The organism is Pseudoalteromonas sp. SR43-7 (genome assembly GCF_014163785.1).
Classification (GTDB): domain Bacteria; phylum Pseudomonadota; class Gammaproteobacteria; order Enterobacterales; family Alteromonadaceae; genus Pseudoalteromonas; species Pseudoalteromonas distincta.
On sequence record NZ_JACJDY010000008.1, the window covers coordinates 1 to 57,671 of the forward strand.

Below are 57,671 nucleotides of genomic sequence, written 5' to 3' on the forward strand. Positions count from 1 at the left end.
CACTGCTCTTATTTAAGCTTCCAGCTAGACGAGAGGATAGAAGATATCCCCGATGGGTTAAGCCAAAACCATCTAAGTATCCTCATAAAAAGAAAGATGCCAGTCAGCTTAACTGACTGGCATTAAGCCTAGTGCTCGCTTTTTTGTTTTTTTAATAGAGTTATTAGCAAGTTTACAGCTCTGACCAGTTTGCGAAAAAGCTTACTTTTTACTGGAAACCTATAGGCAGCGGTACGTAGCGGCCAGGTAGCACTTGTATATTAAACTTTACATGCAATCGCTGTATTACGTGTACGTAAACGTAAGTTAGTGAGATTCTTATATTCATAGTATTTAAAACTTACAAATGATGGTTTTGTGAATTTTTTATCTATATAAAAGTTTTAATTAGGTTATTTAATTCAAGCTTAATGTTTTCATTGGTTTTATCATCTGTGAGTATAGCGAACACGTATATGAAGTGATAAAGTCTCGGCAATTTCCAGCGCGCATACCCTCTCACGGGTTAACTATTTCGGAGTATTTTAAGTGGCTGTGTTTAATCGAGTTGAATTTGATAACCATGAACAAGTGGTTTTTTGTTCTGATGAAGAGTCGGGTTTAAAAGCAATTATTGCTGTGCATAATACCAACCTAGGTCCTGCAGTTGGCGGATGTAGAATGTGGGATTATGCGAACGACGAAGATGCTGTTTATGACGTGCTACGTTTATCAAAGGGCATGACTTATAAAAATGCAGTGGCGCGCTTACCGTTTGGTGGCGGTAAATCTGTAATTATAGGTAATGCGAAAGAAATTAAATCTGAGCAATTATTCCGTGCATTTGGTCGTCAATTAGAGCGATTAAATGGCAGCTATTACTCAGCAGAAGATGTAAACATCACATGTGCTGATGTAGCTATTATGAATAAAGAGACTAATTACGTACTGGGCCTTGAAGGTAAAAGCGGTAACCCATCGCCATTTACAGCATACGGTACGTTTTTAGGAATTAAAGCAGCGCTAAAGCATCAACGTGGCCATCAAAATTTTGCAGGCGTAAAAGTGGCTGTTCAAGGTTTAGGTGCTGTTGCTTATGGTTTATGTAAACATTTACATGATGCGGGCGCTGAGTTGTTTGTAACTGACATTAACCAAGCTGCCATTGACCGTGTAGTAAGTGATTTTGGCGCAACTGCGGTTGGCATTGATGACATTTACGACTTAGATGTTGATGTTTATGCACCGTGTGCACTAGGCGCAACTATTAACGATTTAACTATACCGCGTTTAAAAGCGACTATTATTGCAGGCTGTGCTAATAATCAGCTGGCAGAATCTCGCCATGGTGAAGTTATTCGTGAAAAAGGCATTTTATATGCACCAGATTACGTAATTAACGCCGGTGGTATTATTAATGTTTATTACGAAACAGCGCCAGATGGTTACAGTGCAGCAGCGTCTAATAAACATGTTGAAGGTATTTTTAATACGTTAACTGAAATCTTTGCCCGTAGCGAAAAAGAGCAAAAATCAACGCATTTAATTGCTGACGAATTAGCGCAAGAGATCATTAAAAACGGTCTGTGATCTAAGTTCTAATTTATATAAGGGTGTGCAATTGCACACCTTTTGTTTATCTGTAAGTTAATGCAATTATTACTGAACAGCGGTACACTTTATTTTTAATTTTGTGCGGCAAATTATGACTCCCTCAACTTCTCTCATGCAGCCTATCGATTTAGATAATTGGCCTAGAAAGCAACACTTTGAATTATTTAAACACTTTTCTCAGCCTTATTTTAATGTGTGTGTGCGTTTAGATGCTCAAGCACTTTACGACTATTGCAAAACCAATCAATTTTCTTTTTTTCAAGCATATGTATATTGCACCTTAAAAGCGTGCCATGAGTACGATTCAATAATGCTACGTATAATAGATAGTAGGCCATGGTTACTTAATAGTGTTCGCGCAAGTGTGGTTGAGTTGTCTGAAAACGATACGTTTGTTTTTAGTTATTTTAATAGCGCAAGCGATTTTAAAGAGTTTGCAAATCAGGCAAGTGACGTAAGCAAAAAAGCGAAACAACAGCCGTTATTTTCTGATGCATTTGCCCAAACAGAAGGGCAGGCCGACTTAATTCATATATCTGTTTTACCGTGGCTGAATTTTAGTGCGTTTTCGCATGCATTTAGTGAAGGGGAGAGTTTAGGCATTCCTAAATTTGTATTTGGTCAGTTTGATAAACACACAGGTACAATACCTTTAGCTATCGATGTACACCACTCATTAATGGATGGTTTGCACGTAGCGAAATTTATAAACACATTGCAGGGTACATTTGACTCCTTTTGCAAAGGTTAACTTTAAACACGTCATTTAACGGCAGTGCAAGCAGTAATTAACCTGAACTCTGGATAATAAATCTATCTCAGCAGCTATTTTTAGCGCTAACTGCGTTGAATTTACTTGCAATAGGCCCGCTATTGACGCGTAAATTCGCCTTGTTTTCACTAAAAATCTCTGGCTAGAGAAAATAAATTTAAATATCACCATGATCCAATACATTAGTAAATCTCTTAACCAAAGTTCAGGTTAAGTAATCTATAAGCAATGCGATGTGAATTACTTTATATTCAAATACATAACCTTATATGCTTGAAAAGCACGTGTGCTGGACATATTTATATACCATACCTTAGCTCAGGAAATCCCCATGATAAATGGACTGTTAATTGTTGTTTTAATTCTTTTTGTGGTGATTTTCTGGCGTTGGCCATCAATTCAAAACCGATTATGGCGCAGTAAATATAAAGACTTTGCTTTAAATTCACAGCAAAAAGATATTTTACTGCGTTGCATGCCCATCTATAAAAAAATGACCGACGCTGACAGAGAAAAGTTAGAGCGACATATTACGTGGTTTTTAAACGAAAAACGCTTTGTCGGTTGTGATGGCTTAAGGCTAACGTCTGCAATGAAGTTAATTGTAGCCGCCGATGCGTGTGTATTAGTGCTTAATAAACCGTGGCCGTTATATAGAAATGTAAAAGAAATTTTATTATACCCAAGTGCTTATTATGCTCCGCAATCAACTCGCGATAGTGCAGGACTTGTGAGTTACCATAATACGGTAAGACTAGGCGAGTCATGGCCTGGCGGCACGCTTGTACTCAGTTGGCATGATGTGCTTGAGGGTAACCGCTTGCCAAGTGATGGACATAATTTAGTTTTTCATGAGTTTGCTCATCAACTCGATCAAGAAACAGGTAAAACAACGGGCACACCCATTTTAAAAAGCTCAGCAGATTACAAAGAGTGGGGCCGAGTATTTAGCCGTGCTTTCACCCAGTTAAAAAGTCACGTTGCTTATAGCATGCCGCATGTTATTCACAGCTATGGTGCGACTAACGAAGCTGAGTTTTTTGCTGTACTCACCGAAACCTTCCTCGAAAAACCCGCAGAGCTTCGCCGATACGATCCTGAAATTTACAGTATGTTAGTTAATTACTATCAATTTGACCCTATTGTTTGGCATTAAACCTACATAAACCGCGCTTTATCATATAACGCTGGCAAGTTGCGTTTGTATTTGTTGCAATCATGTGAAATAGTTTTTACTGCAACAATAACAAGCGAGAAACGCATGAAAAAAATGCTTCATACAGTATTAGCATTGTCGGTGTCATTAGCGATAGGGCAGGTAAATGCCGCTGAAAAAGACGAACAAAAATGGCAAGTAGATTCACCTAAGGGGCAATTTGTTGACGCTGCAATTAGCGTTGAGCAGGGCACATGGATGAATATAGATATTAGCCCTGATGGTAAAACTGTGGTGTTTGACTTACTTGGCGATATTTACACTATGCCAATGAGTGGTGGTACAGCTACAAAGCTCACCTCTGATATTGCATGGCAAATGCAACCACGCTTTAGTCCTAACGGCAAAAGTATTGCGTTTACCTCCGACCAAGGTGGCGGCGATAACATTTGGATAATGGACTTAAATGGCGAAAATCAACACGCTGTTACCGATGAAACCTTTAGGTTATTAAATAGTCCTGCATGGAGTCCTGATGGCGACTACTTAGTTGCGCGTAAACACTTTACAGCTAGCCGCTCATTGGGAGCAGGTGAAGTGTGGTTGTATCACAAAGCGGGTGGCAAGGGCGTACAGCTTACAAAACGCGAGAACGATCAAAAAGATTTAGGTGAGCCAATGTTTTCACCTGATGGTCGTTATGTATACTTTTCGCATGATGCAACACCCGGTAAAACCTTTCATTATTCAAAGGATTCTGTAGCGGGCATTTATAAAATTAAGCGCTACGACCGTGAAACGGGTGAAATTGAAACCATAATCGATACGATGGGCGGTGCTATTAGGCCTACACCGTCACCTGATGGAAAAAAACTGGCGTATATAAAGCGTGATGATTTTCAAACTAGTCTTTATTTATATGACTTAACCAGCGGTGAGCACACTAAGCTTTACGATAAGCTTGAGCGAGATATGCAAGAAACATGGGCTATTCATGGTGTATACCCAACTATTGCATGGACACCCGATAATGAAGAACTGGTATTTTGGGCTGGTGGCACAATTCACAAGCTAGATGTTGCAGACAAATCTGTAAAAACCATTCCTTTTAAAGTGCAAACAAGTAAAAAAATTCAAAAAGCGGTGCGCTTTACACAAAACTTAGATACTGATGAGTTTGATGTAAAAATGCTGCGTAATGTGCAAGTAAGCCCAGATGGCGAAACGGCAATTTTTGAAGCGCTTGGACATATTTATAAACGTGATTTAGAGTCGGGTAAAATTAAGCGTTTAACAAAGCAAACTGATCATTACGAATTATTTCCACAGTACTCTCGCGATGGTAAAAAAATAGTTTACACCACATGGGATGATAACGAACAAGGGTCTGTAAGAGTGGTTTCTGCGCGCAGTGGTCGTGGCGATACAATTACTAAAGAGCCCGGGAAATATGTAGAGCCAACGTTTAGCCCAGATGGTAAAACGGTTGTTTATCGAAAAGCTACTGGTGGCAGTATTTTAAACCCTAAATGGTCACTTAACCCTGGTATATATAGCGTAAGCGCAAAAGGCGGTAAAAGTGAGCTTATTTCAAAAAGTGGTTATCAACCACAATTTGGAGATGCAAACGATCGCGTTTTTATAATGAGTCCTTGGCCAAAGCCAACGCTTAGCGTAGTTGAGCTTGAAAGTAAAAAAGTTCGCAAACTGTACGAATCAGAGCATGCTACTGAATTTAGAGTATCACCAGATGGGCAATACCTCGCTTTTGCTGAGCGATTTAAAGTATTTGTAACGCCGTTTGTTCAAAGTGGTAAAACAATTAATATTGGGCCTAAAGACAGTCAATTCCCAATAGAGCAGTTATCGGTACGTGCTGGTGAAAACATTAGCTGGAGTGCTAAGAGCAACAAACTTTATTGGACATTAGGGCCTGAGCTTTATCATGCAAGCCTTGAAGGGATGTTTGCCATTAACAAAGCCGAAGATGCCGACTTTAAAGTGAAAAGTGGCGATAATATCGGTTTCAGTAAAAAAATGGCTGAGCCTAAAGGCATGATTGCGCTCGCTGGTGCAAAAATTATAACTATGGATGGCGAAAAGGTTATTGAAAATGGTGTAATTATCACTGATGGCAAGCATATTAAAGCAATTGGTACAGCCAGCGAGATAAGCATCCCTAAAGATGCTGAGGTTATTGATGTAACAGGCAAAACAATTATGCCTGGTATTGTTGATGCTCATGCACATGGCTCGCAAGCAAGCGGTGAAATTATACCGGAGCAAAATTGGAAAAACTTCGCAGGTTTAGCGCTGGGTGTAACTACAATTCACGATCCATCAAACGATACCTCTGAAATATTTACCGCAAGCGAAATGCAAAAGGCAGGCATGATTGTTGGCCCGCGTATTTTCTCAACGGGTACTATTTTATATGGCGCAAATATGCCAGGTTATACGTCGCATATTGACTCGTTAGACGATGCTAAATTTCATTTAGAGCGCCTTAAAAAAGTAGGTGCATTTAGTGTTAAGTCTTATAACCAGCCACGCCGCGAGCAGCGCCAACAAGTTATTGAAGCAGGCCGTGAACTTGAAATGATGGTTGTCCCTGAAGGCGGCTCATTATTACAACATAACTTAAGCATGATTGTAGATGGACACACAGGTATTGAGCATTCAATCCCTGTAGAGAATATATATGACGATATAAAGCAGTTATGGTCGCAAAGTGATGTTGGTTATACACCAACACTTGTAGTGGCTTATGGTGGCATTTGGGGTGAGAACTACTGGTACGATAAAACTGATGTGTGGAATCATCCACGTTTAAGTAAATTTGTGCCAAAAAATCAATTATTACCACGCTCTATGCGCCGCATTAAAGCGCCCGATCATCACTATAATCACTTTAATAACGCACGCGTTGCTGCTGAGCTGCAAGACCTAGGTGTATTAGTTAACTTAGGTGCGCACGGTCAGCGTGAAGGCTTAGGTGCACACTGGGAGATGTGGATGTTCGCACAAGGCGGAATGACACCGCTTGAGGCAATACGTGCATCAACACTCGATCCGGCTAAGTATTTAGGACTTGATAAAAACGTAGGCTCGCTTGAAGTGGGCAAACTGGCTGATTTAATGGTTATAGATGGCGATCCGCTTAAAAATATTCGAGATTCGGATAAAGTAGATTACACCATGATCAATGGTCGACTATTCAATGCAGAGACAATGAATGAAGTGGGTAAAAAAGAACGCGAACCACTTTATTTTGAAGAACTGTAATTTACTTTAAACTTCTTAAAGCGGCTACATAGCCGCTTTTTTTAGCCTTACACAACTTATAAAGCTTTATGTTTTTGGTAAATAACGGATATAAAAAAACCGCTTAACGCGGTTTCTTTTAAAAATCATAAATGTTGATTAAACAACACCGCGCGGTAAGCGACAGTCATGATCTTTACGAGCTAAAATTACAATCCAAAGTTCTTCCGCTGTGTAACCTTCTTCATTTTCGGTAACAACAGTGAATGGCGCTTTTTTCTGTGCTTTAACAGGAGCAGCTGCTTTTGGTTTTTTCGTTTTAGTTGTTTTACCAGAGTTTAATTTTTTAGTAAGCTCTGCTACGTCAGCTAGGCGTAAATTTTTACCGCCATCAATGCTGTACCAACCAGGTTTGGTTGTGATTTCAGGTTTTTTACCATTGGCAGTTTCGTACGCTGCTTCAAAGGCAGATAACACTTCTGTTTTGTCTAGTTTGCTCATCAGAGACCCTATACGTTGTGAACACAGATAAAGAAGAGGTATTTATACCTATTTTAAAACAGTTTTTCAATTTTTTGCGATTTTCCTTCCATTTTAGGCCTATAAACGCCAAAATTTGCACAAAATTCAGTGCTAAGTAAGGTAAGTTGTATGCAACGTAGAGAATTTAACCAACTCCTAAATGACATTTTGAAACCTCATTTAATAAAAGATTTTTGCCCAAATGGCTTACAGGTCGAAGGTAAAAACGAAATTAAAAAAATTGTGACGGGTGTAACCGCAAGTCAAGCTTTAATAGAAGCTGCCATTGAGCAACAAGCAGATGCTATTTTGGTTCATCATGGTTTTTTTTGGAAAGGGGAATCTCAACCAATAACGGGTATGAAAAAGCGTCGCATAGGCGCACTACTAGCAAACGATATTAATTTATTCGGCTATCACTTACCACTCGATATTCATCCAGCAGTTGGCAATAACGCACAACTTGCAAAGTTATTAGATATTGAAATTGAAACAGGGCTAGAGCCAACTTCAAATAGCGTAGCAATGAAAGGGCGTTTAAAAACACCATTAAGTAGTGAAGATTTTGCAGATAAAATTGCAAAAGTGCTTAATCGAACCCCGCTCACAAGCTTAGTACGCTCAGCTAAAATAGAAACCATTGCACTGTGTACTGGTGGTGGGCAAGGATATATTGACTTAGCAGCAGAGCAAGGCATTGATGCTTATTTAACGGGTGAAGCATCGGAGCAGACAATTCATAGTTCTCGTGAGCAAAACATTGATTTTTTTGCAGCCGGGCATCATGCAACAGAACGCTATGGTGTAAAAGCACTAGGTGAGTTACTTGCTCAAGAGCATGGTTTTGATGTGACATTTATAGACATAGATAACCCAGTTTAATTAGGCTATATAAGTTACAGCGCCTCTGGATCTATCCAGCGGCGCAAACTTATCCATATATTTCCTACTACTTCGTGACTGTATTGCGTAACCACAAGTAAGGCATGAGCATTGGGAATAAACTGCTTGCTCCATGGAAGTGCAGCAAAATTATGATAATCAGTGGCTGCGGTTATGACTTCAATACCTTGAGCATTAAATAAGTCTTTGGCACGGGGCATGTGCAGTACAGATGTTACTAGTGCAACTTTAAAGTCGACTAATTTTGATGCCAGTAATTTAGCTTCTTCACCTGTGTCCATTGCTTTTGGATTTTGGAAAATACGGCTCTTATTAACGCCTAAACTAATTGCCGTTTGATACATAAGCCCGCTATTAGTGGTATTTTTATAACCCCCGCCTGAAACTATAAGCTCTGCGTTAGAGTAGTGCTTTGCCAGTTTTACACCTTCTACCAAGCGCGTTAGCGCACAATTACCTAATTGATTATTAGCACTGAGTGCAGGATTTGGGTTTATATCGCAACCTAGTACAACTATTTTGTCTATTTTTGGATGCTTTAGAGTATTAAATGCAAGCGACGCAGGTTCATTATTTTGGATAATTAAATTGGCGATAAAGGGTGTGCTCAATGCAAGTAATACAATTAAACTTAAAGTAGACAAAAAGAGAGCTGATTTGCGGCCTTTAAATGCCAGTAGGAGCATCAGACACGCAAATAAACCAAATAGAGGCAGTGGCATAAGTAAACCACCAATCATTTTTTTAATAACAAACATAAGAGTTAAACGCTGTAGAGTTAATTACAGCGATATTACTTATTATATTGATGATTATCGACCGTTATTTAGCTTACAGGTATTTAAAAAGTGACGATAAACAGGGTTATCTTTCATGTCTTTTTTCATCGCTAAATACATAGGGCGAGTAAGACCAAGAGCGCCTAAAGGAATTGATTTAATTAAGCCTTGGCTTTCATAAGGTGTAACTAGCCAATCGGGCAAAGCAGCAACGCCCATTCCAGCACTTACTAGTTGAAAAATAAGTAGCCCTTGGTCAACCGTTTTTAGTGTACCGTCAAAACGAGCATTTTGAATGAAATGCTTAAATATATCTTGGCGTTCACGCGGGATAGGGTATGAAATAATAGTTTCGTTTTTTAAATCAAGCGCTGTTACATACGCTTTTTTAGCAAGTTCATGATCCGGCGCCACAATAAGCTTCAATTTAAAATCAAATAAGTGCGCGTATTCTAATGTGTCGGGTTCGCGTATGTCAGACGTTAAAACTAAATCGAGCTCATCGCTTAGTAAGTCAGGAATAGCGTCGTAACTAAAGCCACGTTCATAATCAATTTTTATATCAGGCCAAAAGTTATTAAATTCTTTAATAGTAGGTAATAACCAATGAAAACATGCATGGCATTCCACGCTCAAACGTAGTTGAGAAATAGGCTGGTTTAAGCTTTCTTTTAAACGACATTTAGTCGCTTCCATTTTTGGCAATATTTCGTGAGCTAATTCAAGTAATAGCATTCCTTGAGGGGTAAAGCGGACTGGTTGAGTTTTACGCTCAAATAATTGGCAATCCAATTTATTCTCTAAATCTTTGATTTGATGAGATAAAGCAGACTGTGTCAAAAATAACTCTCGTGCTGTATTAACCAAAGATCCTGTTTCTTTTAGGGTTGCTATGGTTTTTAAATGTTTAATACCAATCATCTTTAAAAATTCTCATGGGAAAAGTGAGTTCAGCTCAGATTAATTACATACTACGCCTATATAAAAAACGTTTCAACGTCTAGATGGCTAAAGTTATGCGTTTTATTGCAGTTTATCGCTATGAATCGTGAAAATATTAGAGTTAGTAATGATAAAAGTCATTTGAAAACTGGTTTGATGAGTTTTAGATGAGTTTGCTTCATGTTGTATTTTAAATATAACGATTGCTGTGCGTTTTAGCTCAGCGTGAGTTTTAACCATGCTGATAACGGTATGAGGTGAGGTTTGTTGAATGCTTACTTTAGATTGTGCTTTAAAAAATAGAGTCGTTTTGCCTTATAGCTTAAGTTTAGCTCAATGGGAGAGTATATGCGTAATACCTAAGCCAGCGACCTACTCGCTGGCTCTTTTTATAAGGGTTTATTAATTAGTAATATGGCTTCTTTGGCAGTAACAGGTTTTGATTTTAAAAAGCCTTGGCCATAGTCGCACGCGGTGGATTGCAAAATAGTTAATTGCTCAACTGTTTCTATTCCTTCAGCTACAACCTCAAGTTTTAATGATTGCGCAAGTGATAAAATGGCTTCAACAAGTGGGTTAGTAGAATCCTGTAGATGGTCAATAAAGCTTTTATCTATTTTTAAAATATGAATAGGCAGTTGGTGCAAGTAGCCTAGTGCTGAATAGCCTGTTCCAAAATCATCAAGACATAATTTTACTTTTAAAGGTGAGAGACCTTCAATTATTTGAGTGGCGAGTTCTAGATTTTCTATTAAGCCAGATTCGGTAATTTCTAAGCATAAAGAACCTAGAGGTAATTGGTACTTATTATAAATGGAATGTATTTGCGCTACAAAATCGAGGCTTGCAAAGTGTCGTGACGATACGTTAACGGTGACTTTTAAAAAGCGATGGCCTTGTTGGTGCCAATTTGAAATATGCTGGGCCGCCAATTCAAGTAAATGTAAATCAAGATTTATAATTTGCCCTGTAGTTTCAGCTATCGGTATAAAGTCATTAGGGGGTACAAACCCTTTTGTAGGGTGGTGCCAACGAACAAGTGCTTCAAAGCCGATAACTTCACTGGTATTAATTGTGAAAATTGGCTGAAAATAGAGTTCAAACTCGTTGTGTTCAATACCGTGTTGTAAGTCGTTTTCTATATCGGCATGGGTTTTAAGTTTTTTACGCATCGTGTTATTAAAAAACTTTACCTGACCACGTCCGGTTGACTTAGCTTCATACATAGCGGCATCGGCTTGTTGCAGTAATATATAAGCTTTGTCGTTTACGTTATCTGTATAGGCAACCCCAATACTCGTTGATGCTTGGAGTAAGTGGTTATCTATATTTAAAGGTTTTGATAATGCGTTTTTAATGCGGTTTAAAGCTTCATTAACTTGGTTTTTATGCGTGATGTTTTCCATAAAAATTGCAAATTCATCGCCACCTAAACGTGCAAATGTATCCGTGCTTCGTACTGTACCTTTGATCAAGTCGCATATTTTTATAAGGAAGTGGTCCCCAACTTCATGCCCGAGCGAATCATTAATACTTTTAAAACGGTCAAAGTCTAGATACAACAGGGCATGGCTAGTACTCTTTTTAGCACGCGTTAAACGTAAAATAGCATGTTTTATACGTTCAATAAGTAGTGAGCGGTTAGCAAGGCCTGTAAGCTCGTCATGTAATGCTTTGTGCTCAAGTTCTTGGCGGGCTAATTGCCTATCAATTGCCATACTTATTTGACGACTTACATACGTTAGAAGAGCACTATCGTGTTCGTTGTAATGCAGTGTTTTATCGTAGCTTTGTACAACGATAACCCCGCTTATACGATCACTTGTTTTAAATGGAACACCCAACCAAGACTCTGATTGTCTGCCTACCATTTTAAAATCACCGTTATCTATATGACTTTGAAAGGCATCTTTGTTAAGTAATAGGGTTTGCTCTGTTTTTAGAAGGTAATATGAAGCGGTATCTTTAAGTTGTTCTTTAGATATTTTTTGATGAGTTTTAGTGTTTATGCCTTCTTCGACTATGTAAACGAGGTCAAGTATATCTACTTTTTTGTCGTATAGAGCGATAAAAAAGTTATCGGCTCGAAGTAAGTTATTTATGATTGAATGCAAGGCTTTAAAAAATGTATCTAGGTCATTCGCTTTGTAAGTTAGGTTAGCTATTTGTAATAAGCTGTTTTCTAATTTTTGTGCATTGTTGAGTTGCTCAACTGTTTTTTGTAAGTTGTTTACTGTATTAACCTGGTTAATCTTGGCACTGAGTAAGTGGGCAACTGTTGTAAGAATTTCAAGGTGTGCGTTTGTAAAGTAGCCTTTAATAGGGTGCTCACAATCAATAACACCTAAAACTTGTTCTTTATATATAAGAGGGACGCATAGTTCTGATTGGGCAGGGCGTTCATCAGCGATATAACGGCTGTCTTTCGTTACATCGTTAATAATTACCGCTTTTCCGGTCGTTGCAACTGCGCCCGTTATACCTTCACTAAAACGTATTATTTTACGTTCCGCTTGATATTTGTTCCGCGCGTGTGCAATACCCATTGATGCAACTTGGTTTAATGTATTTGCATTATTGTCAGCTAGATATATGACACAATCAACAAACCCTAAGCGATTTACAACGTGCGTTGTAACATACTCAAATAGCTCGTCTAGTGTGTCTAGTTGCAATAGGCTAGATGAAAATTGATTAATGATACTTAGTTGATCAGTTTTTATCTCAAGCGCTCTAGTAGCATCGGTTTTATAAGACATAGGCAATTTATATTGTTCTTTTTATTTTTAAATTCGCAGTTAAGTTAACCTAATCTTGGGTTTTTGTACAAATTAAAGCGATGAGTGGTTTCATACACTGTAAAGTTTTAATATAGCGAGTTTTAATTAATCATAAATCATTACAATAAGCTAATAACATTGAATTTGCTCATTGTGCTTTAAATAGTACCTCAGTAATTTTATCCATATAAAAACTTTATTTTTAATAAAATCTTTACTCGAAAACATCATATGCCTATGATCGGATAAATTCAGCCGTGGAACAAAGTAATGACAAGTAATAATACAAACTCTGTAACAACCCTTACTATCACTCGCCCTGATGACTGGCATGTACATTTACGTGATGGTGACCAGTTAAAAGACACTGTACGCGATATTAGCAGATATATGGGCCGCGCTATTGTTATGCCAAACCTTGTTCCGCCAGCAACGTGCACAGATACGGCATTGTCGTACAGAGAACGCATTATGTCTGCAAATCCACAAGGCAACTTTGAGCCATTAATGGTTTTGTATCTCACGGATAAAACTACACCAGATGAAATAATAAAAGCTAAAGCGACAGGTAAAATAGTAGCAGCTAAGCTTTACCCTGCTGGCGCTACCACTAATTCTGACTCGGGTGTTACATCAGTAAAAAATATTTATCCAGTTTTAAAAGCAATGCAAGAAGTAGGCATGTTGCTGTTAGTGCATGGGGAAGTGACAGATTCGTCGATTGATATTTTTGACCGTGAAAAAGTATTTCTGGATACAATTTTAGGAGATGTAGTAAATGACTTTCCTGAGCTTAAAATTGTACTCGAGCATATTACGACTAAAGATGCAGTAGAGTTTGTAGTTAATGCACCTAGCAATGTAGCGGCAACAATTACAGCGCATCATTTGCTTTATAACCGCAATCATATGTTAGCGGGTGGAATTCGCCCACATTATTACTGTTTGCCAATTCTCAAGCGTAACATTCACCAGCAAGCATTAATGGCTGCAGCAATAAGTGGAAATAAAAAATTCTTCTTAGGAACTGACTCTGCACCACATTATAAAGATAAAAAAGAAGCAGCTTGTGGGTGTGCTGGTGCATACACGGCTCATGCCGCTATTGAATTATATGCTGAAGCATTTGAGGATGCAGGAGCTTTGGACATGCTTGAAGGGTTTGCAAGCCACTTTGGCCCTGATTTTTACGAATTGCCGCGTAATACAGATACAATTACATTACAAAGAAAGCCGTGGAAAGTACCTGCAAGTTATACATTGGGCGACTCTGAAGTTGTGCCTATAAAGGCTGAAAATACAATGGATTGGTCTGTCGAATAACCAATAATATATTTAAATCTAAAGCCGCTTAATTTTTAATGCGGCTTTTTTGTTTGTGCTTTTGATATTATTGAAGCGTAATTCGACGACAGGGTGGTTGTAGGTGGCTTTTGATCTCGCTTACAGCAATAAATATTACAATAATACTTATAGTTTTTTGCTTGTAAATTAGTCAGTTAAAGGCGATTTAAAACAAATTTATATTTTTAAGAAATAATTCCTAATTAATAGAGCGAAAAAAAATATAATGTGTTAATCTTACCTTGCTTTGAGTTTTTATGTATTGAATTTACGGATATTGTGCTGCGTTTAAGGTTACCGGTTAGGTTATTACTTGTTCCTGTACTGTACCTCCATATTTTTGAGCATTGACTCAGGGAGGATATTGCCATAATAATATGGCTGAATTTTAATTATTGACTTACAGGAAAATTTAGTATGTCGGTTACTGGTAAAGTAAAGTTTTTCAACGAAGCTAAAGGCTTTGGTTTCATTGAACAAGAAAATGGTCCTGACGTGTTTGTACATTTCAGCGCAATCACTGGTTCTGGTTTTCGCACTCTTAGCGAAGGTCAAGCAGTGACATTCAGCATCAAACAAGGTCAAAAAGGCCCTGAAGCTGAGAACGTAGAAGCAGCATAATTTATTATGTGAACTCTAGTTCATCTTGGTGAAGCAGGTTTCTGTTTCACCATAATTTCCCTTACTTAAATCTATTTATTTCATACCTCAAATTCTCCTTTTTTTAAACTTAAAAAACTACTCAAACATTCTATCTTTGCAAAGCTAAACAACTAATAATCTAACGAACAAAACATTCCTCTAATACTTTTAAAAACCATTCATGAGAATTTATTCAATGGGCCTGATACCAGCTTAAATAAAATTGATGCTCAATATCAATCCATGCAAATTCTCTTTCAAGCTTACTCTGTGTGACGAAGGCTACTCATTGATAAGGGCTTCTAGGTGCTTCTATTACTTTATTATGTGAACGTAAAGCTTAATTTATAGTGTATTACTAATAAAGTAGGGTAACTCTTCATGATTAACTTAATTACTGAATTAACCTTAACGTTAAAATAGTATTAAAGAATACTTTAAAGCGGTAAATACAACCTGTTTAATTATCAAAAGCTTTTATGTTGATAAAAGAAATGCATTGTTGAGTTTATTATTACTATTTATGGAAAAACACGTTTTAAAATAGCTTTAAAAGTAACGTATATAAAGCGTGAGTATCCGAAATTAAATATTATCCAGTGTTGTTTTTTTGTGCGACAAATGGTTTGTTTTTTCAGATGAAGTGTAACTGAGGTGATAAAACACGACAAAATCGTGTAAAAAATAACTTTTGTTATATCAATTTATATTTTTTTTAGTTTTTTTTCAGTGCGAATTCAGCTTTAGCTAAATGTTGCAATAATGTTGTTTTATGTCAGTGCAATGCGAATAAATACACCCCTTAAAAGGCTTTAATAGAAATATTAAGAAAAAGCTTCGTTGCAATAATGTTAACTGTTGTCGGCTGGTACTTTCGTTTAAGCATTAACTTAGCTATTTATTTACTGAGATTAGTAAACATCAAGTTGACAGCGCTAATTGCATTTAGCATTATTGGAAGGTTGATATCTATTAAAAGATATCAGGGTTGTTCTCCTCGGAGGATAATTAAATTATAAAAGTAACATTACTTAATTGGTTGGGAACTATGTCTGTTAAAATCAGAAAGAGTCTTGTAGCAACTGCGTTGGTTGGCGCATTTGCATTTGCAAGCAGCAATGTGATTGCAGATCCTTTGAATGACGTGCAAAAAGCAGGTCAACAAATTCAAAAGGCTGCGGTTAAGTCTCAAACTAAAATTGACAATGTATATGGTCAAACTCAGGAGCTAATCGCTGAGTACCGTAGCGTTGTTGATGAGACTGAACTTATGAAAGTGTATAACGATCACGTGTCGCGCTTGGTTGATAGCCAAAACGCTTCAATTGAATCGTTTGATCGTCAAATCGCGACTATTGATAACACTAAACAAAACGTTGTGCCTTTGATGTATCGCATGATCGATACGCTTGAGCAATTCATCAAAGCGGACGTTCCATTTAATCTTGAAACGCGTTTAGGACGTGTAGAAAGACTACGTGAGATCATGGTTTCTGCGTCTGTAACGACGTCTGAAAAATTCCGTCAAGTACTTGAAGCTTACACTATTGAAACAGCATACAGCTCTCTTGTATCTGCTTCACAAGGTACTCTAGAAGTTGATGGTAAAAGCATTAACGTTGATATCGGTCAGTTAGGTCGTATCACTTACGTTGCTCAGTCTTTTGACTTGAAACATGCTTGGGTGTGGGATAACAACACTAAACAGTGGAAAGAATTAGGCGAAGAATACCTAAAACCTGTTAAAGAAGTTATTCGTATGGCGCGTAAGCAAGCGACATTAGAACTTGTTAAACTACCTATCTTTGGCGCGGAGTAATCAATAATGAAGAAACTATTTAAAGGTTTTGCTGTTGCAGCAGTACTAACTGTTTCTGCAGGTACCGCGCTTAATGCACATGCAAATACTGGAGCTCTAGATAAAATTCTTGAGCAAGTAAAGCAAGAGCGTATCTCTGAAGGTAAAATCAATAAGCAACGTGAGCAAGAGTTCTTATCAGAACGTGCTGACAAGCAAGCATTACTTAACAAAGCTAAAAGCCAACTTGCTTCTGAGAAGTCTCGTGGTGAAAGCTTAGCTAAGCAATATGCACAAAACGAAAATACGCTAGCTGAAAAAGAAGCCGCTCTTCAAAGTGCCCAAGGTACTTTAGGTGAGATGTTTGGTGTTGTACGTCGTGCAGCTCAAGATGCTATCGGTTCTATCGAAGCGTCACTAGTTAGTGCTGAAAAACCAGGTCGTGCTGAAATCTTACGTTCGTTAGCAGCTGCTAAAGAACTTCCTACAGTTCGCGAACTTGAAGAACTTTGGATTTCACTTCAAACTGAAATGACAGAATCAGCTAAAGTTTCAACTTTTGAAACTGAAGTTGCTGGTCTTGACGGTAACCCGTCAATGAAAAAAGTAACACGTATCGGTAACTTTAACTTAGTTACAGACGATGGTTACTTAATTTATTCACCAGAGACTAAGTCTATCCAGCCTCTAGGTAAGCAACCAGACGGTTATATCTTAGACGGTATCACGGCTCTAGAAAATACATCACCAGATAACTACGCTGGTGTTTACATAGATCCGACTCGTGGTGCTATCTTACGTATCAACACTCAAAAAGCGACCCTTATGGAATACTTCCATCAAGGTGGCGTAGTTGGTTATATCATCACGGCTTTACTTGGCCTAGGTATGCTAATTACTCTAATCCGCTTTGTTGACCTTACACTTACTACTAGTAAGATTAAGAGCCAGCTTAAAAATGTTGCTACACCGAATACAAATAACCCACTGGGTCGTATTCTTAAAGTATACCATGACAACAAGAACCAAGATGTTGAAAACCTTGAGCTTAAACTTGATGAAGCGATTCTACGTGAAACGCCACGCATTGAAGCTGGTATCAATATAATTAAGATTCTTGCTGCAATCGCACCGTTACTAGGTCTACTAGGTACAGTAATCGGTATGATCTTAACGTTCCAAACAATCACATTGTTCGGTACGGGTGATCCGAAGATCATGGCAGGTAACATCTCTCTAGCACTTGTAACTACAGCGCTAGGTCTAATTGCTGCATTACCACTAATTCTACTTCATGCTCTTGTAGCTGGTCGTAGTAAGTCGGTATTACACATCCTTGATGAGCAAAGCGCGGGTATCGTTGCTACTCACGCGGAGAAGGAGAAAGCCTAATGCTAGTCCTGATGGAGATATGGGAATCTATCAGGGATTTTGTTGGCACAGGCGGCCAGGTTTTATACGTGGTCGCGATAGCACTCTTTCTTATGTGGGTTTTAATGATTGAGCGCTATTGGTTCCTACTTGCAGAATTTCCTCGCACAGCGAAAGAAATTGTAGCAAAGTGGGATGCCCGCCAAGACACTACGTCTTGGTACGCACACAGAATCCGTGAAGCATGGATTTCTGAAGCGTCTGAAAAATTAGATCAGCGTATGTTGTTGATTAAGACATTAGTAGCTGTTTGTCCTTTAATAGGCTTACTTGGTACTGTTACTGGTATGATCTCGGTTTTTGAAACCATGGCCAACCAGGGTACGGGTAACGCACGTTTAATGGCATCAGGTATTTCAATGGCAACAATCCCAACAATGGCTGGAATGGTTGCGGCATTATCTGGAGTATTTTTTAGCTCACGTCTTGAGACAAAAGCTAAAATGGTGAAAGCCAAACTTATTGATAGTATGCCTCATCACTAGAGAGAGAATTAAATATGGCACGTAAACAACGTTTTCGTGAAGAAGAAGAAGCAGCGGTTGATATGACGCCAATGCTTGACATCGTATTTATCATGCTTATTTTCTTTATCGTAACTACATCGTTCGTTAAAGAGGCTGGTATCGAGGTCAATAAACCTAAAGCGGCTCAAGCTACTAAGCAAAAAAATGCTAACATTTTTATTGCTATTCGTAGTAACGGCGAGATCTGGATTGATAAACAGCAGGTTGATGTTGAACGTATTTCAGCAAAAATCGAAAGTTTATTAGCAGAACAACCTACTGAAGTTGTAATTTTGCAAGCTGATAAAGAAGCAAAACACGGCGTAGTGGTTAAAGTTATGGACCAGATTAAAGCGACGGGTGATAACCTGAGAATTTCAATAGCTGGAGATCAGTAATGATTCGTTTTCTGTTTTCACTGATTGCAGGTGGGGCAGTTACTTTCGGCTTGTTCTACTTCATGGCATTCCTCATCTCTGGTGGGGCTGACCGTAATACGGAACAAAAAGAGCAGATCATAGTCGAAATAATGACGAATCCGCCTGAATCTAAGGTGCAGGAGAGGAAGCGTGTACCGCCTCCTCCTCCGCCACCGCCAAAGCAGCCGCCTAAACCGCAGCCGCCACAGCCGGAAAATAATAATCCAAATCCTGGTGCTATGTCATTTAATATGGGAAGCATTGATGTTGGTAGTTCGGCAGGTGGACTAAGTGGTCCTGGTGCATTTGGACGAGATGGTGATGCGACACCTATCGTTCGTATAGAACCAAAATATCCAACGCAAGCAGCACGTGATGGTAAAGAAGGTTGGGTTCAACTTTCATTCACAATTGATGAGCTAGGTGGAGTAACTGACGTTGAAGTAATTGACGCAGATCCGAAACGTATCTTTGACCGTGAAGCTAAACGTGCACTGCGTAAGTGGAAGTACCGTCCTAAGATCATTGACGGAAAACCACAGAAACAACCAGGTTTACAAGTTCAATTAGACTTTAAACTTAACCAAGGCAACTAAGGAGGCGAGTAATGAGAAATTTTTCTAAAGTAACTGCTCTTGCAATTCTTATGTCTGTGTCGGGTGCTACTTTAAGTGCATCTGTTTTAGCAGCGCCGGATTACGCAAAGATTGAAGAGCGTAAAAAAGCAAAAACTAAAATCATGGGCGAGCGTACTGGTAAAAAAGTAATTAAAGCATTTGATTTGTACAACGAAGAAAAAGTTGATGAAGCAATTGTTTTGCTTAGAGAAATCGAGCCTTCGAATGACTTTGATAAAGCGACCGTAAATCGTTACTTAGGTAGCATGTACGCTCAAAAAGAAAAGTATGACGAAGCGATCAAGTACTCTAAGCAAGCCGTTGCACCTGATGTTTTAAACTTTGCTGATCAAGAACAAACTCTTAAGTTGTTAGGTGACTTATACGCTGGTACAGAAAAGTTCCAAGAAGCTAAAAAAGCATATGTAGCTTGGATGGACTTTACCGGTGAAGAGGACCCTACGGTTTATACACGTATTGCTCAAGCTAACTATCAGTTAGAGCAATACCGTGATGTTTTTGAACCAGCAGATAAGGCAATAAAACTTCAAAAAGAGCCTAACAAAGGCCCTTACCAATTAAAACTTGGCGCATACTTTGAGCTTAAAGATTATGCAAACATGGTTAAAATTGGCGAAGAAATTGTTCGTGTATGGCCTGATGATAAAAAAGCTTGGGTTAGCTTAGGTAAGTATTACCTACAAACTGAAGATTATTCTAAAGGTTTAGCAACTATGGAAGTTGCATACAAGAATGGTTACTTTGAAAATGAAGTTGAGTATAAAGTCTTATCTAACTTTTACTCTCTAAATGAGATCCCTTATAAAGCAGCTGTAACGCTAGAAAAGGCCATTAAGAGTGAAAAAGTAGAACGTACAAAGCAGAATGTTAGCGCGATTGCGAGTAATTACCATCGTTCTAAAGATTTAGAAAAAGCTGCTAAGTACTACGAAGATGCTGCTAAATTTGATGACGACGCTGAGCTTTACCGCAAAGCTGGTTCATTACTTTTACAATCTGAAAAATTCAGTGCTGCTATTGTTCGCTTGAATAAAGCATTAGAGCTTGGCTCTGACAAAAAAGGCACAATTTATTCAGATTTAGCTGAAGCGTATTACTACCAAGGTAAGTATAAGCAAGCATATGCTGCAATTACTAAAGCTATGGATGACCCTCGCACACGTAAGTTTGCAAAAGGTTGGTCTACATATATTAAAGATAAAGCCGCTCGCAACGGTGTTAAAATTTAATTTTAATTAGCTTAAGCAACTTATAAAAAGCCCCTCTGGGGCTTTTTTTATTGGAACTACTATGTATAAAAAGCTCTTTTTATCATCATTACTGTGCCTATTTTTAACTGCATGTTCAAAGCAGTCTCAACCTTATGAGTCGTTTGAGGACGCACAAGTCGCTTTAAAAGCTTTAAACATGGCGCTTGTACAAACAGGTGCTACTAAAGGCAATAACATTGAAAAAGATCAATTGGTTTTCTCTGATGCTTACCTAACAAAACGCCATACTATTTATCAGAGCCTAATGGGTATGGAGCTTAATCTAAATCAAATTGCGCAAGTAAACTATTTGGTAATTGCAGAGCGTTTCCCTGAACGCTACTTTAATTGGCCGGCCCAAGTAAATGTGTTAAAAAACATGCTCGCTTTTGAAGGCTCAAAAAACACACCGGATAATGTTATTACTTGGCTCAAGTTAACCCAAGATACCCTAGACAGTGCTCAACAAAGCAATTTAAAGCTGAACAAGGTTGAACTTACACTGTTACAAAGCTATGTATTAAGTGCGATAGCAAGTAACGATGTTCAACCAGCGCTTAAAAGCCATATAAGAGCTTTTAGCGATTATTTAGCTAGTTATAAGCCAAGAGGAAGTGTGGGTCTAAGAGGTCTGCCAAATGGCACTCAGTGGTATCAGAGCAAACTTAATTACTTTAGTGGCGAAGTACATTCACCGTTAGAATGGGTTACTCTTTTAAACGAAAAAATAAAAGTATTAGATCGTGTTGCATTCGACAGTAAGCTGCCAACTTCTCACCAAAAATCGTTTTTAGTTCAGTATTTATCTGATGAAAAATTAATAGAAGGCTTAGATTGGCAGGCTAACTATCAAGACTTACCTGCAATGGCGAGCGCTATGGATATGTCTAATAAAGATAAAACATTGATGCTTGCGATGATGGAATCAGATATAGGTATTCACTACCATGCGTGGACTTTGCCTCAAGCAAAGGTAAACCTTATAAAGCGCCTACAAATGAGTCCAGAAGAGGCCCAGTACTTGGTTGAAGATATAATTCTCTACCCAGGGCAATCATTTAGCTTTATACAACACATTATATAATGATTTGAAAGTGCGCTTATTGTGCGCACTTTGTACACCGTTGAGTTGCGGGGTCTAGTTCAAGTGACTCAGCTGATATTTTTTCTTCACAATCACAGCAGTAGCCATACTGGCCAATTTCTATTTGACTTAGTGCGGCTTCTAGTTTGGTCATGCGACTGATTAAAAGTGCATACTCAGGGCCTAACTTCTCTGCTGCGCAGTCTAACCATTCATTATTTGCTGTATCAGCTAAAATTTGTATTAAATGGTGATGTGCAGGGTAAGCTGATTTAGAAAGCATGGTTAATATATTTAATTTAACTTGTGCTATTTCATCGTTAAGTCTTTTTTGATGATGCATTATCAGTACAACCTTATTAAATGGGCTTTACGTTATACTGATATTATCTAGAGTCTTTAAGTTAGTCGTTATGATTTGAATCAAGTTGCGGTGCTTTGGCATATTTATTTAATACGCTCGCCACATCTTCTTTACTTTTTAAACGTCTGATTTCGTCAAACAAATCGATAGCTTGTGGGTACTGGCGTTTTAGATAACCAAGCCATTGTTTAGTACGCGAAGCAAAGTATTTTTCATCCTTCGCGGGGTCTTGATGAATAGCTGAGTGAATTAAGTGATAAATAATATGCTCCCACTCAAGGCCATCATATTGCTCATTATTTACATGAGCTTTAATTTTTTTTGCTAAATCAGGGTGCGAAAGGGCGCCACGACCAAGCATTAAATCAGTGCACCCACTTCGTTTTTGACAAAGCATTGCGTCCTCTACTTGCCAAATTTCACCATTGGCAACAACGGCAATATTCTTACCTTTTATTATTGGTGGAATTTTTTCCCAATAAGCTGGCGGGTTATAACCATCTCGTTTGGTTCTGGCGTGAATAGCTACACTATTTGCACCTGCACTTACCACAGCATCAACAATTTCTTGGCTGTTACTGTCATCATCAAAGCCTAAACGAATTTTTGCACTTACTTCATGTTCAACATCTACAGCATCTCGGACTGCTTTAATAATCGTATACATATGGTCAGGGTCTTTAAGCAGTACAGCCCCCCCTCGGCTACGATTAACTGTTTTTGCTGGGCAACCAAAATTTAGGTCGACCCCATGGGACCCTAAAGCGATTGCTCTTATTGCATTTTCGGCTAACGGATTTGCTTCTTGACCGAGTAATTGAACACGCACAGGAGTACCTGCTCGTGTAAATCCATTATTATGTAGTTCAGGGCAAAATCGATGAAAAACTTTGTCAGGTAAGCATGTTTCAACCACTCTTACAAACTCTGTAACGCACAAATCGAACCCACCAATGTCTGTGAGTAATTGGCGCATTTTAAAATCAACGACACCTTCCATAGGTGCTAAAACAAGTTTCATAAAGAGATTAATTTTGATAAAAAACTGGAGACATAGTTTACCTGTAAATCACACATTGATAAATCTGTAATTACCGCCCATATTTGATGTATAAATTGCAAAAGTAAATATTATGAAAATAAATGAAAGTTTTTATTTTTGTACGGGTCTACTTAAGCATACAAGCAATTTAAAAATACATTTTTATTGCTAAGATTTACAATCCTTGATTAAAGAGAGTCATAAAATGAATACAGTTAAAAAAAATACAATCGCGTTAACTTTAGGTGCAGTAGTAGTTGGCTCTGCAAGTTTTGTATCTGCAGATGTACAAGCTAACCCATTTGAGTTTCAACAACTAGTAACAGGTTACCAATTAGATGCTGCAGAAGGTAAGTGCGGTGAAGGCAAATGTGGCGGTGACGCAAAAGATAAAAAAGAAGGTAAATGCGGCGAAGGCAAATGTGGTGGCGACGCAAAAGATAAAAAAGAAGGCAAATGCGGCGAAGGCAAATGTGGCGGCGATGCAAAAGGTAAAAAAGAAGGTAAATGCGGTGAAGGCAAATGTGGTGGCGACGCAAAAGATAAAAAAGAAGGTAAATGCGGCGAAGGTAAGTGTGGCGGCGATGCAAAAGACGCAAAAGCTAAAACAGAAGGCAAATGTGGTGAAGGTAAATGTGGCGGCGACGCTAAAAAAACTAAAAAAGAAGGTAAGTGCGGCGAAGGTAAATGTGGTGGCCGTTAATATCTTATTCTAAATAAGTTATGCTAAAAGGGCCCTAAGGCCCTTTTTTGTTAAGTTAGAGGTAGTTATGATACAAACTCAAAGTAAAGATTTTGGGATGGTGGGCCTTGGCCTACGACGAGAAATGCTTGATGAGCTGCTTGAGCATGTACCTAATCAAGTAGACTTTTTAGAAGTTGCGCCAGAGAACTGGTTAAAACTGGGTGGACGCTTTAAAAAGCAATTTAAAACATTAACCGATGCTAATAATTTTGTGTGTCATGGATTATCACTGTCTATCGGTTCTCCCGAACCTCTTGATGTTGAATTTGTTAAGTCTTTAAAAGTGTTTTTTGAAGAGCACAATATAAAAATTTTTAGTGAGCACTTAAGTTACTGCTCCGGTAAAGGGCATATGTATGACTTAATGCCCATTCCATTTACACAAGATGCAATAGCACATGTTGTTCCTCGTATTAAACAAGTTCAAGACATACTAGAGCAGCAAATTGTGATAGAAAATGTTTCCTATTATGGCGCTCCTGGACAGCAATTATCAGAACTTGAATTTACGAATATTATTTTAGAGCAAGCTGACTGCAAGCTTTTACTTGATGTGAATAACATTTATGTTAATTCGATAAATCATGGCTACAACGCGCAAGCATTTTTAACTGGGTTACCCTCTAATCGTATAGCCTATGGGCATGTTGCTGGCCATTATAATGAGGCTGATGACTTAATTGTTGATACACATGGCGCTGATGTGATTGATCCTGTTTGGGAGCTACTCGATAAAGCATACGAAGTGCATGGCGTATTTCCAACCTTGCTTGAGCGCGATTTTAATATTCCTACCATGAATGTTTTAACCAAAGAGTTAGATATAATTCATGATCTACAGGCTAAACACTTTGATTCAACAGTTTCAAAACAACGAGCTTAATATAAGCCTTTATCAACATTAAAAGAGTGCCTAGTTATGAGCTTTATTGAAATACAAAACGAATTTATGGCGCATATTCGCGAGCCTCAAAAAAATAAAAAGCCCAGCGGTATCGAAGTCAGGCGTATGGCTATTTATCGCGACCTATTTTTTAATAACATTGAAGGTTTTATATCATCAGGTTTTCCGGTATTAAAAACGTTATATACCCAGAAGCAATGGCAAGCCCTCGTACGCCAGTTTTTTAGCGAATATGATTGTCATTCGCCGTACTTTTTAGACATAGCAGGGGAGTTTATTAATTACTTATCAAGTGATTATAAAATGAAAAAATACGATCCCGTGTTTATGCTTGAGCTTGCCCATTATGAATGGGTAGAGCTAGATGTATCCATTGCACACGAAGATGAGCAAGAGAAAAAATTACAAACAACAGCGCTCACTAGTTCAGCTTTATATTTATCGAAAACGGCAAGAAATTTAAGTTATCAATTTCCGGTTCAAAATATTAGCAATCGCTTTAAACCAAAAGAGCCATCACCTCAGCCTAATTATTTTGTTGTATATAGAGATGAAGATGATGACGTTCAATTTCTGGCTACGAATGCGGTGACAGCTTTGCTATTGTCAATCATAGAGGCAAGCGAAGGCGCGACATTTGACAACGTCTGCCAACAGGTATTAGCTCATGCACCACAATTTAATGCAGAGCAAATTACTCAAGGTGCACTGGTTACTCTTAATGCTATGGTTGAACGAGGGGTAATTGTGACAAAAAATCAAGACTAAGGTCTTTATTGATGATTTTACATCGTCTATTATGGCAGCCTTATTTGTCGTGCTTAATAAAAGGTTGTACCAATGTCAGATGATAAAGACTTTAAAGATCCGTTCAACGCTACTTACTTTCTTGCTTTTTTAGCTGTATTTGCAGGGATTGGTTGTTTAAATGCAATATTAGGCTGGATCACTAGCTTAACGTAAAATGTATAGCGTGTATTAAGGCTGTTGCTAACTTCAGCCTTGAACCACTTTATTTTAATTACCCCGTCCATATTTAATACTTCTTTTATAATAACGCCAAACTCGCAATTAAAGGTTAGTTAAGGTTATAATCACCTGCTTTGTAATATAAACAATTGAGCAGTTAAAATTATGACTCAAGTAACACCAGCAATTATCAAAAACAGCATAACTACAATTGCTGATTATCCAAAAGCGGGCATTATGTTTCGCGATGTAACCACTTTAATGGCAAATCCAGAAGCTTTTAAAGCAACTATTGACGCGTTTATCGCAGAATATAAAGATCAGGGCTTTACTAAAATCATAGGCACAGAATCACGTGGTTTTATTTTTGGTGCGCCATTGTCTTATGCGTTAGGCATTCCGTTTATTCCAGTACGTAAACCAGGTAAGTTACCACGCGAAGTTATTCGCCAAGATTACTTACTTGAGTACGGTGAAGACACGCTAGAACTGCATGTAGATGCAATTGTACCTGGCGACAAAGTATTACTAGTTGATGACTTATTAGCAACTGGTGGCACAATTGAAGCCACTGCTAAGTTAGTTAATAAACTAGGTGGCGAAGCCACAGATGCAGCATTTGTTGTATCACTACCAGAACTTGGTGGCGAGCAGCGCATCAAAAAAATGGGTATTAAAATCCTAAAATTGGTTGAATTCGAAGGCGAGTAATCGATGAGTTATCAGGTTCTAGCGAGAAAATGGCGTCCTCAAACCTTTCATGAATTGGTTGGGCAGTCTCATGTTAAGCAAGCGCTTGTAAATGCGCTTACGCAAAATAGACTGCATCACGCTTATTTATTCACTGGAACCCGCGGTGTAGGTAAAACCACCATTGCACGTATTTTTGCTAAAAGCTTAAATTGCGATGAAGGTATATCTGCAAATCCGTGTGGACAATGTAGCAGCTGTTTGGATATAGAAGCAGGGCGCTACATTGACCTACTCGAAATAGATGCGGCTTCTCGTACAAAAGTAGAAGACACTCGCGAAATACTTGATAACGTTCAATATGCACCAACTCGTGGACGTTATAAAGTATACCTAATCGATGAAGTTCACATGCTTTCTAAGCACAGCTTTAATGCGCTTTTAAAAACGCTTGAAGAGCCACCAGAGCATGTGAAATTTTTATTGGCGACCACCGATCCTCAAAAATTACCAGTTACTATATTATCTCGCTGTCTACAATTTAACTTAAATGCCTTGTCGCAAAGTGAAATTAAAACACAGCTTGAACACGTACTTACTCAAGAGCAGCTTAGCTTTGATACCGATGCACTTAGCATTATTTCAAAAGCCGCTGATGGCAGTATGCGTGATGCACTTAGCTTAACCGACCAAGCTATTGCTCAAACAAATGGTGATATTAATAATCAAGCAGTACAAACAATGCTTGGTTTAATGGATACTCATTATAGCCAAAGCTTGCTCGCAGCATTACTTGCACAAGATGGCGCTGCGTTAATGGATGAGATTGCGCAGGTGGCAAGTCGTAATCCTAATTATGTGGCATTGCTTGATGATTTAATTGCACTTACACATTTAACACAACTAACCCAGTTAGTGCCTGAAGCGGCAGGGCTAGATGAAAAAAATGTAGATTATATTGCTCATGTTGCACAACATACGAGCCCACAACAAATTCAAATTTATTATCAGTTACTGTTAAATGGTAAAAAAGATTTACAATGGGCACCAGAGCCTCGCTTAGGTTTTGAAATGATAATGCTAAGATTATTAGCATTTAAGCCTTCAGATGTGCAACAAACTGTACACACAGCAAACGAAGAGCCGGCCCCAAATAAACAAGGCCGTGCAAATGCACTGCGAGATATATTAAATAAAAATAAAACATCGCAAAACACCGTAGCTGGCCAAAGTAGTGTACCTGTAAATAATACTAAGCCAGTTAGCAATGCAGAGCAGCCTAAAGCCGTTGAGATAGAGCCTTCAGCTAACGCTGCCGCTCAGTCATCAAATAATGAAGTTGTGCAAAGTAATAATGAGCCTGCTCAAGTTGCAGTAGAGCAACCGGTTCAACAAAGTGAAAACGCTTCAAAGCAACAGGCTTTAGCTAAAGAGCAACCACAAACCAATGTTGTTTCAGATGCTCAAGCCCAGCGACAAAGTGAAGATGAAACTTATATGCTCCATAGTGATGCTGAACAAACGCTGGCCTCGCAATTTGACGATATAATGAGTAGCGCTGTAGATCAGGGTTTTAAACCTGCACCTACTGCAAACTCAGAACCTCAATCAGAGCCTGTTACTAATCACAATGTAAGTACGCCAATAGCTGAACAAGAAGCGCAGGCGCAATCTGCCATTGCTCGTATTTTACGTGACAGAAACATATCCGGTGCGGGTAGGTTATCAAGCAAGAGTACAAGCACCTCTGCAAATAATGTAGCAGCGCAGCCAAACCAAGCGCCCGCTAAAAAGCCAGAACATCACGCAAGAATGCCTAAAGCTCAAAGTGTTAACCAAGGTAGCACCGCTGAAAATACAAACGAGCTCAACAGCGTTTCAAGCGTAGCACCTAGCGATCCCCCACCTTGGGTGACTGATAGTGCAGGTGCAAGTGAAAAAAAGCATGAGCTCCCACCAACAGGGAGCGAAAGCCAGGCACATGGTCACGCTAATACAAAACCAGCACGAAAAGTTGATTTTAAAGAAAAGCATCAAACAATTACCGAAAATTTAGCGCCAGAGCTACTTGAGCAAATAAATCCTCAAAAAGTACCTGAAGCAGCGCCCGAGGAAATTAGCATTCCCGTGCCTGATGATTTTCAAAGTCCAATTAGTGAAATTAGGTTTGCACACCAACAAGATGAATGGGCTTATTTAATTAAACGTATGGGACTGGGTGGTCGTATGCGCCAATTTGCGTTGCATTCAATATTTACCAAGCAAGGCAACAGTTTACATATAGACGTTGATGAATCACAAAAGCATTTAGATACACCGATGCTTCGCCAAAGATTAGATGCCGCATTGTCGAGTATTTATGAGCATAACGTGTCGTTAAGTATTAATTTTGCTAAGGGAGTTATTGATTCTCCTTATCTTATTCAGCAAAAAATAGATGCAGGACGCCATCAACAAGCAATCGATGTGATCACATCGGATGAAAACATAGTACAATTTCAGCAAGTATTTAGCGCCGAAATTGACGAAAACAGTATTCAGGCATTGTAATTACTTACAATCGCCCTTATGTTCATGTTAATTAATGTATTAAAAGAAAGAGAGAAAGTTATGTTTAAAGGTGGAATGGGCAACATGATGAAGCAAGCGCAGCAAATGCAAGATCGCATGCAAAAAGCCCAAGACGAAATCGCAACTCTTGAAGTTGTTGGTGAAGCCGGTGCAGGTTTAGTTAAAGTAACTATGCTTGGTAACCACAATGTACGTCGTGTTCAGCTTGATGAGAGCTTGATGGAAGACGACAAAGACATGATTGAAGACTTACTTGCAGCAGCATGTAACGATGCTGTTCGCCGTGTTGCAGAAGAAACACAAGAGCGTATGGGTAAAGTAACTGGCGGTATGCAATTACCACCAGGTATGAAAATGCCGTTTTAAGTAAATAATGCAACTTTCAGATAGTTTAAATCAGCTTATAGAAGCACTGCGCTGTCAACCGGGCATTGGTCCAAAGTCAGCGCAACGTATTGCTTTTCACCTGCTTGAGCGCGACCGAAAGGGAGGCACTCAGCTGGGCAATGCACTCACTAAAGCAATGACCGCCATAGGGCACTGTCAGTCTTGTCGTACTTTTTGCGAACAAGCTCAGTGCGATATTTGTTTAAGTACAAAACGCCAAGACAGCGGTATATTATGTGTTGTTGAATCGCCTACTGACGTACTTGCCATCGAGCAAACAGGTCAGTATTTAGGTCTATACTTTGTATTAATGGGTCACTTATCGCCAATAGACGGTATTGGTCCTAAAGAGATTGGCTTAGATGTTTTAGAGCAAAAGCTTGCCCAAGGCGATATTAATGAGGTTATTTTAGCGACTAACCCTACCGTTGAAGGCGATACTACCGCACATTATATTGCTCAGCTTTGTCATAAATACAAAGTAGGCGCTTCACGTATTGCCCATGGTATTCCTGTGGGAGGTGAGCTTGATTTAGTAGATGGTAGAACACTTATGCATGCCTTTAGCGGCAGGCGCCTAGTTACTCAAGACTAGCTCTAAGTCACTATTTGAAAACAAATTACAAAAGCCTACATGATTAAATCATGTAGGCTTTTTCGTTTTTAAGGTAAGCTTAAAAACAATCTAATTTATTTTTGGGCTATGTCTCTAATTAGTAAGGAATACAATGAAAGATAACCAACCCTATCAAGGTGCATTACTAGGTAGTAAGCGTTTTTTACCGCTTTTTATTACGCAGTTTTTCTCAGCGATAAACGATAACGTGTATAAGCAATCAGTGCTTATTCTATTAATATTTCAGGCTGCAACGCTTGCAGATGGCGCACTTTATTCAAATATTGCTGCTGGGTTATTTATTCTTCCGTTCTTTTTATTTTCAGGGATGGCAGGGCAGCTTGCAGAAAAAACAGAAAAATCAAAATTGATTAGAATCGTAAAACTATGTGAAATCCCTATTATGGTTGTAGGGGCAGTTTCTATTTTAACGCAGTATGTGTGGCTAATGTTAGCCACCGTATTTTTAATGGGCGTGCAAAGTACGTTTTTTGGTCCATTAAAATATTCTATTTTACCGCAGCACGTAGCACCTAATGAATTAACAAAAGCGAATGGTTTGGTTGAATCAGGCACGTTTGTGGCGATACTAATTGGTACAATTTTTGGCACTTATTATATTACTCAATCAGTAGGGCCTACGCTTATAAGTATTGCAGTATTAGTCTTGGCCGTGATGGGTTATGTGAGCAGTCGCTTTATACCCACTAGTGAAGCAAACGAGCCTAACTTAAAATTTACCTACAATATATTTTCATCCACAAAAAACGTATTTTCAGCACTTAATTCGCAAACAGAATCAGTTGGTAAATCAGTCCTCGGGATCAGTTGGTTTTGGTTAATTGGCGCCATCGTTTTAACATCCCTACCAAATTATGTAAAACACACAATGGGTGGTGATGAACTGGTTGTCACTAGCGCGCTTGTTGTGTTTTCACTAAGTATTGCGATTGGTTCGTTACTGTGTGAAAAGCTTTCTCGCTCACGAATAGAATTAGGAATTGTGCCTTTTGGCGCTATTTTAATTACCTTGTTTTTATACTTACTGAGCCAAGAGAGCGCTATTAGCTCTTATTTACCTCAAAACCCTGAATTATTGACGCTTGAGCAGTTATTAAAAACAGGCGATATGGTGTGGCATTTTGTATGGATGGCAGGCATTGGTATTGGCTCTGGTTTTTACACTGTACCGCTGTATGCGCTTATTCAACAGCGTACTGAAGAGTCGAGTCGCTCACGAGTTATAGCGGCTAACAATGTATTAAATGCACTGTTTATGGTGGGCAGTGCTGTTTTAAGTATTGTAACGCTGTCTGTTTTTCAGTGGAGTATTTCAGAGTTGCTACTGTTACTTGCCGGGCTAAACTTACTTATCTCTGTTTATATTTATACCAAAGTACCAGAGTTCTTTTTACGATTTATTATATATATTTTAGCTATTTGTATGTACAGAGTGCGTACAAAAGGTGAAAGTAATATACCTGATGCAGGCGCTGCGGTTGTAGTGTGTAATCATGTCAGCTTTGTTGATTGGATGTTTATTTTAGCCGCATCACCAAGGCCTATCCGGTTTATGGTATTTGCCCCTATTTATTATTCGCCGGCTCTACATTGGTTATTTAAAATGGCTAAGGCTATTCCCATTAACAGTGAAAAAACCAATCCAGAAGCGTTTAAAAAAGCCTTTGACGAAGTAGCTGCTGCGCTTAATAAAGGCGAACTTGTTGGTATTTTCCCTGAAGGAAAGCTAACCAGTGACGGCTCAGTGGATATTTTTCGCCGTGGAATCGAGCGCATTATTGAGCGCTCACCTGTGCCCGTTATTCCTGTGCACTTAGGTGGTTTATGGGGCAGCATGTTTAGTCGTAAAGCTAAGTGGCAATTGCCTCGATTAAAATGGTCTTTGGTGTCGGTTGCAGTCGGTGCCCCGATTGCTGCTGATAAAGTAGTAGCAGATGATTTACGTGAAAAAGTATTGGCTTTAAAAGCGCTTCATTCAAAAGATAGTGACTAATTTAATGATTAACTTAATGGCTAACTCAACATCGCAAACACCTTCAGAACAACCCATTATAGTTGATGATTTTGTAGCCCCTAAGTGCGACGGGTTTATTGAAATATTATATCAAGATGACGATATTTTACTGATCAATAAACCCAGTGGACTATTAAGCTTATCAGGTAAAAACCCGCTTAATTGGGACTCAGTGCATTACCGCTTAGTACATGGTCAAAAGGGCTTAACAGCTGCATTTGCAGAGGCTAAGTTACCGCATCGGCTAGATTTGGGCACATCGGGCATTATGATTGTTGGATTAAACGCGATTGCGTCAAAGCACCTTAATAAGCAATTTCAGGCACGCAGTATTCAAAAGCGTTATGTAGCCATGTTAGAGGGATGCTTGGCTGTTGATGAAGGGCAAATTACTGCGCCAATTGCAAAAGATAAACTGCTTTTTCCGCGTGTTAAAATTTGCCAATCGACAGGTAAAACAGCGCTGAGTGAATATAAAGTACTTGAGCGGCTCAGGCAGCCGTGCAGAACCTTAGTGCAATTTACACCTATTACTGGGCGTACCCATCAATTACGAATATACAGCCAGTTTATAGGGCACCCAATTTTAGGCTGTGATTTATATAAAAGTGCGCAAAGTGAACATATGGCACGGCGGTTACAATTACATGCCAGCGATTTATATTTTGAACATCCAACAACTGGTGAAAAGATTCATATTAATTGTCCGCATTCGTTTTAAACAAATTAATGGTTCTTTGTTTTCGTTTCACCTTTTTTAAATTTTTCCCTTGAAGTTCTAACACCTCACCCCATATTAAGTGCATAACGCAGACACTTTGCAAATTGGAGATATATAAATGACTGCAGCACAAAAAGAAACATTAGGCTTTCAAACAGAAGTAAAACAATTATTAAACTTAATGATTCATTCTCTTTATTCTAATAAAGAAATATTTTTACGTGAGCTTGTGTCAAATGCATCAGACGCAGCAGACAAGTTACGCTTTTTAGCATTATCTCAAGGTGACCTTTACCAAGGTGATGCCGATTTACGTGTTCGTATTAGTGCAGATAAAGAAGCAAATACAATTACCATTTCAGATAATGGTATTGGTATGACGCGCGATGAAATCATTAGCTCATTAGGTACTATTGCAAAGTCGGGTACTGCTGAGTTTTTCAAAAACTTAACGGGTGATCAAAGTAAAGATTCACAATTAATTGGTCAATTTGGTGTTGGTTTTTACTCAGCATTTATTGTTGCTGATTTAGTAACTGTTCGTACACGTAAAGCCGGTGAAACAACCGCTTACGAGTGGGAATCTCAAGGTGAAGGCGAATACACACTTCAAGAAATTGAAAAAGAAGGCCGTGGTACCGACATTATTTTACATCTTCGCGATGAAGAAAAAGAATTTGCTGATGACTGGCGCCTACGTAGTATCGTTACTAAATACTCTGATCACATCTCAACGCCAGTACAAATGTTTAAAGCAGAAGTGCCTGAATCTGAAGGCGAAGACGGCGAAAAAATTCCAGCAGTACCAGGTGAGTGGGAAAGCATTAACCGCGCGACTGCATTGTGGACACGCGATAAATCAGAGCTTTCTGATGATGAATACAAAGAGTTTTACAAGCATGTAAGCCACGACTGGGAAGCTCCTCTTAGCTGGGCACATAATAAGGTTGAAGGTAAAACTGAATACACTAGCCTTTTATATATTCCTAAAAAAGCACCTTTCGACTTATGGAACCGTGAACGTCAAAGTGGTTTAAAACTTTACGTACAACGTGTGTTTGTAATGGATGATGCTGAGCAATTCATGCCAAGCTACCTTCGCTTTGTAAAAGGCTTACTAGATTCAAACGATTTACCACTGAACGTATCTCGTGAAATTCTACAAGACAACAAAGTAACGCAAGCTATTCGTAAAGGGTGTACATCGCGTATTATTAAAATGCTTGAGCGTATGGCTAAAAACAAAGCTGACGATTACCAAGTATTTTGGAATGAGTTTGGTCAAGTAATGAAAGAAGGCCCAGCTGAAGATGCTGCAAATAAAGAAGCTATTTGTAAGCTACTTCGTTTTTCTTCGACACATACTGACTCAGAAACACAAGATGTGTCGCTTGAGCAATATGTTGAACGCATGAACGAAGGCCAAGACAAAATTTACTACGTAGTAGCTGATACATTCACCGCTGCGAAAAACTCACCGCATTTAGAGATTTTCCGCAAAAAAGGCATTGAAGTATTACTACTAAGTGACCGTGTTGACGAGTGGATGATGAGCCACTTAACTGAATTTGCTGATAAGCAGCTACAGTCGATCACACGTGGTGACTTAGATTTAGGTAAGCTTGACGACGAAGAAACTAAAAAAGCGCAAGAAGAGTCTGAAAAAGAAATGGCTGGGCTTGTTGAACGTATTAAAACAGCACTAGGTGATGACGTTAAAGAAGTGCGCTTTACGCACCGCTTAACAGATTCTCCAGCATGTGTTGTAAGCGACGACAACGACATGAGCTCACAAATGCAAAAGCTAATGGAATCTGTTGGTCAAGCAGCCCCTGAAGCAAAACCTGTGTTTGAGCTAAACCCAGAGCATCAACTTGTTAAGCACTTAAATGACGAACAAGATGAAGATAAGTTTGCGCAGTGGTCACACGTTTTACTAGATCAAGCACTACTTGCAGAACGCGGTACACTTAAAGATCCAACAGGATTTGTTACTCGCTTAAATAAATTGATGCTTGAACTAAGTAAATAAGCAAATAGGTATTTACTCAGTTAATAAAGTATAAATTATGTACTTTAAATAAAAGGGAACGTGTGTTCCCTTTTTTAATGCCCTGTAAACACCCCAACGGCTCATCAATTAGTATAAGTTGCTTGAGTATCGGCGGCGCTTGTGGAAGAATTCAGGCTTTAAAATAAATATCCATACTAGGGGACAATAATATGCGCATTATTCTTTTGGGCGCGCCGGGTGCAGGTAAAGGTACTCAAGCTCAGTTTTTAATGGACAAATACGGTATTCCACAAATTTCTACTGGCGATATGTTACGTGCAGCAATTAAAGAAGGCACGCCACTGGGTCTAGAAGCAAAAAAAGTAATGGATGCTGGTCAACTAATTTCTGACGATATTATTATTGGTTTAGTTAAAGAGCGTATTACTAAAGCGGATTGTGAGAAAGGTTTTTTACTTGATGGCTTCCCGCGTACAATCCCACAAGCGGATGCAATGAAAGAAAATGGCGTAGTGGTTGATCACGTTATTGAATTTGACGTGGCTGATGAAGTCATTGTTGAGCGTATGGGCGGACGTCGTGTTCATCCTGGTTCTGGTCGTGTTTATCACGTTGTTTATAATCCACCAAAAGTGGAAGGTAAAGACAACGAAACTGGCGAAGACTTAATTGTTCGCGCTGATGATACTGAAGAAACAGTACGTAAACGTTTAGGTATTTACCACGAGCAAACTATGCCATTGGTTGATTACTATCAAGCAGAAGCGGCTGCTGGTAATACTCAATACCATAAACTAGATGGTACACAAGCTGTTGAAACTGTTAGCCAACAACTTGGTGAACTTTTAGGTTAATTATAAAAGCACATTAAAAAACCGCCAATTGGCGGTTTTTTGTTTTAAGGCTATTTAGCATTGCTTAATTAGTGCTACTTAATGGACTTTACAGTGTTTTAAGTTTTTCAATCACGCTGTTGTATTCAGGTTCCGTTGAAAGGCTACTAACTAACTGTTTATAAATGACGTTATGGCTTTCATCCAAAATAAATACAGTTCGCGTTAGTAAGCCCATATCTTTAATAATCAATCCGTATTTTTGACCAAAATCACGCCAAACAGAATCTGATAACGTAATGATTTTATCGATATTTTCAGCTTTGCAAAAACGCTTTTGAGCAAATGGTAAATCAGCACTAATTGTTAGCATAACTACACTTGGGAATTGTGAGGCTACTTTTTCATTAAAGTGCTTAGTTTGCAGGCTACAAATGCCGGTATCTAGGCTCGGTACTACACTTATTAATACAGCTTGGCCTTTGTAATCCTCAAGTGTCACTGGAATAAAGTTGTCATCAACAACTTTAAAGTTTGGCGCACTATCTCCAATTGAGATACCTTGACCTAATAAAGTGACTGGTTTGCCTTGCGCGGATACTTTTCCTGCATCAAGCGTGTTTTCTGGATAGTCGGCTGCAATAGCCACAGAACAAAATGCACTCAAAGCAAAGGCAAGTGAACGTAACATAAGGTATTTCCTTTTAAATTAACGCAATGGGCGTCAGTGTATTATACTGGGCTATAGTTACCAAGTGATTAAACCTGCTTAATAGAGTGGGTATTAGCTCTGAAATATAAAAATTGTAACTATGCTAAACTTTGATTAACATGAAGTTACAAAAGATATCTTCAATAATAAAAATAAAAACCATCATAAAATGATTTTAATGCTCATTACTGGTTTAGAAACAGAGAGATAATATGTCAACATCGGTATTAATATGTGATGACTCGAAATTAGCTAGACGTCAGTTGGCTCGCTCATTACCTGAAGATTGGGACATTAAAGTTGAATTTGCACTTGACGGCGTTGATTGTATAAAGCAAATAAAGTTAATTGAACCAGAGATACTTTTTCTCGATTTAAACATGCCAGAAATGGACGGTTATGAAGTATTAATCGCTATGAAAGAACAGGGGCTTAATATTCTCACTGTTGTTGTCTCTGGTGATATACAACCAAGTGCACACCAAAGAGTACTTGAGCTTGGTGCTATCGATTTTATTCAAAAACCATGTTCCCCCGAAAAACTAGCCAGCATAATTGAACACCATGGGATTAAAGATAAAGCCATGCGTGAGCGTCTCTCTCATTCGCTAGGAGAGCAAGTCGACCCTGATGTTCGGGATATATACCAAGAGCTAACTAACGTTGCTATGGGGCAGGCTGGGGATTTACTTGCACGTCTTCTTAATGTATTTGTAGAGTTACCAATTCCTAATGTGAATATTTTGGAAGTTAATGAACTCGATATGGCGCTACAATCTATAGATAATAACGCAGCTACATCGGGTGTGTGCCAGGGCTTTATTGGTGGTGGTATTTCGGGCGAGGCGCTATTACTTTTAAATGATTCAAGCTTTAAAGAAATAGCTTCTTTGATGAACTATGACGGCGAGTTAAACGATAAAGTTGAACTTGAGCTGCTTATGGATATTAGTAATATTTTGATAGGCGCTATTTTAACGGGTCTTTCAAAACAGCTCGATATGTCATTTAGCCAAGGGCACCCGATTGTACTTGGCCAACACAGAGATGTATCTGAGTTGGTTAAATCAAACAAGTCACGTTGGCAACGCACCCTTGCAATAGAGATTAGTTACGGTATTGAAAACCATGATATAAATTGCGACCTCATGCTGTTATTTACTGAAGATTCACTTAAAACTTTGAAATACAAAGTTGCTTACCTATTAGAAGATTAAGTTATGGCCGCTGATTTAGAAATGAATGAGATCCATTGGTTAATGGATATGTTTAATACCGTTGATGTAGGCCTTGTGGTACTCGATAGGGATTATAAGGTGTGTGTATGGAATGGTTTTATGGAAAACCATTCAGGGCTTCTACCAAGCGCAGTAAAAGATAAAGATCTATTTGATTTATTTCCTGCAATAGACGAAAAATGGTTTAGAAGTAAATCTGAGTCGGTTTTTGTTTTAAAAAACCGCTCTTTTACGATTTGGGAGCAGCAGCCATACATTTTTAGGTTTAAAAATTATCGACCTATTACTGGTAAAGCTGATTACATGTATCAAAATGCGACATTCATCCCTCTTACCAATACGATGGGCGAAGTTAGCCATATTTGTATTATTTTATATGATGTAACAGATGTCGCGGTAAATAAAAAAGAGCTTGAAGAGTTAAATAAAAAATTAGAACAAGTAAGTCAAACAGATAGCTTAACACAGCTTGCAAACCGTGGACATTGGGAAGGTACGCTACGCCAAGAGTTTTTAAGAGTTAAGCGAAGTGGTGGCTGTAGTACATTATTAATGTTTGATATTGATCACTTTAAAAAAATAAATGATGAATATGGCCATAGCTGTGGTGATGAATCGCTTCGTCATTTATCTAACTTACTACGTACGACGCTGCGCGAGACTGATGTTGCAGGGCGCTATGGCGGTGAAGAGTTTGCAGTGACATTACTTGATACGGACAAAGAAGGCGCTTTTATATTTGCTGAGCGTTTAAGGGTATTGATTGAAACTAACCCTGTTAAGTATAAACACTTTGAAATAACAATGACGGTAAGTATAGGGCTGGCTGGTAGCAGTAATGATTTTAAAAATCATGAGCGCTGGATAGAGGCTGCAGATAAAGCACTGTACCAGTCTAAAAATACAGGGCGAAATAAAGTAATAGCCTACGAAGTTATAAAAAATGACGCTTAAGCGTCATTTTTTATATCCAGAATTTAGGGTTAAATAATACCGTGTTTTTTTACAATCTGCTGGGCAAACCCAATCAGTATGGAAATTGTATTTCCCTTTATTATTGTGTTGTGTGTCGAGAGTCATCTATTGGGCATTGACCAATCATTGAAACTTCACCAGAATTTGACTCTTGTTCTAGTTTTACTTTAAAGCCCCATAATCTGTAAAGATGCTTAAGCACTTCCTCGTGCGAGTTTGCTAAAGGAATATTGTTATGAGGTACATAGCGTAGGGTTAATGAACGGTCACCTCTAATATCAACATCATACACTTGAATGTTAGGCTCATGATTACTTAAATTGTATTGCGCTGAGAGTGCTTCTCTCACAGCCTTATAGCCGTTGTCGTTATGTATTGCGCCAATCTCTAAATGGGGATTATTAGTATGGTCAATAATAGTAAATAATTTAAAATCACGAATTAACTTAGGCGATAAAAACTGGCTAATAAAACTCTCATCTTTAAAGTTTTCCATTGCAAAATGCAGTGTATCTAGCCAGTTACTACCTGCATATTCAGGAAACCAGCGTTTATCTTCTTCAGTTGGGTGTTCACATATTCTGCGAATATCAACCATCATATTAAAGCCTAAAGCATATGGGTTAATGCCTGAATAATATTTACTGTTATAAGGTGGCTGATAAACTACGTTGGTGTGGCTTTGTAAAAACTCTAACATGAAAGAGTCGGTGAGCTTTCCCTCATCATATAAGTGATTAAGGATGGTGTAATGCCAAAAAGTTGCCCAGCCTTCGTTCATTACTTGAGTTTGTTTTTGTGGGTAAAAGTATTGCGAAATTTTACGAACAATACGTATCACTTCACGTTGCCAAGAGTCCAGTAATGGGGCATTTTTTTCAATAAAATACAAAATATTTTCTTGAGGTTCAGAAGGGAAATGGCGGACTTTCTTTTTGGTTTCTTGCTGTTGCTCAGGAATAGTTCGCCATAATTCGTTTACTTGCGATTGAAGGTAGTCTTCGCGCTCTTGTTGGCGTTTTTGCTCTTCAAATAGCGATATTTGTTGTGGACGTTTGTAGCGATCGACCCCGTAATTCATTAATGCATGACATGAGTCGAGTAGGGCTTCTACTTGTGTAATACCATGCTTTTCTTCACAGCGGCTTATGTAGTTTTTAGCAAATACCAAGTAATCAATAATTGAACCTGCATCGGTCCAGGTTTTAAATAAGTAATTACCTTTAAAAAATGAGTTATGTCCGTAACACGCATGTGCCATTACAAGCGCTTGCATAGGTAGGGTGTTTTCTTCCATTAAGTACGCAATACAAGGGTCTGAATTTATCACTATTTCGTAAGCGAGACCCATTTGTCCGCGCTTATAATTTTGCTCTGTTTGAATGAACTTTTTACCGTACGACCAATGACTGTAGCCAATAGGCATACCAACGCTTGAATAAGCATCCATCATTTGCTCTGCGGTTATCACTTCAATTTGATTAGGGTAGGTATCTAACCTATAGTGAGCTGCAACACGAGCAATTTCACCTTGGTACTCATCTAATAAATCAAAGGTCCAATCTGGGCCATCACTCAATCGTTTATCATTCATAATGTTACCTCGCTTTAGGCTATGCAGAGTTTTGCTGTTGACGACCTTTTTTAAATAGCTCCCTAAAAATTGGGTAAATATCTTCAACGCTTTGAATATGCTGTATAGCGAAATTATTATGGCTGTGTGTTATAGATTCATATTCGCGCCATAGGCTTTGATGAGCACGAGTGGTTATTTCAATATAAGCAAAATAGCGTACTGCGCTTAAGAGCTTATTACGTAATATTTCACCACACTGCGGGGTGTCGTCCGCCCAGTTATCGCCATCAGAGGCTTGTGCGGCGTATACATTCCACTCATTTGCGTGATAACGCTCTTTTATTATTTCGTTCATTAATTTAAGAGCGCTCGAAACAATAGTGCCGCCAGTTTCTTGGGAGTAAAAAAACTCTTGTTCGTCAACTTCTTTAGCTTGTGTGTGGTGGCGAATATAAACAACTTCTATGTCTTTATAGCTGCGTGTTAAAAATTGATAGAGCAAAATATAAAAACGCTTTGCCATGTCTTTTGTTGGCTGATCCATTGAGCCTGACACATCCATAATACAAAACATCACGGCTTTGCTGGTGGGGTGAGGGCGCTTTTCGTAATTACGAAAACGTAAATCGTAGTTATCAATAAACGGGACCGATTTAATTTGCACTTTTAATGCTGCAATTTCTTTTTGTAATAAAGCAATTGCCGCTTTATCGCTATGTGAACCAGCAAGCAGCAGAGCAAGTTGTTCTTCGAGCTCTTTTAAACGGCGTTTTTTACCTGCACTCATGGCAACACGCCGTGCAAGCGAGCCTTGAAGAGAGCGGACAATGTCAATATTACTTGGCATGCCGTCGCTACAAAATCCTGCGCGATGGGTTTTCATTTGCACTAACTTATCAAGTTGGTTTTCTTGTAAGTTAGGAAGTTCTAGATCTTCAAACAGTAAATCAAGGTATTCATCTTTTGATATTGAAAATACAAACTCATCTTGTCCCTCGCCCGAATCGCTGGCGTCACCTTCACCGGCACCACCGTCTTGTCCGCCTTTAGGGCGCTCAATTTTATCACCTGTAGAAAACTGATCGTTACCAGGGTGAATTTGTTCTCTATTCCCGCCTTGCCCTTGATGGAATGTAGGTTCGCTGATATCGCGTTGTGGAATAGAAATACTCTCACCAGAGCTTGAATCGGTAACGCTGCGTTTGTTAATCGCATCTGAAACCGCTTCTTTAATTTGTTTTTTATAGCGCCTAATAAAGCGCTGGCGATTAAGCGTACTTTTATTTTTTCCGTTTAAACGCCTATCTATAAAATGCGCCATATTGACCTCCTATATACTACGACTATGAAGGTTATTGCGATTTTCTAACCCGTAAATACCACTCAGAAAGCAAGCGAACTTGTTTTTGTGTATAGCCTTTTTCGACCATACGGTTCACAAAGTCTTCGTGCTTTTGCTGATCCTCTGCAGACGTTTTAGTATTAAACGAAATAACGGGTAGTAAATCTTCGGTATTAGAGAACATTTTTTTCTCAATCACCGTGCGTAGTTTTTCGTAGCTTGTCCATAGTGGGTTTTTGCCGTTGTTGTGTGCACGGGCACGCAGTACAAAGTTCACTATTTCATTACGAAAATCTTTAGGATTAGAAATACCCGCTGGCTTTTCTATTTTTTCAAGTTCAGCGTTTAGCGCTGCGCGGTCAAATAGTTGTCCTGTATCGGGGTCTCGGTATTCTTGGTCTTGTATCCAAAAGTCTGCATAAATAACATAACGGTCAAAAATATTTTGTCCATATTCCGAATACGATTCTAAATAAGCGGTTTGCAGTTCTTTACCTATAAACTCGACATATTGTGGAATTAAATAGCCTTTTAAAAAGCTTAAATAACGCTCTTCTATTTCACTTGAAAATTGCTCGCGCTCTATCTGTTGCTCAAGCACATAGAACAAATGCACCGGATTTGCAGCAACCTCAGTGGTATCAAAGTTAAACACTCGGGACAAAATTTTAAACGCAAAGCGGGTAGAGAGCCCCGTCATACCTTCATCAACCCCTGCGTAATCACGATACTCTTGATACGATTTTGCTTTAGGGTCGGTATCTTTTAGAGTTTCGCCATCGTATACCCGCATTTTAGAATAGATACTTGAATTTTCTGGCTCTTTTAAACGTGATAGCGTCGTAAATTGCGCCAATGTTTTAAGTGTACCCGGTGCACATGGCGCGTTGTATAGCTCACTGTGCTCAAGTAATTTGTCGTAAATTTTAATTTCTTCAGTTACACGTAAGCAATAAGGGACTTTTACAATATAAACACGGTCTAAAAATGCTTCGTTGTTTTTATTGTTTTTAAAGGTTTGCCACTCAGACTCATTCGAGTGAGCGAGGATCATGCCATTAAAGGGCAGGGCACTAATGCCTTCTGTGCCGTTATAGTTACCTTCTTGGGTTGCGGTAAGTAAAGGATGCAGCACTTTAATAGGCGCTTTAAACATTTCTACAAATTCCATCAGCCCTTGGTTAGCTAAACATAAAGAGCCAGAGTAGGCGTATGCATCAGGATCGTTTTGGGCAAAGTGCTCAAGCTGGCGAATATCGACCTTACCAACCAGTGCTGAAATATCTTGGTTGTTTTCATCTCCTGGTTCGGTTTTGGCAATGCCTATTTGGTTTAAAATAGAAGGGTAGCGTTTAACCACTCTAAACTGGCTAATATCACCATTGAACTCTTTTAAGCGTTTGCCAGCCCAAGGCGACATAATGGTTTTTAAGTAGCGCGGTTTAATACCGTACTCTTTGCTGAGTACGTCTGAATCTTCGATAGGATCAAACAAGGAGAGGGGGTGGTCGTTTACAGGAGACCCTTTAATTGAATAAATAGGCACTTGTTGCATTAAATACTTTAGTTTTTCAGCAATGGATGATTTACCCCCACCAACAGGTCCAAGTAAATAAAGCACTTGTTTGCATTCTTCTAGCCCCTGAGCCGCATGTTTTAAATAAGAGACTATTTGCTCAATGGCGTCTTCCATACCATAAAAATCAGCAAAGGCAGGGTAGCGCGCAACTACTCTATTTGAAAATAATCGACTTAGTCGTGCATCCGTTGCGGTATCTACCATGTGTGGTTCGCCAATTGCCATGAGTAGGCGTTCTGGTGCGCTGGCGTAGGCAGACTTATCGGTTTTACAAATCTCAAGAAATTCAGCGATACTGTATTCTTCTTCCTGTGCCGCTTCGTATCGTGCTTGGTAATGCTCAAAAATCGTCATAATAACCTCCGAAACCCGCTGTAAAAAGGTGCTTACCTTTTAAAGTCTAGTCACGAATGTGTATTTTTGTGCAATAAAATTAAAAATTTAAGTGAAAAAAGATCATGTTACTAAAAGCGTTTTATTAAATGATGAGGCGCTTAGGTGTGATAAACAACAAACAAAAAAAGACGCCTAAGCGTCTTTTTTACATTAGCGTTTAAAGGCTAATTAAGCGAAGTTAGCGTTCGCGAATTCCCAGTTAACAAGCGACCAAAAACCTTTAAGGTAATCTGGACGAACGTTACGGTAATCGATGTAGTAAGCGTGTTCCCATAAATCCACTGTAAGGATTGGCGTAACGCCATCATCAGTTAATGGTGTAGCAGCGTTAGATGTATTAACGATGTCTAGTGAACCATCAGCAAGCTTAACTAACCACGTCCAGCTTGAACCAAAGTTATTTACTGCTTTGTCATTTAATGCATCTTTAAACGCATCAAAAGAACCCCATTTAGCGTTGATTGCATCAGCAACTGCGCCAGTAGGCTCGCCGCCGCCGTTTGGAGATAAGCTGTTCCAGTAAAAAGTATGGTTCCAGATTTGTGCTGCGTTGTTAAATACGCCGCCTTCTGATGAACATACGATCTCTTCTAGAGATTTGTTTTCAAACTCAGTACCAGGGATTAAACCATTAAGCTTAACCACGTAAGTGTTGTGGTGTTTGCCATGGTGAAACTCTAGCGTTTCTTTTGAAATATGTGGCTCAAGTGCGTCGATTGCATATGGTAGTGACGGTAGTTCAAATGCCATTTTTTTATCTCCATCTTCTTTGGTTGATAGTCCATTTGATAATACGTAATGCCTGTTGAAACAGAGCAGTTACCTATACCAAGCGGTAATATAGTGTTACTATAATTGTTGAGTATTTTACTCAAGTTTAAGCAAACAGCAATGCTATTGCGAAAGACTATTTCAATTGCGGCTTTATTTGCCCATTTTAAGTTATATATTTGTGGTCACGATGAGTTATTTTCAAGACCTAAATATATTTAGCTATCGTTACTTTGAGGTTGTAGATGGAAACCATTGATAAAATTAAACAGCAAATTTCAGAAAATCCAATAATCCTTTTCATGAAAGGGTCACCAAAATTACCAAATTGTGGTTTTTCTTCACAAGCATCGCAAGCGTTAATGTCATGTGGTGAACCATTTGCATACGTTGATATTTTACTTAATCCAGACATTCGTGCTGAGCTTCCAGCATACGCAAATTGGCCAACATTCCCACAACTTTGGGTAGATGGCGAATTAGTTGGTGGTTGTGACATTATTATCGAAATGTTTCAACGCGGTGAATTACAGCCGTTAATTACAGAAACTGCTGCTAAATACAAAGAAGCTGACGCAGAGTAATTCATTACTCAACCTGAACTCGGGTTATTAAGCTCTTTAAACACAAAGCCACTTTTTAAGTGGCTTTGTTGTTTTTAATTTGTGTAAATTTATGAGTAAGGAAGGCTCACTTGAACGTTTAAGCCGCCCTCTATTTTGTTACGTAAACTTATATGCCCTTGGTGCGCTTCTGCTATTTCTCTGCATAAAGCAAGCCCTAAACCACTCCCCGTACTTTTTGTTGAATAAAAGGGTACTAAAGCATTTGCCATTACTTGCTCGCTCATTCCTTTACCGCAGTCGCTTACATTTATAACACATGCTTGGGGTACAAACTCGACCTGAATATGTATTTCATTGGCGTTGGAGCCTGACTCGTGTGAATTTTTTAATAGGTTTATCAGCAGCTGCTCGAGTTGTGTTTGATCAGCTTGTAATTCATTGTGTGAATTTTTTATTTCGTAGCTAAATTGCCAGTGATTTTTTAAATTATTGAGGGTGTTTTGCCAGTTAACTTGCGTTTTTTGTGGCTGAGGTAATTTAGCAAACTTGCCATAGCCTTGTACAAATTCAGTTAAGTGACTAATTCGCTCATCAATAGTTGCAAATACACGGGCAAGGCGAGGCTCATCAACTTTATTTGCGAGCAATTGTGCGCTGTGTAGCATGGATGACATAGGGCCGAGTGAATTATTTAATTCGTGGCTAATAATGCGTATTACTTTTTTCCACACCGCAACTTCTTGGCGACTAAGTTCACGGGTTAACTGTTTAAATATATATAAATGATGCTTTTGATTATTAAGTAAAAACTCCCCAGTGGCTAAATGCCAAGTTTGCGAGTCTTGATTCTCTATTTCTATATTAAAGAGGCCATCAATACCGTGCTCTATAGCTGCTACTAATTGCAGAGGCGAATTTTCGAGCAATTTACTTAGCTGCATACCTTCAAGGCGAGTTGCGCTATTAAATAAACTACGGCTAATTAAATTACTAAATACCACCGTATTATTATCATTGACCAGCAATAACGCTTGCGGCGAGCTTTGCAATACTTTATCAAGCATTAACTCGCGCTGGTAAATCCATTGTTTTTCTTGGCGAAGCTGTTTTGCGGTTTGATTATAAAGTTGGCATAGTTTTCCAAGTTCATCATTACTTTTATACGCAAGCAAACTGGAGAGCTCACCATCTTTAAAATTAAGTAATCCGGTTTCAAGCGATTGCATGCCAAGCTTTATTGGCTTGGAGAGAGCTCTTGAAAGCAGGGTGCTAAATGTAAGCGTTAGTAATATTAAAAACAGAGTGTAGTAAATATCAAAGCCACTTAGCGCGGCAATAATAACAACAGGCAGCGCGCTACAAAACCCGCAAATTAATACAACCTTTTGGCTTAGGGTAAAGTTGCTAATAATGTTTAGCATTAATAATCAATACCCATTTTTTGTAACCGCCTGTAAAGTGCTTGTCGGCTTAAACCAAATTCACGGGCCACTTTGGCTATAACACCTTGATGAGCGCGCATTGCGTGTTCTATTTCTTGTTTGGTCGGCTCTGCTTTTGCTTCTTGTTGAGCAGTAACCGGTGACGAAAGTACAAAGTCATCGACTGTAAGCGCACCTGTAGGTTTTAGTACCGCTACGCGTTTACAAGCGTTTTCTAGCTCTCGAACGTTACCCGGCCATTTGTAATGTTGAAGTGCTTGCTCTGTGTTTATAGTCAGCTCTCGGTGAGGTAAAAAATGGCTAATAAGTGCTAAAACATCATCTTGTCTTTCGCTTAGGGCAGGCACATTGAGCTCAATTACATTAAGGCGATAATATAAGTCTTCCCTAAATCTACCTTGTTGAATTGCTTGTAGTAAGTTTTCGTTAGTGGCCGATATAACCCGCACATCTACTTTTCGTGTTTTTGTTGAGCCTAAACGTTCAAACTCGCCGGTTTGTAGTACGCGTAGTAATTTTATTTGTCCTGAAAGTGGTAAATTACCAATTTCATCTAAAAATAACGTACCGCCATCAGCTGCTTCAAATCGACCAATACGTTGTTTGGTTATCCCCGTATATGCACCGGCTTCAGCGCCAAAAAGTTCGGCTTCTATAAGTTCTTGTGGTAGTGCGCCTGCGTTTACCTTAATAAAAGGTTGCGATACAAGTGGGGAGTTTTTTTGAATGATATGCGCAATGCACTCTTTACCACTCCCATTAGGGCCTGTAATTAATGCAGATATATCAGATTTAGCCACTTGAAGCGCCATAGTGACCAGTCGTTCCATCGCAGTACTTTTAAATATTAGCCCGGCAAGGTCTGCGCTTTTAAATGTACCTTCACGCTCTTGTTGATGGCGATTATGTGCAGCAACTATTTTTTTAGCACTGCCTAGCTCTATTAAGTTAGCGATACAAACTAGTAGTTTTGCATCATCCCAGGGTTTTGGTAAGTAATCGGCAGCACCTGCTTTTACAAGCTCAATAGCGGTAGCAAGTTCGGTCCAGGCTGTAATAAGTATAATAGGGAGGTGTGGGTTTATTTCTCGTAGTTCATAAAACAAGGCTTTACCTTCTTCGCCAGAGGTGGTGTCGCTGGTAAAGTTCATGTCTTGAATTACAAGCTCAATTCGCTGATAGCGAACTATTTGCAGAGCATCAAACGGATTTGTTGCAGTGACTACCGAAAAGTCGTGGATTTCGAGCAACAATGAAAGTGCATCGAGTACTGCTTGGTTATCATCAACAATGAGTATTTTATGAGTCATAGGTTATTTTTATAATTTTTTAATGGCTACACTGCCTTACTAATCACTGTAGCATAGTGATTTTTACATGATTTAGTAACCTAAACTCTGGATAATAAATCTACCTTAAGCGGATTCTAGGTTAAATTGTGCGAGTTGCGATACTGGGCGAAATATTAGCAGCGCGTTTAGCCGGCGCTAATACCGCAAGTAAGCTCATTAAAAATACGGCAATGGCGGTAACGGCTATATAACTTGGCGGTAGTGCAGCTACAGAAAAATACTGCATTAACATTTTCCCAAGCAGTATTGCTGTTACTACACCTAAGGCTAAACCTAGGCTACAAATTAATGCATTTTCTACTAAAAAGTAGCTAACAATAGCTGACTTTCTTGCGCCAAGTGCTCTGCGTGTACCAATTTGCTTAGTACGTTTGCTAATATTAAATAAGGTTAAGCCAAAAATACCGAGAGCGGTTATAAGCACTAAAATAGTGATTAATACTATGAGCATGCGCATCATAAGGCGATCTTGAGCGGTATACTCATTTTTTAATTCATCAAGCCCTTTAATGTTGTTAATAACGCGTTTGCTGTAATTTTCGAGCATAGCATTTTCTATTTCTTTCATTACAGCTGCTCGATGACCAGGCTCTGTACGAACGGCAACTTGTGCATAACTTGCTGCTTTAATATAAGGAATAAACGCAAGATTATCGGGTTTACTGTCTTTGAGCCACGGGCCTTTCATTTTTCCGATCACGCCAATAATTTTAAGCGGTAGGTCGCCAAAATAAACTATTTTCCCTAAACCGTCTCCATCAGGGTAGAGCTCATCAAGTAGGGCTTTAGTGACTATAGTGACATTGGTGCGCTCTTGCGTAATTTCATTTGTTACAAGCACTTCATCTTCGGTAAAATTTCGCCCAGCAATTAAGTTAACGCCGTAGGTATTAATAGCATGGTCATCTATAAAGAAATAAGCGGTTCTTACACTTAGGCCTTCTTGAGGAGCTGGTTTTAAATTAAAACTAGAGGCACTACCACCGCCGGATAGCGGGATGCTACTGCTTAATGCGGCATCGACTACGCCTGGCATTTCTCTGATCATGGTTTCATCAAGCTCAAATTGTTGACTTAAGTTAATATCCTTTCCAAAAGTCATTACATTAAACTTAAATATATCTTGCTCAGGGTAGCCTGTTTCTTGGTTTAAATAGCTAATTCTATCTTGAATAATAAATGCAGCATTACTGACAATTGCCGTGGTGATTGCAATTTGAATTAGCAGTAAAACAGCGCCTACCTTTGAGCGACATAAGGCATTAAATATAGGTTTTATTTCTAACATTGTGGTATTCCCTTACTGGCTCTTAAGATAAATAGCAGGATTGGTTTTGCACACTAACCAAGCAGGGTACAAACCAGCAAAAATACAGGTTGTAATTGCAATTAATGGGGCGCTCAATAGCATGGTTAAATCCATAGTCGCTAAGTTTTCATAGTAGTCGTAGCTTTGCCCTACGCCCATTAAGCCAAGTTGTGCTATTACAATTCCAAGTAGGCCACCTATAAAGCCAAGCATGGCGACCTCAACTAAGTGCTGTAAAAATATTTGTCTTTTACTTGCACCTAATGCGCGCCTTACACCGACCTCTGGTGCTCGGCGTAAAAATTTAGCTAAAAGTAAACCTAAAATATTGGCTAAGCAGACACCTAAAAACATAAAGCTCAAGCCCACTAAAATTTTATTGTCTTCGGTGACGACGTTGTTGTACTGCATCCATTGGTTTACATCGCGAAGTTTATACTCAAGTTCTTTACGATTAAATCGACCACGCTTTTGCTGCTCTTGCATGTAGGCTAATAAGTAATTTTGATAGGCTTGTTTTTGTTCAAGCGTATTTAGCTCTGCCCAAAACTGGATCCATACTTGCTCCGATTGCAGTTTATCGGCAAAGGTTGGCGTGTTTTCGTGCTTCCAACCATTGCTATTACCCCAACTAACGAGCTCTTTTGCTTTAATTAAACTAAAAGGCATAAATAAATCTTCGGCTTGATTAAATGCGCCGTTATTTAAATCATAATATTTAATATTCAGAGGCCAATGGTTAATAACACCAACTACTTGATAGCTGCCATCATCTAAGTAAATTAGTTCTCCAACGGAGTTTTTTCCTGCAAATAGCTTGTCGTTTAGCTCTTGTGTAATAACTACAACGGGTGCGGCTGAATTTTCTTGCTCTGTGCTCCACGTTCCGCCATATAAAAATGACAAATTAAACATGCTAAAAAAGTCTGGCGTTGTCATGCGGGCACTGCCAATAAAAGGTTTTATTTTGTCAGAGTCTAAATAAACCGAAAAGCCGGTACGCATCATGGCCACTTTCCTATCTAAAGAGGGTGCCTTTAATAAGTTCTCTGCATCTTGATAAGTCAGTTGCAGTGGCATGTTATCTTCTGTTCGCCACGTACTACCATCGTCCATTGTTTGTAATTGTACACTGTAAAGTTGGCTGCTTTTTTCTGGGATAGGATCGGCCGACATCATGTGATAAACACTAAGGCTGGTCATTGTTATGCCTATACCTATCGCAATGGCAAGTACCATTAAAAAGCTAACCAGTGGGGTGCGCTTGAAGCTGCGCCAACTTAAATCTAAATAATGAATAAACATTAGTTAAACCCCCGATGCTGTTTTTATAGTTTGCGCGCCCTGATAAAGCGTAAAGTCGGCAAGTTGTCCATCAACTACTTGAATATTACGCGGAGCACGGCGGGCTAATTCGCTATCATGCGTTACCATTACAATAGTGGCACCGTCGCGATTGATTTGTTCAAGTAACTCCATAACTTGGCGAGCCATTAAGCTGTCGAGGTTACCTGTTGGCTCATCGGCAAGTAAAAAACGAGGTTCACCAGCAAGCGCACGGGCTATTGCTACACGTTGTTGCTGGCCACCAGAGAGTTGTTGAGGTAAGTGTTTAGCGCGAGATGCTAAACCAACTTGTTCAAGGCATTGCTCAATTCGACGTTTTCGCTCATTTGCTTTAATCCCTCTGTAGCGAAGAGGAACTTCTATGTTTTCATATAAATTTAAATCGGGGATTAAATTAAAGCCTTGGAATATAAAGCCAATTTTTTGATTACGTAAATCAGCACGTTGGTTATCGTTTAGGCTGCCAACATTAACGCCATCTAACAGGTATTCACCTTCGTTAAAAGGCTCGAGCATACCTGCAATATTTAAAAAGGTTGTTTTTCCTGAGCCGCTAGGACCGGTAACAGCAATAAATTCGCCTTCGTTTACTTGTAGGTTAAAGTCTCGAAGCGCATGGGTTTGTACCATTTCTGTTTGGTATACTTTACTTACATTGTTCATTTGTAACATGGTTGTTCCTAATTATTTTTAGCGTTGGTTGAGAACGTCTGTTTAATTTAATAAAATCGTATCGGCTTGCTTAAAGTCGCTGTAGCTTGAAATAATAATTTCATCGTTTTCTTTTAGTCCGCTCAAAAGCTCAACCGCATTAATGCTGGTGGCGCCTATTGTAATAGGTATGCGCTTTGCAATATTGCCTTCTACCTTATAAGCAAAAATTCCTCCTTGCTGCATAAAAGCGCCGCGTTTTACCTGCATTACACCTTCTCGGTTGTCGAGTAAAATACGTGCAGTTAAGCGTTGGTTTTGACGAATGTTGTTAGTAACACCTTTAAATCGGACGCGTGCTGTTACTTCACGATTATTAACTTCTGGGGATATGGCGGATAAATTCCCCATCACTGTTTCATTGCCTAACTTAAGCTCTACTTCCATACCGAGTCCTAATTCGTTGGCGTAACTTTCAGGTACTTGAAGTTCCGCTTCGAAATTACTTAAGTCGACGAGAGTCATAAGAGGTTGGCTTTGCGTCACTGCGGCTTTTTGTTGCACAAGTAGGTTACCCACGATCCCTGTAACGGAAGCCTTAATAGATAGGTTGCTTACTTTTCTTATTAAATCATCAACAATAAGTTGTTGGCGGGTCACATCACTTTTAGCAGCTTGTAGTTCAAAGGCGAGCGTGTCTTTGGCAAGCAATACCTCTTGTTGCGCATGTTTATAGGTGAGTCTTGCACGTGATAAATCATCAACTGCTTTTTCAAGATCAATTTGGCTAATCAAGTGCTTTTGAATTGATAACTGTGCGCGACGATTTTCGCGCTCAGCGGCGTTAAGCTCAACTTGTGCCATATCGAGTGTTTTATTTAAGGTGAGTGTTTGGCGTCTTGCTTGCAAATGTTGCCTTTGCTGCTCGCCTTGTAGTCGTTTAAGTACAGACTCCTGTTGCTTTAATTCGTTAGTTAACTCAGGGCTTTGCAGCAGGGCAAGTGTGTTGCCTTGCTTTACTGTATCGCCGGCCTTTACTTTTAAATCTATAAATCCACGTTCTGGGCTGTAGATTTTAGGAGCATTAGCAGCAACAATTTTACCACTGGCGGCAATGTCTCGAATGAGCGCTTTAACGTGTACTTTGGCAACCTGTACTTTTGAGCGGCTAATAGAGCTTTTAGCGCTATGACTCGTTAAAAAAATATAAGCAATTGTAGAGGCTGCAATGAAAATAACCGCAGTGATTATCGCGTATTTCTTATAGCTTATAGGTGCCTTTACTTGTACGTCTTGTGCGCTGGTATCTTTAATCATTTAATTCCCCCTACATTGCTTTTATGTATTTTTCGCACAGCAGTAATAAAGCTGCTGTGCAAATGGCGGCAATAGGAGAGAGCAAAAATAAGCTTAGAGTAAACATGGTAATTCCAATTAGCGATTATACGTAAAGTTATACGATTAATATGCCAACTATTATCACATTGATATTAAAGTGCTTTTTATTTTTTGTTCTTGAAAATGATGTCCGCGGACAGTTTTTATGTCCGCATCGGACACCGCTTTAAATAAAAATTCACTATTAATGTACAAAAAAGGACATGAACTTTCATAACTATACTAATGAGCAGCAATAATCGGGGATGTTAAGCCATTAAAGTAATGAAATAGCATAAAACTATCTAAATGTTAACTGAATAGTGCTTCACGAGTTGAATACTTATTCACTTTCGCTCGACTTTACGTTTACGTAAGCTGCGACTTTAAGCGCTTGTGTTTTTTACAATATGTTAAACTTGACACCAGTGTCATGAAAAAATAGTGGTTAAAATAACGCTAAATGTTAAAAATAATGATAAAAAGAAATCTTGCTATGAAGTGAGAAATATTCAAGAATGTGAATATGTATTCAAAGTGCTATTGACTCTATTTAAGATAGAGGCTAGTTTTGTCCGTCTGTTAGCAAATCGTCGAGCAGTTCATCCACGCTAACAGTGCAGCAAGGGGAGGGGTCTATGTTATACGACTCAAAGTTAGAAAAAGAAAATTGTGGCTTTGGCTTAATAGCCCAAGTTAATGGTCAAGCTAGTCATAGGCTTATTCGTACTGCTATTACGGGGCTTGATCGCATGCAGCACCGTGGCGGTATATCTGCCGATGGTAAAACAGGTGATGGCTGTGGTTTATTATTACAAAAACCAGATAGCTTTTTCCGTGCAATTGCCAGTGAACATAATTGGCACTTAGGCAAAAACTACGCAGTGGGTATGATATTTTTAAATTCAGACCCTGTTTTAGCACAAGCTGCAAAACAAATACTTAGCGAAGAATTAGAAAAAGAAACGCTAAATATTTTAGGTTGGCGTGTTGTACCAACCGACCCATCTATGTTGGGTCCTATTGCTGTACAGCAATTACCAGGTTTTGAACAAATTTTTGTTAGCGCGCCAGAAGGTTGGCGTTCTAAAGACTTAGAGCGTCGCTTATATGTAGCACGCCGCCGCGCTGAAAAGCGCATTGTTGATGATGAAGCTTTCTATATCGCAAGTTTATCTGGTTTGGTAACTATCTATAAAGGCTTAATGATGCCTGCGGATTTACCTAATTTTTACCTAGATTTAGCTGATATTCGTATGACGAGTGCGATTTGTGTTTTCCATCAGCGCTTTTCTACTAATACTCAGCCGCGTTGGCCTTTAGCTCAACCTTTCCGCTATTTAGCACACAATGGTGAAATTAATACTATTGAAGGTAACCGCCAGTGGGCACGCGCACGTTCTTATAAATTTGCGTCACCGCTTATACCTGACTTACAAAGCGCAGCGCCGTTTGTAAACGAAACCGGTTCTGATTCATCAAGCCTAGATAATATGCTTGAGCTATTTTTAGCTGGCGGCATGGATCTATTCCGCGCTATGCGTATGCTCGTTCCGCCTGCATGGCAGAAAAACCGTGCAATGGATGATGATTTACGTGCATTTTACGACTTTAACTCTATGCATATGGAACCATGGGATGGCCCGGCAGGTATTGTTATGTCGGATGGTCGTTTTGCGGCGTGTAACCTTGACCGTAATGGACTTCGCCCAGCACGTTATGTAATTACGCAAGATGGTTTTATTACCCTCGCATCAGAAGTGGGTATTTGGGATTACACTGCCGATGAAGTAGTTGAAAAAGGCCGTGTTGGTCCTGGTGAATTATTAGTTATTGATACTAAACTTGGTAAAATTTGGCATTCAGATGAAATCGATCAAGATTTAAAATCTCGCCATCCTTACAAGTCATGGCTTGAAGAAAATGTTAAACGTTTAGTTCCATTTGAAGATCTTACTGAGCAAGACGCTGGTAATCGCTCATTTGATGACGAAACGCTAGCTAAATATCAAAAAATGTTTGGTTATACCAACGAAGAGCTTGATAGCGTTATTCGTGTAATGGGTGAAAACGGCCAAGAAGCGACAGGCTCAATGGGTGATGACACACCATTTGCTGTGCTTAGTGAAGGGCATCGTTCACTTTATGATTACTTCCGCCAAAAATTTGCGCAAGTAACAAACCCACCTATCGATCCACTACGTGAAAACCATGTAATGTCGCTTGCAACCTGTATTGGTAGTGAGCAAAACGTATTTAACGAAACAACAGGTCATGCTAAGCGCCTACAGTTTGATACGCCAATTTTAATGTACGCAGACATGCAGCAGCTATTAAATGCTGATGAAGCGCATTACAGCTACTGTAAAATTGATATTACCTACACAGTTGAAGAAGGTTTAGAAAACGCGGTTACGCGTATTTGTGACCAAGCACAAGAAAAAGCAGATGCGGGCTGTATCATGCTAATTTTAACTGACCGTAACTTTGATGAAACAAATTTACCAATTCCAGCAGCTATGGCTGTAGGTGCGGTACAAAAACGCTTAGTTGATAATAACTTGCGCTGTGAATCAAACATTATCATTGAAACTGGCAGCGTGCGAGATGCGCACCAGTTTGCTGTGCTATTAGGTTTTGGTGCTACGGCAATTTATCCATACCTTGCGTATGAATCGTTAGTTGCGATGAGCGACAGCAAAATTATTGATAAGTCGTATTGCGAAGTGACCCTTGCTTATCGTAAAGCCATTAATAAGGGCTTGTACAAAATTATGTCTAAAATGGGCATAAGTACGGTTGCGTCTTATCGTTGTTCAATGTTGTTTGAAGCGGTGGGATTATCTGATGCGATTATTGAAATGTGCTTTAAAGGCGTTGCAAGTCGTATACAAGGTGCATGCTTTACCGACTTTGATGACGATCAGCAAAGTTTGCACAAACTTGCTTTAAGTAAGCGTAAATTATTAAGCCACGGTGGTTTATTTAAGTACGTTCACGGTGGTGAGTATCATGCTTATAATCCAGATGTTATTCAAACTCTGCAAAAAGCGGTTCGTTCAGGTGATTATAAGGACTACAGTGCGTACGCTGATTTAGTTAATAATCGTCCAATAGCGACTTTGCGCGATATGTTAGCGCTTAAACTACCTGAGCAAGGTATAAGCATCGATGAAGTAGAGTCTGCAGAAAACCTATACAAGCGTTTTGACTCAGCAGCAATGAGTATTGGTGCGTTATCACCAGAAGCTCATGAAGCGCTAGCAATTGCAATGAACCGCTTAGGTGGTTGTTCAAACTCTGGTGAAGGCGGTGAAGATAAACTGCGTTATGGTACAGAGAAAAACTCGCGTATTAAGCAAGTCGCTTCAGGTCGATTTGGTGTAACGCCTCATTACTTACGCAGTGCTGACGTTATTCAAATTAAAGTAGCGCAAGGTGCAAAACCAGGCGAAGGTGGACAATTACCAGGTGAAAAAGTAACGCCGTATATTGCTAAGCTTCGTTATTCGGTACCAGGTGTTACGTTAATTTCGCCACCACCGCATCACGATATTTACTCAATTGAAGATTTAGCACAGCTAATTTTCGATTTAAAACAAGTAAACCCTAAAGCACTTATTTCTGTAAAACTTGTTTCAGAGCCAGGTGTTGGAACCATTGCAACAGGTGTTGCTAAAGCATATGCCGATTTAATTACTATTTCTGGCTACGACGGCGGTACAGGCGCAAGCCCACTTACTTCTGTTAAATATGCGGGTAGTCCATGGGAGCTTGGACTTGCTGAAACACAGCAAGCACTAGTTGAAAATGGCCTTCGTCATCGCATTCGCCTGCAAACAGATGGTGGCTTAAAAACAGGTTTAGATATTATTAAAGCAGCAATTTTAGGTGCTGAAAGCTTTGGCTTTGGTACTGGTCCAATGGTTGCCCTTGGGTGTAAATACTTACGTATTTGTCACTTAAATAACTGTGCGACCGGCGTTGCAACACAAGACGAAACACTTCGTCAAAAGCATTATCACGGCTTACCAGAAATGGCGATGAACTACTTTAAGTTTATAGCGCAAGAAGCGCGTGAAATTATGGCTAGCCTAGGCGTTGCAAATTTAACTGACTTAATTGGCCGTTTAGATTTATTAGAAGAAATTGAAGGCAAAACTGCAAAGCAGAAGAAAATTGATTTATCGTCTGTTATTGCTCAGCCGAACAACCCAACTGGCGAAACACTGTATTGTAGTGCGCCTAACAGTTCGCATTACCTAGGTAAGTTAAACGAAAGTTTATTAGCTAAAGCGCAAGAGGCAATTGATACGTCAAGCGGTATCTCGCTTGTGAGTCGTATTTGTAATACTGACCGCTCTGTAGGTGCAATGCTTTCGGGTTATATTGCTGATAAACATGGTAATCAAGGTATGGCGGCAGACCCCGTAGCAATTGAATTACACGGTACGGCGGGTCAATCGTTTGGTGTTTGGAATGCCGGTGGTCTTGAAATGACATTGGTTGGCGATGCTAACGATTACGTAGGTAAAGGCATGGCAGGCGGTAAGTTAGTGATTCGTCCACCACTTGGCTCATCTTTTGAAAGCCATAAAGCAACTATTGCCGGAAACACGTGTTTGTACGGCGCTACAGGCGGAAAACTTTTTGCAGCGGGTTGTGCCGGTGAGCGCTTTGCAGTTCGTAACTCAGGTGTGCAAGCGGTTGTTGAAGGTGTAGGTGACAACGGTTGTGAATACATGACCGGTGGCGTTGTGTGTGTACTTGGTAATGTAGGTGTTAACTTTGGCGCGGGTATGACTGGTGGTTTTGCTTATATTTTAGACGAGCGAAATGATTTTGAAAAACGCATTAATCCAGAGCTTGTAGAAATAGTAACACTAGACGAATTAACGTCGCATCAAGAACATTTACGCGGCTTAATTGCTGAGCATTTAGAGCTTACGGGTTCGTGCAGAGCAGAAAGCATTTTAGCTAACTTTGAACTGTACTTACCGATGTTCAAATTAGTAAAACCAAAATCAAGCGACGTAAAAAGTTTACTCGGGCATCGCGCTCGCAGTAGTGCCGAACTACGTGTTCAGGCGCAATAAGGGGGCAGTATGAGCGAAAATGTATATCAATTTATAGACGTGCAGCGTGTAGACCCACGCAAAAAACCAATCTCGTCACGTAAAAAATCTTTCGTAGAAATTTACGAACCCTTTTCAGAGAATCAGGTTAACTCACAAGCTGATCGTTGTTTAGATTGTGGTAACCCGTATTGTGAGTGGAAGTGCCCAGTACATAACTACATTCCACAATGGTTAAAGTTAATACGC

48 protein-coding genes (1 of these 48 running past the window's edge) are annotated in these 57,671 nt (G+C 39.2%); 31 read left to right on the plus strand and 17 right to left on the minus strand.

Features of this window, described 5'->3' with window-relative positions; all coding sequences use genetic code 11:
• Positions 1–528 precede the first annotated feature (528 nt).
• From H5087_RS07800 to H5087_RS07815, 4 genes are all read left to right on the plus strand, one after another.
• Positions 529–1,569 carry a Glu/Leu/Phe/Val dehydrogenase gene (locus tag H5087_RS07800; RefSeq protein ID WP_182671655.1) on the plus strand — a complete coding sequence of 347 codons (1,041 nt, stop codon included), beginning with the start codon at positions 529–531 and terminating at the stop codon, positions 1,567–1,569.
• A gap of 136 nt (positions 1,570–1,705) precedes the next feature.
• Positions 1,706–2,344 carry a chloramphenicol acetyltransferase gene (locus H5087_RS07805; RefSeq protein ID WP_182671737.1) on the plus strand — a complete coding sequence of 213 codons (639 nt, stop codon included), beginning with the start codon at positions 1,706–1,708 and terminating at the stop codon, positions 2,342–2,344.
• Positions 2,345–2,696: 352 nt separating this feature from the next.
• Positions 2,697–3,521 (plus strand): M90 family metallopeptidase, encoded by an 825-nt coding sequence (locus tag H5087_RS07810; RefSeq protein ID WP_002961680.1) that lies wholly within the window; start codon positions 2,697–2,699, stop codon positions 3,519–3,521.
• Between the two features lie 105 nt (positions 3,522–3,626).
• Positions 3,627–6,806, plus strand: a complete 3,180-nt coding sequence (locus H5087_RS07815; RefSeq protein ID WP_182671656.1) for an amidohydrolase family protein — start codon at positions 3,627–3,629, stop codon at positions 6,804–6,806.
• A 138-nt stretch (positions 6,807–6,944) separates the two neighbouring features.
• Here H5087_RS07815 and H5087_RS07820 read toward each other — a convergent pair whose 3' ends face one another.
• The gene (locus H5087_RS07820; RefSeq protein WP_002961684.1) at positions 6,945–7,286 is read right to left on the minus strand and encodes a hypothetical protein; all 342 of its coding nucleotides are present in this window, start codon (positions 7,284–7,286) and stop codon (positions 6,945–6,947) included.
• A gap of 150 nt (positions 7,287–7,436) precedes the next feature.
• On the opposite strand from H5087_RS07820, the gene H5087_RS07825 reads away from it, so the two are divergent.
• Positions 7,437–8,189 (plus strand): Nif3-like dinuclear metal center hexameric protein, encoded by a 753-nt coding sequence (locus tag H5087_RS07825; RefSeq protein ID WP_182671657.1) that lies wholly within the window; start codon positions 7,437–7,439, stop codon positions 8,187–8,189.
• Between the two features lie 14 nt (positions 8,190–8,203).
• On the opposite strand, the gene H5087_RS07830 is transcribed toward H5087_RS07825, so the two are convergent.
• The 3 genes from H5087_RS07830 to H5087_RS07840 form a co-directional block, all read right to left on the minus strand.
• The gene (locus tag H5087_RS07830) at positions 8,204–8,968 is read right to left on the minus strand and encodes a YdcF family protein (protein WP_182671658.1); all 765 of its coding nucleotides are present in this window, start codon (positions 8,966–8,968) and stop codon (positions 8,204–8,206) included.
• Between the two features lie 54 nt (positions 8,969–9,022).
• The gene (locus H5087_RS07835) at positions 9,023–9,910 is read right to left on the minus strand and encodes a LysR family transcriptional regulator (protein WP_002961689.1); all 888 of its coding nucleotides are present in this window, start codon (positions 9,908–9,910) and stop codon (positions 9,023–9,025) included.
• A gap of 410 nt (positions 9,911–10,320) precedes the next feature.
• A complete protein-coding gene (locus H5087_RS07840) occupies positions 10,321–12,690 on the minus strand; it encodes an EAL domain-containing protein (protein WP_182671659.1) in 2,370 nt (789 codons plus the stop codon).
• A gap of 291 nt (positions 12,691–12,981) precedes the next feature.
• On the opposite strand from H5087_RS07840, the gene pyrC reads away from it, so the two are divergent.
• The 9 genes from pyrC to H5087_RS07885 all read left to right on the plus strand — a co-directional run bounded on the left by pyrC (position 12,982) and on the right by H5087_RS07885 (position 21,823).
• Entirely contained in the window at positions 12,982–14,034 is a 1,053-nt protein-coding gene (pyrC, locus tag H5087_RS07845) for a dihydroorotase (protein ID WP_024595527.1), read from the plus strand.
• Between the two features lie 438 nt (positions 14,035–14,472).
• Entirely contained in the window at positions 14,473–14,676 is a 204-nt protein-coding gene (locus tag H5087_RS07850; protein ID WP_002961702.1) for a cold-shock protein, read from the plus strand.
• Positions 14,677–15,745: 1,069 nt separating this feature from the next.
• Positions 15,746–16,516, plus strand: a complete 771-nt coding sequence (locus H5087_RS07855) for a DUF3450 domain-containing protein (protein WP_024590812.1) — start codon at positions 15,746–15,748, stop codon at positions 16,514–16,516.
• A gap of 6 nt (positions 16,517–16,522) precedes the next feature.
• Positions 16,523–17,887, plus strand: a complete 1,365-nt coding sequence (locus tag H5087_RS07860; protein ID WP_002961707.1) for a MotA/TolQ/ExbB proton channel family protein — start codon at positions 16,523–16,525, stop codon at positions 17,885–17,887.
• Positions 17,887–18,411, plus strand: coding sequence for a MotA/TolQ/ExbB proton channel family protein (locus tag H5087_RS07865; protein WP_002961709.1), 525 nt, complete (start codon positions 17,887–17,889; stop codon positions 18,409–18,411). Before H5087_RS07860 ends, H5087_RS07865 begins: the two co-directional genes overlap by 1 nt.
• A gap of 14 nt (positions 18,412–18,425) precedes the next feature.
• On the plus strand, positions 18,426–18,830 hold the full coding sequence (locus tag H5087_RS07870; RefSeq protein WP_002961710.1) for a biopolymer transporter ExbD: 405 nt from the start codon (positions 18,426–18,428) through the stop codon (positions 18,828–18,830).
• Positions 18,830–19,447: an energy transducer TonB gene (locus tag H5087_RS07875; RefSeq protein ID WP_007583869.1), complete on the plus strand. Its 618-nt coding sequence runs from the start codon at positions 18,830–18,832 to the stop codon at positions 19,445–19,447. The genes H5087_RS07870 and H5087_RS07875 overlap by 1 nt, the downstream gene beginning before the upstream one ends.
• Before the next feature lie 11 nt (positions 19,448–19,458).
• Positions 19,459–20,718 (plus strand): lipopolysaccharide assembly protein LapB, encoded by a 1,260-nt coding sequence (locus tag H5087_RS07880; RefSeq protein ID WP_002961712.1) that lies wholly within the window; start codon positions 19,459–19,461, stop codon positions 20,716–20,718.
• Between the two features lie 61 nt (positions 20,719–20,779).
• Complete coding sequence (locus tag H5087_RS07885; protein ID WP_182671660.1) at positions 20,780–21,823, plus strand: hypothetical protein; 1,044 nt, start codon at positions 20,780–20,782, stop codon at positions 21,821–21,823.
• 16 nt (positions 21,824–21,839) lie between these two features.
• Here H5087_RS07885 and H5087_RS07890 read toward each other — a convergent pair whose 3' ends face one another.
• Complete coding sequence (locus H5087_RS07890) at positions 21,840–22,166, minus strand: RNA polymerase-binding protein DksA (protein WP_002961716.1); 327 nt, start codon at positions 22,164–22,166, stop codon at positions 21,840–21,842.
• A 61-nt stretch (positions 22,167–22,227) separates the two neighbouring features.
• Positions 22,228–23,208: a tRNA-dihydrouridine synthase gene (locus H5087_RS07895; protein WP_182671661.1), complete on the minus strand. Its 981-nt coding sequence runs from the start codon at positions 23,206–23,208 to the stop codon at positions 22,228–22,230.
• A 226-nt stretch (positions 23,209–23,434) separates the two neighbouring features.
• Here H5087_RS07895 and H5087_RS07900 point away from each other — a divergent pair, with 226 nt between their 5' ends.
• The 12 genes from H5087_RS07900 to adk all read left to right on the plus strand — a co-directional run bounded on the left by H5087_RS07900 (position 23,435) and on the right by adk (position 35,735).
• Positions 23,435–23,932, plus strand: a complete 498-nt coding sequence (locus H5087_RS07900) for a hypothetical protein (RefSeq protein ID WP_024596351.1) — start codon at positions 23,435–23,437, stop codon at positions 23,930–23,932.
• A gap of 67 nt (positions 23,933–23,999) precedes the next feature.
• A complete protein-coding gene (locus H5087_RS07905) occupies positions 24,000–24,857 on the plus strand; it encodes a DUF692 domain-containing protein (RefSeq protein ID WP_182671662.1) in 858 nt (285 codons plus the stop codon).
• A 36-nt stretch (positions 24,858–24,893) separates the two neighbouring features.
• The gene (locus H5087_RS07910; protein WP_182671663.1) at positions 24,894–25,646 is read left to right on the plus strand and encodes a DUF2063 domain-containing protein; all 753 of its coding nucleotides are present in this window, start codon (positions 24,894–24,896) and stop codon (positions 25,644–25,646) included.
• A gap of 72 nt (positions 25,647–25,718) precedes the next feature.
• Positions 25,719–25,841 carry a hypothetical protein gene (locus H5087_RS20165; protein ID WP_002962301.1) on the plus strand — a complete coding sequence of 41 codons (123 nt, stop codon included), beginning with the start codon at positions 25,719–25,721 and terminating at the stop codon, positions 25,839–25,841.
• 171 nt (positions 25,842–26,012) lie between these two features.
• Entirely contained in the window at positions 26,013–26,558 is a 546-nt protein-coding gene (apt, locus tag H5087_RS07915; protein WP_002962303.1) for an adenine phosphoribosyltransferase, read from the plus strand.
• Between the two features lie 3 nt (positions 26,559–26,561).
• A complete protein-coding gene (gene dnaX, locus H5087_RS07920) occupies positions 26,562–29,087 on the plus strand; it encodes a DNA polymerase III subunit gamma/tau (protein ID WP_182671664.1) in 2,526 nt (841 codons plus the stop codon).
• Between the two features lie 60 nt (positions 29,088–29,147).
• Complete coding sequence (locus H5087_RS07925) at positions 29,148–29,474, plus strand: YbaB/EbfC family nucleoid-associated protein (protein ID WP_002962306.1); 327 nt, start codon at positions 29,148–29,150, stop codon at positions 29,472–29,474.
• A gap of 7 nt (positions 29,475–29,481) precedes the next feature.
• Positions 29,482–30,090, plus strand: a complete 609-nt coding sequence (gene recR, locus H5087_RS07930; protein ID WP_002962308.1) for a recombination mediator RecR — start codon at positions 29,482–29,484, stop codon at positions 30,088–30,090.
• Between the two features lie 133 nt (positions 30,091–30,223).
• The gene (locus H5087_RS07935) at positions 30,224–32,125 is read left to right on the plus strand and encodes an MFS transporter (RefSeq protein WP_182671665.1); all 1,902 of its coding nucleotides are present in this window, start codon (positions 30,224–30,226) and stop codon (positions 32,123–32,125) included.
• Between the two features lie 4 nt (positions 32,126–32,129).
• On the plus strand, positions 32,130–32,867 hold the full coding sequence (locus H5087_RS07940) for an RluA family pseudouridine synthase (protein WP_182671666.1): 738 nt from the start codon (positions 32,130–32,132) through the stop codon (positions 32,865–32,867).
• A 118-nt stretch (positions 32,868–32,985) separates the two neighbouring features.
• Entirely contained in the window at positions 32,986–34,899 is a 1,914-nt protein-coding gene (htpG, locus tag H5087_RS07945; protein WP_182671667.1) for a molecular chaperone HtpG, read from the plus strand.
• 191 nt (positions 34,900–35,090) lie between these two features.
• On the plus strand, positions 35,091–35,735 hold the full coding sequence (adk, locus tag H5087_RS07950; RefSeq protein WP_002962321.1) for an adenylate kinase: 645 nt from the start codon (positions 35,091–35,093) through the stop codon (positions 35,733–35,735).
• Positions 35,736–35,823: 88 nt separating this feature from the next.
• Here the strand turns inward: adk and tpx are convergent, their stop codons facing one another.
• Positions 35,824–36,405, minus strand: a complete 582-nt coding sequence (tpx, locus tag H5087_RS07955) for a thiol peroxidase (RefSeq protein ID WP_182671668.1) — start codon at positions 36,403–36,405, stop codon at positions 35,824–35,826.
• 233 nt (positions 36,406–36,638) lie between these two features.
• On the opposite strand from tpx, the gene H5087_RS07960 reads away from it, so the two are divergent.
• On the plus strand, positions 36,639–37,643 hold the full coding sequence (locus H5087_RS07960) for a response regulator (RefSeq protein WP_024590825.1): 1,005 nt from the start codon (positions 36,639–36,641) through the stop codon (positions 37,641–37,643).
• Positions 37,644–37,646: 3 nt separating this feature from the next.
• On the plus strand, positions 37,647–38,618 hold the full coding sequence (locus H5087_RS07965; protein WP_182671669.1) for a diguanylate cyclase: 972 nt from the start codon (positions 37,647–37,649) through the stop codon (positions 38,616–38,618).
• A gap of 100 nt (positions 38,619–38,718) precedes the next feature.
• On the opposite strand, the gene H5087_RS07970 is transcribed toward H5087_RS07965, so the two are convergent.
• The 4 genes from H5087_RS07970 to H5087_RS07985 all read right to left on the minus strand — a co-directional run bounded on the left by H5087_RS07970 (position 38,719) and on the right by H5087_RS07985 (position 44,282).
• Positions 38,719–40,233 (minus strand): SpoVR family protein, encoded by a 1,515-nt coding sequence (locus H5087_RS07970; protein ID WP_182671670.1) that lies wholly within the window; start codon positions 40,231–40,233, stop codon positions 38,719–38,721.
• Positions 40,234–40,252: 19 nt separating this feature from the next.
• A complete protein-coding gene (locus tag H5087_RS07975) occupies positions 40,253–41,536 on the minus strand; it encodes a YeaH/YhbH family protein (RefSeq protein ID WP_182671671.1) in 1,284 nt (427 codons plus the stop codon).
• A gap of 31 nt (positions 41,537–41,567) precedes the next feature.
• Entirely contained in the window at positions 41,568–43,490 is a 1,923-nt protein-coding gene (locus tag H5087_RS07980; RefSeq protein WP_182671672.1) for a PrkA family serine protein kinase, read from the minus strand.
• A 210-nt stretch (positions 43,491–43,700) separates the two neighbouring features.
• Entirely contained in the window at positions 43,701–44,282 is a 582-nt protein-coding gene (locus tag H5087_RS07985) for a superoxide dismutase (protein WP_002960323.1), read from the minus strand.
• Between the two features lie 266 nt (positions 44,283–44,548).
• Here H5087_RS07985 and H5087_RS07990 point away from each other — a divergent pair, with 266 nt between their 5' ends.
• A complete protein-coding gene (locus H5087_RS07990; protein WP_004335359.1) occupies positions 44,549–44,887 on the plus strand; it encodes a Grx4 family monothiol glutaredoxin in 339 nt (112 codons plus the stop codon).
• 89 nt (positions 44,888–44,976) lie between these two features.
• On the opposite strand, the gene H5087_RS07995 is transcribed toward H5087_RS07990, so the two are convergent.
• From H5087_RS07995 to H5087_RS08020, 6 genes are all read right to left on the minus strand, one after another.
• Complete coding sequence (locus tag H5087_RS07995) at positions 44,977–46,290, minus strand: PAS domain-containing sensor histidine kinase (protein ID WP_182671673.1); 1,314 nt, start codon at positions 46,288–46,290, stop codon at positions 44,977–44,979.
• Positions 46,290–47,621, minus strand: coding sequence for a sigma-54 dependent transcriptional regulator (locus H5087_RS08000; RefSeq protein WP_182671674.1), 1,332 nt, complete (start codon positions 47,619–47,621; stop codon positions 46,290–46,292). Before H5087_RS08000 ends, H5087_RS07995 begins: the two co-directional genes overlap by 1 nt.
• A gap of 121 nt (positions 47,622–47,742) precedes the next feature.
• Positions 47,743–48,951 carry an ABC transporter permease gene (locus H5087_RS08005; protein WP_182671675.1) on the minus strand — a complete coding sequence of 403 codons (1,209 nt, stop codon included), beginning with the start codon at positions 48,949–48,951 and terminating at the stop codon, positions 47,743–47,745.
• Positions 48,952–48,963: 12 nt separating this feature from the next.
• Positions 48,964–50,277, minus strand: a complete 1,314-nt coding sequence (locus tag H5087_RS08010; RefSeq protein WP_182671676.1) for an ABC transporter permease — start codon at positions 50,275–50,277, stop codon at positions 48,964–48,966.
• A gap of 3 nt (positions 50,278–50,280) precedes the next feature.
• The gene (locus H5087_RS08015) at positions 50,281–50,991 is read right to left on the minus strand and encodes an ABC transporter ATP-binding protein (RefSeq protein ID WP_004335374.1); all 711 of its coding nucleotides are present in this window, start codon (positions 50,989–50,991) and stop codon (positions 50,281–50,283) included.
• 42 nt (positions 50,992–51,033) lie between these two features.
• Positions 51,034–52,287 (minus strand): efflux RND transporter periplasmic adaptor subunit, encoded by a 1,254-nt coding sequence (locus H5087_RS08020; RefSeq protein WP_182671677.1) that lies wholly within the window; start codon positions 52,285–52,287, stop codon positions 51,034–51,036.
• A 698-nt stretch (positions 52,288–52,985) separates the two neighbouring features.
• On the opposite strand from H5087_RS08020, the gene gltB reads away from it, so the two are divergent.
• Complete coding sequence (gltB, locus tag H5087_RS08025) at positions 52,986–57,443, plus strand: glutamate synthase large subunit (RefSeq protein WP_182671678.1); 4,458 nt, start codon at positions 52,986–52,988, stop codon at positions 57,441–57,443.
• 9 nt (positions 57,444–57,452) lie between these two features.
• Positions 57,453–57,671, plus strand: partial view of an FAD-dependent oxidoreductase gene (locus tag H5087_RS08030; RefSeq protein WP_004335378.1) — the 5' portion only. Its footprint extends 1,197 nt past the window's final position; only the first 219 of its 1,416 coding nucleotides appear in the window; its start codon is at positions 57,453–57,455; its stop codon lies off the right edge, out of view.

What these genes read in the sequence shown, in the direction of transcription:
- H5087_RS07810 (WP_002961680.1), top strand. Translation starts at nt 2,697, where the DNA reads ATGATAAATGGACTGTTAATTGTTGTTTTAATTCTTTTTGTGGTGATT.
- H5087_RS07975 (WP_182671671.1), bottom strand. Translation starts at nt 41,536, where the DNA reads ATGGCGCATTTTATAGATAGGCGTTTAAACGGAAAAAATAAAAGTACG.
- H5087_RS07830 (WP_182671658.1), bottom strand. Translation starts at nt 8,968, where the DNA reads ATGTTTGTTATTAAAAAAATGATTGGTGGTTTACTTATGCCACTGCCT.
- H5087_RS07940 (WP_182671666.1), top strand. Translation starts at nt 32,130, where the DNA reads ATGATTAACTTAATGGCTAACTCAACATCGCAAACACCTTCAGAACAA.
- H5087_RS07835 (WP_002961689.1), bottom strand. Translation starts at nt 9,910, where the DNA reads ATGATTGGTATTAAACATTTAAAAACCATAGCAACCCTAAAAGAAACA.
- apt (WP_002962303.1), top strand. Translation starts at nt 26,013, where the DNA reads ATGACTCAAGTAACACCAGCAATTATCAAAAACAGCATAACTACAATT.
- H5087_RS07960 (WP_024590825.1), top strand. Translation starts at nt 36,639, where the DNA reads ATGTCAACATCGGTATTAATATGTGATGACTCGAAATTAGCTAGACGT.
- H5087_RS07815 (WP_182671656.1), top strand. Translation starts at nt 3,627, where the DNA reads ATGAAAAAAATGCTTCATACAGTATTAGCATTGTCGGTGTCATTAGCG.
- H5087_RS07900 (WP_024596351.1), top strand. Translation starts at nt 23,435, where the DNA reads ATGAATACAGTTAAAAAAAATACAATCGCGTTAACTTTAGGTGCAGTA.
- H5087_RS07865 (WP_002961709.1), top strand. Translation starts at nt 17,887, where the DNA reads ATGCTAGTCCTGATGGAGATATGGGAATCTATCAGGGATTTTGTTGGC.
- H5087_RS07980 (WP_182671672.1), bottom strand. Translation starts at nt 43,490, where the DNA reads ATGACGATTTTTGAGCATTACCAAGCACGATACGAAGCGGCACAGGAA.
- H5087_RS07925 (WP_002962306.1), top strand. Translation starts at nt 29,148, where the DNA reads ATGTTTAAAGGTGGAATGGGCAACATGATGAAGCAAGCGCAGCAAATG.
- H5087_RS08000 (WP_182671674.1), bottom strand. Translation starts at nt 47,621, where the DNA reads ATGACTCATAAAATACTCATTGTTGATGATAACCAAGCAGTACTCGAT.
- H5087_RS07825 (WP_182671657.1), top strand. Translation starts at nt 7,437, where the DNA reads ATGCAACGTAGAGAATTTAACCAACTCCTAAATGACATTTTGAAACCT.
- H5087_RS07885 (WP_182671660.1), top strand. Translation starts at nt 20,780, where the DNA reads ATGTATAAAAAGCTCTTTTTATCATCATTACTGTGCCTATTTTTAACT.
- H5087_RS07895 (WP_182671661.1), bottom strand. Translation starts at nt 23,208, where the DNA reads ATGAAACTTGTTTTAGCACCTATGGAAGGTGTCGTTGATTTTAAAATG.
- recR (WP_002962308.1), top strand. Translation starts at nt 29,482, where the DNA reads ATGCAACTTTCAGATAGTTTAAATCAGCTTATAGAAGCACTGCGCTGT.
- H5087_RS08015 (WP_004335374.1), bottom strand. Translation starts at nt 50,991, where the DNA reads ATGTTACAAATGAACAATGTAAGTAAAGTATACCAAACAGAAATGGTA.
- gltB (WP_182671678.1), top strand. Translation starts at nt 52,986, where the DNA reads ATGTTATACGACTCAAAGTTAGAAAAAGAAAATTGTGGCTTTGGCTTA.
- H5087_RS07855 (WP_024590812.1), top strand. Translation starts at nt 15,746, where the DNA reads ATGTCTGTTAAAATCAGAAAGAGTCTTGTAGCAACTGCGTTGGTTGGC.
- H5087_RS07990 (WP_004335359.1), top strand. Translation starts at nt 44,549, where the DNA reads ATGGAAACCATTGATAAAATTAAACAGCAAATTTCAGAAAATCCAATA.
- H5087_RS07875 (WP_007583869.1), top strand. Translation starts at nt 18,830, where the DNA reads ATGATTCGTTTTCTGTTTTCACTGATTGCAGGTGGGGCAGTTACTTTC.
- H5087_RS07850 (WP_002961702.1), top strand. Translation starts at nt 14,473, where the DNA reads ATGTCGGTTACTGGTAAAGTAAAGTTTTTCAACGAAGCTAAAGGCTTT.
- H5087_RS07880 (WP_002961712.1), top strand. Translation starts at nt 19,459, where the DNA reads ATGAGAAATTTTTCTAAAGTAACTGCTCTTGCAATTCTTATGTCTGTG.
- htpG (WP_182671667.1), top strand. Translation starts at nt 32,986, where the DNA reads ATGACTGCAGCACAAAAAGAAACATTAGGCTTTCAAACAGAAGTAAAA.
- H5087_RS07910 (WP_182671663.1), top strand. Translation starts at nt 24,894, where the DNA reads ATGAGCTTTATTGAAATACAAAACGAATTTATGGCGCATATTCGCGAG.
- H5087_RS07995 (WP_182671673.1), bottom strand. Translation starts at nt 46,290, where the DNA reads ATGCTAAACATTATTAGCAACTTTACCCTAAGCCAAAAGGTTGTATTA.
- H5087_RS07970 (WP_182671670.1), bottom strand. Translation starts at nt 40,233, where the DNA reads ATGAATGATAAACGATTGAGTGATGGCCCAGATTGGACCTTTGATTTA.
- H5087_RS07985 (WP_002960323.1), bottom strand. Translation starts at nt 44,282, where the DNA reads ATGGCATTTGAACTACCGTCACTACCATATGCAATCGACGCACTTGAG.
- H5087_RS07805 (WP_182671737.1), top strand. Translation starts at nt 1,706, where the DNA reads ATGCAGCCTATCGATTTAGATAATTGGCCTAGAAAGCAACACTTTGAA.
- H5087_RS08005 (WP_182671675.1), bottom strand. Translation starts at nt 48,951, where the DNA reads ATGTTAGAAATAAAACCTATATTTAATGCCTTATGTCGCTCAAAGGTA.
- pyrC (WP_024595527.1), top strand. Translation starts at nt 12,982, where the DNA reads ATGACAAGTAATAATACAAACTCTGTAACAACCCTTACTATCACTCGC.
- tpx (WP_182671668.1), bottom strand. Translation starts at nt 36,405, where the DNA reads ATGTTACGTTCACTTGCCTTTGCTTTGAGTGCATTTTGTTCTGTGGCT.
- H5087_RS20165 (WP_002962301.1), top strand. Translation starts at nt 25,719, where the DNA reads ATGTCAGATGATAAAGACTTTAAAGATCCGTTCAACGCTACTTACTTT.
- H5087_RS08020 (WP_182671677.1), bottom strand. Translation starts at nt 52,287, where the DNA reads ATGATTAAAGATACCAGCGCACAAGACGTACAAGTAAAGGCACCTATA.
- H5087_RS07820 (WP_002961684.1), bottom strand. Translation starts at nt 7,286, where the DNA reads ATGAGCAAACTAGACAAAACAGAAGTGTTATCTGCCTTTGAAGCAGCG.
- H5087_RS07905 (WP_182671662.1), top strand. Translation starts at nt 24,000, where the DNA reads ATGATACAAACTCAAAGTAAAGATTTTGGGATGGTGGGCCTTGGCCTA.
- H5087_RS07890 (WP_002961716.1), bottom strand. Translation starts at nt 22,166, where the DNA reads ATGCATCATCAAAAAAGACTTAACGATGAAATAGCACAAGTTAAATTA.
- adk (WP_002962321.1), top strand. Translation starts at nt 35,091, where the DNA reads ATGCGCATTATTCTTTTGGGCGCGCCGGGTGCAGGTAAAGGTACTCAA.
- dnaX (WP_182671664.1), top strand. Translation starts at nt 26,562, where the DNA reads ATGAGTTATCAGGTTCTAGCGAGAAAATGGCGTCCTCAAACCTTTCAT.
- H5087_RS07870 (WP_002961710.1), top strand. Translation starts at nt 18,426, where the DNA reads ATGGCACGTAAACAACGTTTTCGTGAAGAAGAAGAAGCAGCGGTTGAT.
- H5087_RS08010 (WP_182671676.1), bottom strand. Translation starts at nt 50,277, where the DNA reads ATGTTTATTCATTATTTAGATTTAAGTTGGCGCAGCTTCAAGCGCACC.
- H5087_RS07860 (WP_002961707.1), top strand. Translation starts at nt 16,523, where the DNA reads ATGAAGAAACTATTTAAAGGTTTTGCTGTTGCAGCAGTACTAACTGTT.
- H5087_RS07935 (WP_182671665.1), top strand. Translation starts at nt 30,224, where the DNA reads ATGAAAGATAACCAACCCTATCAAGGTGCATTACTAGGTAGTAAGCGT.
- H5087_RS07965 (WP_182671669.1), top strand. Translation starts at nt 37,647, where the DNA reads ATGGCCGCTGATTTAGAAATGAATGAGATCCATTGGTTAATGGATATG.
- H5087_RS07840 (WP_182671659.1), bottom strand. Translation starts at nt 12,690, where the DNA reads ATGTCTTATAAAACCGATGCTACTAGAGCGCTTGAGATAAAAACTGAT.